This is a genomic window from Polaribacter sp. YIW18, from assembly GCF_057219325.1.
Genome location: NZ_JBXVVE010000013.1, coordinates 1 through 47,632, shown reverse-complemented (window position 1 = coordinate 47,632; position 47,632 = coordinate 1). Strand labels below are relative to the sequence as shown.

General features: G+C 29.8%; 45 protein-coding genes. 22 read left to right on the top strand and 23 right to left on the bottom strand.

The window, feature by feature from the left end; genetic code table 11:
• Positions 1–1,000 precede the first annotated feature (1,000 nt).
• The 5 genes from AC2D6T_RS11495 to AC2D6T_RS11475 form a co-directional block, all read right to left on the bottom strand.
• Positions 1,001–1,735 carry a DUF4294 domain-containing protein gene (locus tag AC2D6T_RS11495; protein WP_484681587.1) on the bottom strand — a complete coding sequence of 245 codons (735 nt, stop codon included), beginning with the start codon at positions 1,733–1,735 and terminating at the stop codon, positions 1,001–1,003.
• Between the two features lie 87 nt (positions 1,736–1,822).
• A complete protein-coding gene (ligA, locus tag AC2D6T_RS11490; protein WP_484681586.1) occupies positions 1,823–3,820 on the bottom strand; it encodes an NAD-dependent DNA ligase LigA in 1,998 nt (665 codons plus the stop codon).
• A 7-nt stretch (positions 3,821–3,827) separates the two neighbouring features.
• Complete coding sequence (locus AC2D6T_RS11485; protein WP_438989714.1) at positions 3,828–4,397, bottom strand: hypothetical protein; 570 nt, start codon at positions 4,395–4,397, stop codon at positions 3,828–3,830.
• Between the two features lie 369 nt (positions 4,398–4,766).
• A complete protein-coding gene (locus AC2D6T_RS11480; RefSeq protein WP_438989713.1) occupies positions 4,767–6,209 on the bottom strand; it encodes a glyceraldehyde-3-phosphate dehydrogenase in 1,443 nt (480 codons plus the stop codon).
• A 139-nt stretch (positions 6,210–6,348) separates the two neighbouring features.
• Positions 6,349–7,737, bottom strand: a complete 1,389-nt coding sequence (locus tag AC2D6T_RS11475; RefSeq protein WP_438989712.1) for a trypsin-like peptidase domain-containing protein — start codon at positions 7,735–7,737, stop codon at positions 6,349–6,351.
• Positions 7,738–7,867: 130 nt separating this feature from the next.
• Between AC2D6T_RS11475 and dapF the strand changes: the two genes are divergently transcribed.
• The 4 genes from dapF to AC2D6T_RS11455 all read left to right on the top strand — a co-directional run bounded on the left by dapF (position 7,868) and on the right by AC2D6T_RS11455 (position 11,418).
• Positions 7,868–8,647 (top strand): diaminopimelate epimerase, encoded by a 780-nt coding sequence (gene dapF, locus AC2D6T_RS11470; protein WP_484681585.1) that lies wholly within the window; start codon positions 7,868–7,870, stop codon positions 8,645–8,647.
• Positions 8,648–8,728: 81 nt separating this feature from the next.
• Entirely contained in the window at positions 8,729–9,247 is a 519-nt protein-coding gene (locus AC2D6T_RS11465) for a GNAT family N-acetyltransferase (RefSeq protein ID WP_438989710.1), read from the top strand.
• A 31-nt stretch (positions 9,248–9,278) separates the two neighbouring features.
• Positions 9,279–10,304 (top strand): endolytic transglycosylase MltG, encoded by a 1,026-nt coding sequence (gene mltG / locus AC2D6T_RS11460; protein ID WP_438989709.1) that lies wholly within the window; start codon positions 9,279–9,281, stop codon positions 10,302–10,304.
• 559 nt (positions 10,305–10,863) lie between these two features.
• On the top strand, positions 10,864–11,418 hold the full coding sequence (locus tag AC2D6T_RS11455; RefSeq protein WP_484681584.1) for a peptidoglycan-binding protein LysM: 555 nt from the start codon (positions 10,864–10,866) through the stop codon (positions 11,416–11,418).
• A 203-nt stretch (positions 11,419–11,621) separates the two neighbouring features.
• Here the strand turns inward: AC2D6T_RS11455 and AC2D6T_RS11450 are convergent, their stop codons facing one another.
• The 3 genes from AC2D6T_RS11450 to dnaA all read right to left on the bottom strand — a co-directional run bounded on the left by AC2D6T_RS11450 (position 11,622) and on the right by dnaA (position 14,377).
• Complete coding sequence (locus AC2D6T_RS11450; RefSeq protein WP_438989707.1) at positions 11,622–12,326, bottom strand: SAM-dependent methyltransferase; 705 nt, start codon at positions 12,324–12,326, stop codon at positions 11,622–11,624.
• 86 nt (positions 12,327–12,412) lie between these two features.
• Positions 12,413–12,859, bottom strand: a complete 447-nt coding sequence (locus AC2D6T_RS11445) for a low molecular weight protein-tyrosine-phosphatase (RefSeq protein WP_484681583.1) — start codon at positions 12,857–12,859, stop codon at positions 12,413–12,415.
• A gap of 90 nt (positions 12,860–12,949) precedes the next feature.
• Positions 12,950–14,377 (bottom strand): chromosomal replication initiator protein DnaA, encoded by a 1,428-nt coding sequence (dnaA, locus tag AC2D6T_RS11440; protein WP_298948872.1) that lies wholly within the window; start codon positions 14,375–14,377, stop codon positions 12,950–12,952.
• 175 nt (positions 14,378–14,552) lie between these two features.
• Here dnaA and AC2D6T_RS11435 point away from each other — a divergent pair, with 175 nt between their 5' ends.
• A complete protein-coding gene (locus AC2D6T_RS11435; RefSeq protein ID WP_484681582.1) occupies positions 14,553–14,951 on the top strand; it encodes an acyl-CoA thioesterase in 399 nt (132 codons plus the stop codon).
• A gap of 124 nt (positions 14,952–15,075) precedes the next feature.
• Here AC2D6T_RS11435 and AC2D6T_RS11430 read toward each other — a convergent pair whose 3' ends face one another.
• Genes AC2D6T_RS11430 through AC2D6T_RS11410 form a run of 5 tightly spaced genes read right to left on the bottom strand, consistent with a single transcriptional unit; the run spans position 15,076 to position 18,651 of the window.
• A complete protein-coding gene (locus AC2D6T_RS11430; RefSeq protein WP_484681581.1) occupies positions 15,076–15,681 on the bottom strand; it encodes an IMPACT family protein in 606 nt (201 codons plus the stop codon).
• A complete protein-coding gene (locus AC2D6T_RS11425; RefSeq protein WP_484681580.1) occupies positions 15,681–16,541 on the bottom strand; it encodes a GRP family sugar transporter in 861 nt (286 codons plus the stop codon). The genes AC2D6T_RS11430 and AC2D6T_RS11425 overlap by 1 nt, the downstream gene beginning before the upstream one ends.
• Positions 16,538–17,149 (bottom strand): HAD-IA family hydrolase, encoded by a 612-nt coding sequence (locus tag AC2D6T_RS11420; protein WP_484681579.1) that lies wholly within the window; start codon positions 17,147–17,149, stop codon positions 16,538–16,540. Before AC2D6T_RS11420 ends, AC2D6T_RS11425 begins: the two co-directional genes overlap by 4 nt.
• Entirely contained in the window at positions 17,142–18,182 is a 1,041-nt protein-coding gene (gene ribD / locus AC2D6T_RS11415) for a bifunctional diaminohydroxyphosphoribosylaminopyrimidine deaminase/5-amino-6-(5-phosphoribosylamino)uracil reductase RibD (RefSeq protein ID WP_484681588.1), read from the bottom strand. The genes AC2D6T_RS11420 and ribD overlap by 8 nt, the downstream gene beginning before the upstream one ends.
• 10 nt (positions 18,183–18,192) lie before the next feature.
• Positions 18,193–18,651 carry an LEA type 2 family protein gene (locus tag AC2D6T_RS11410; protein ID WP_484681578.1) on the bottom strand — a complete coding sequence of 153 codons (459 nt, stop codon included), beginning with the start codon at positions 18,649–18,651 and terminating at the stop codon, positions 18,193–18,195.
• Between the two features lie 51 nt (positions 18,652–18,702).
• On the opposite strand from AC2D6T_RS11410, the gene AC2D6T_RS11405 reads away from it, so the two are divergent.
• The 17 genes from AC2D6T_RS11405 (at position 18,703) to AC2D6T_RS11325 (ending at position 38,259) form a co-directional block, all read left to right on the top strand.
• Positions 18,703–19,194 carry a GNAT family N-acetyltransferase gene (locus tag AC2D6T_RS11405; RefSeq protein ID WP_484681577.1) on the top strand — a complete coding sequence of 164 codons (492 nt, stop codon included), beginning with the start codon at positions 18,703–18,705 and terminating at the stop codon, positions 19,192–19,194.
• Positions 19,191–20,096 (top strand): peptide chain release factor N(5)-glutamine methyltransferase, encoded by a 906-nt coding sequence (prmC, locus tag AC2D6T_RS11400; protein WP_484681576.1) that lies wholly within the window; start codon positions 19,191–19,193, stop codon positions 20,094–20,096. Before AC2D6T_RS11405 ends, prmC begins: the two co-directional genes overlap by 4 nt.
• A gap of 150 nt (positions 20,097–20,246) precedes the next feature.
• A complete protein-coding gene (locus AC2D6T_RS11395) occupies positions 20,247–21,803 on the top strand; it encodes an NAD(P)/FAD-dependent oxidoreductase (protein WP_484681575.1) in 1,557 nt (518 codons plus the stop codon).
• A gap of 58 nt (positions 21,804–21,861) precedes the next feature.
• Positions 21,862–22,302: an ATP-dependent zinc protease family protein gene (locus AC2D6T_RS11390; RefSeq protein WP_298948858.1), complete on the top strand. Its 441-nt coding sequence runs from the start codon at positions 21,862–21,864 to the stop codon at positions 22,300–22,302.
• On the top strand, positions 22,299–23,174 hold the full coding sequence (rimK, locus tag AC2D6T_RS11385) for a 30S ribosomal protein S6--L-glutamate ligase (RefSeq protein WP_298948856.1): 876 nt from the start codon (positions 22,299–22,301) through the stop codon (positions 23,172–23,174). The genes AC2D6T_RS11390 and rimK overlap by 4 nt, the downstream gene beginning before the upstream one ends.
• Positions 23,164–24,114 (top strand): succinylglutamate desuccinylase/aspartoacylase family protein, encoded by a 951-nt coding sequence (locus AC2D6T_RS11380; RefSeq protein ID WP_438989696.1) that lies wholly within the window; start codon positions 23,164–23,166, stop codon positions 24,112–24,114. Before rimK ends, AC2D6T_RS11380 begins: the two co-directional genes overlap by 11 nt.
• Positions 24,115–24,183: 69 nt before the next feature.
• Positions 24,184–24,861, top strand: coding sequence for a tRNA (guanosine(37)-N1)-methyltransferase TrmD (gene trmD / locus AC2D6T_RS11375; RefSeq protein WP_438989695.1), 678 nt, complete (start codon positions 24,184–24,186; stop codon positions 24,859–24,861).
• Positions 24,854–26,332 carry a glycosyltransferase family 39 protein gene (locus AC2D6T_RS11370; protein ID WP_484681574.1) on the top strand — a complete coding sequence of 493 codons (1,479 nt, stop codon included), beginning with the start codon at positions 24,854–24,856 and terminating at the stop codon, positions 26,330–26,332. Before trmD ends, AC2D6T_RS11370 begins: the two co-directional genes overlap by 8 nt.
• Before the next feature lie 112 nt (positions 26,333–26,444).
• On the top strand, positions 26,445–26,795 hold the full coding sequence (gene rplS, locus AC2D6T_RS11365; protein WP_298948848.1) for a 50S ribosomal protein L19: 351 nt from the start codon (positions 26,445–26,447) through the stop codon (positions 26,793–26,795).
• 636 nt (positions 26,796–27,431) lie between these two features.
• Positions 27,432–29,657, top strand: coding sequence for an NADP-dependent isocitrate dehydrogenase (locus tag AC2D6T_RS11360; protein ID WP_484681573.1), 2,226 nt, complete (start codon positions 27,432–27,434; stop codon positions 29,655–29,657).
• Positions 29,658–29,745: 88 nt separating this feature from the next.
• On the top strand, positions 29,746–30,993 hold the full coding sequence (locus AC2D6T_RS11355) for an efflux RND transporter periplasmic adaptor subunit (RefSeq protein WP_484681572.1): 1,248 nt from the start codon (positions 29,746–29,748) through the stop codon (positions 30,991–30,993).
• Positions 30,994–31,000: 7 nt separating this feature from the next.
• On the top strand, positions 31,001–32,374 hold the full coding sequence (locus AC2D6T_RS11350) for an ABC transporter permease (protein WP_298948843.1): 1,374 nt from the start codon (positions 31,001–31,003) through the stop codon (positions 32,372–32,374).
• A 3-nt stretch (positions 32,375–32,377) separates the two neighbouring features.
• A complete protein-coding gene (locus tag AC2D6T_RS11345; protein WP_484681571.1) occupies positions 32,378–33,835 on the top strand; it encodes a TolC family protein in 1,458 nt (485 codons plus the stop codon).
• Positions 33,836–33,925: 90 nt separating this feature from the next.
• A complete protein-coding gene (locus tag AC2D6T_RS11340) occupies positions 33,926–36,304 on the top strand; it encodes a TonB-dependent receptor (RefSeq protein WP_484681570.1) in 2,379 nt (792 codons plus the stop codon).
• Positions 36,305–36,308: 4 nt separating this feature from the next.
• Positions 36,309–37,142 (top strand): DUF4249 family protein, encoded by an 834-nt coding sequence (locus AC2D6T_RS11335; RefSeq protein ID WP_484681569.1) that lies wholly within the window; start codon positions 36,309–36,311, stop codon positions 37,140–37,142.
• Positions 37,143–37,208: 66 nt separating this feature from the next.
• A complete protein-coding gene (gene murQ / locus AC2D6T_RS11330) occupies positions 37,209–38,027 on the top strand; it encodes an N-acetylmuramic acid 6-phosphate etherase (protein WP_484681568.1) in 819 nt (272 codons plus the stop codon).
• Positions 38,017–38,259, top strand: coding sequence for a DUF6095 family protein (locus AC2D6T_RS11325; protein ID WP_484681567.1), 243 nt, complete (start codon positions 38,017–38,019; stop codon positions 38,257–38,259). The genes murQ and AC2D6T_RS11325 overlap by 11 nt, the downstream gene beginning before the upstream one ends.
• A 305-nt stretch (positions 38,260–38,564) precedes the next feature.
• On the opposite strand, the gene ettA is transcribed toward AC2D6T_RS11325, so the two are convergent.
• From ettA to AC2D6T_RS11275, 10 genes are all read right to left on the bottom strand, one after another.
• The gene (gene ettA, locus AC2D6T_RS11320; RefSeq protein ID WP_347186458.1) at positions 38,565–40,256 is read right to left on the bottom strand and encodes an energy-dependent translational throttle protein EttA; all 1,692 of its coding nucleotides are present in this window, start codon (positions 40,254–40,256) and stop codon (positions 38,565–38,567) included.
• A 74-nt stretch (positions 40,257–40,330) separates the two neighbouring features.
• Positions 40,331–40,513 carry a CAL67264 family membrane protein gene (locus tag AC2D6T_RS11315; RefSeq protein ID WP_298948829.1) on the bottom strand — a complete coding sequence of 61 codons (183 nt, stop codon included), beginning with the start codon at positions 40,511–40,513 and terminating at the stop codon, positions 40,331–40,333.
• 95 nt (positions 40,514–40,608) lie between these two features.
• Positions 40,609–41,154 carry a hypothetical protein gene (locus AC2D6T_RS11310; RefSeq protein ID WP_484681566.1) on the bottom strand — a complete coding sequence of 182 codons (546 nt, stop codon included), beginning with the start codon at positions 41,152–41,154 and terminating at the stop codon, positions 40,609–40,611.
• Positions 41,155–41,186: 32 nt separating this feature from the next.
• Complete coding sequence (locus AC2D6T_RS11305; protein ID WP_484681565.1) at positions 41,187–43,214, bottom strand: oxidoreductase; 2,028 nt, start codon at positions 43,212–43,214, stop codon at positions 41,187–41,189.
• Positions 43,215–43,477: 263 nt separating this feature from the next.
• Entirely contained in the window at positions 43,478–44,185 is a 708-nt protein-coding gene (locus AC2D6T_RS11300; protein ID WP_484681564.1) for a pirin family protein, read from the bottom strand.
• Between the two features lie 118 nt (positions 44,186–44,303).
• A complete protein-coding gene (locus AC2D6T_RS11295; protein WP_438989683.1) occupies positions 44,304–45,173 on the bottom strand; it encodes a pirin family protein in 870 nt (289 codons plus the stop codon).
• Between the two features lie 50 nt (positions 45,174–45,223).
• Entirely contained in the window at positions 45,224–45,661 is a 438-nt protein-coding gene (locus tag AC2D6T_RS11290; RefSeq protein ID WP_298948819.1) for a MarR family winged helix-turn-helix transcriptional regulator, read from the bottom strand.
• Positions 45,662–45,738: 77 nt separating this feature from the next.
• On the bottom strand, positions 45,739–45,987 hold the full coding sequence (locus tag AC2D6T_RS11285; RefSeq protein WP_438989681.1) for a glutaredoxin family protein: 249 nt from the start codon (positions 45,985–45,987) through the stop codon (positions 45,739–45,741).
• Positions 45,988–45,990: 3 nt separating this feature from the next.
• Entirely contained in the window at positions 45,991–46,527 is a 537-nt protein-coding gene (locus AC2D6T_RS11280) for an NADPH-dependent FMN reductase (protein ID WP_438989680.1), read from the bottom strand.
• Positions 46,528–46,818: 291 nt separating this feature from the next.
• Positions 46,819–47,403 carry an NUDIX domain-containing protein gene (locus AC2D6T_RS11275; RefSeq protein WP_484681563.1) on the bottom strand — a complete coding sequence of 195 codons (585 nt, stop codon included), beginning with the start codon at positions 47,401–47,403 and terminating at the stop codon, positions 46,819–46,821.
• Between the last annotated feature and the right edge of the window lie 229 nt (positions 47,404–47,632).

The following is a 47,632-nucleotide window of genomic DNA, read 5'->3' as shown; positions in this document are numbered from 1 at the left end:
CATTGTATATTTTTAATATTATAAATGAATAAGTTTCAAAAGAATTACATTAATCTAAATTAATGTGGTTATTCTACTCTTTAATTACGCTGTCAATTTCAATATTTTCAATGAACTTGGCGATTGTCTAAAAATAAGATCTACTTACTTTTTATCTCTTCGCTCTTGTAGAAATGTTAGAATCGAACTAACTAATAATTGATTGAATTACTATTCCAAAATCTCTCTGATCGTTTTTGCTATTTCTATTAGCGGGTGCAAATCTAAAACTTATTTTTTATCTAACAAGTAAAAAATTAATTTTTTTTAAACTTTTTTAAAACCCTAAAACTTGAACTTTTTAACCCCCGAAAATTCGGACTGCAAAGATACAAGGTTTTTTTTATTACATCCTAATAAATAATGAAAAAATATGTAAAGTTTTTATCTCTAAAAATTTAAACTTTTTTTACCCCTATTACAAACAACAAATACTCAATGAACTTTGCTAAACAAACTTTCGTTTTCTCGTTAGCGGGTGCAAATATACAACTCATTCTCACTCCCGCAACTATTTTTTAAACTCTTTTTTGATTTATTTTTTGAACTTCTTTTAATACCTTGTAAATGCATTAGTTATAGAGGTGTTTTTTTTGATTTTTTATTTTTTTTTTAAAGGTTGGTGATAGTGTATATACGTTATTTTTTTAAAATTCCTAATTTATTAAGGTATGAGGATGTCATGTTTGAGGTGTTTTAAATAAATAAAGGAGTAGAATTATGGGCTGAATCATCCGTTTTTTATTGGTGTATATCTTCAAAATTGTGAATAAGATGCTTATCTTTTACTTATTTGAAGTTTTAATATCCCCTTTTTTTAATGCTATAACTCTAATAAATTAGCACGGGTTAGGGATTGAAGCGTCTGTTTGAGCTCTTTTCGGTACCCTTTATGGTACCTAAAAAGCGAGTGCAGAAAGCCCGACCACACCCTTTTGGCGTGGGAACCCCTAAAAAAAAATTAATCTTTTTTCTTTTTCTTTTTTCTGGATTTCATTTTCGCAAACATTTCTTTATACGTTTCTAAATTTATTTTTGCTTTGTTTTCTTCTAATGTTTTAATGAAATCGAAATTTAATTTAGATTCTTGTGGTTTTAACCGACTTTCTCTAAATGCCCTTTGTAGTATATATTCTATTAAAAAATCTTCGTTTTCTGTTTCTGGATTGTATTCTGTTTTTAAGGAGAGTTTGAAAACGTTGGCTGTTGTGTTGTACCAAAATGCTTTCCAGCCACTTCTGATACCTTTTATATTGTTAAATGCTGTTTTACCTGTTTGACGATGGATTAATTTAATGAGTATACGACCTTCTGTAGTGGTCATTTTTTTTATTTGGTCTGTAAACTCGCCTTCTATATAGTTTTGTACGAGTTTGGTGTATCTTCTTTTTTGGTATTTAGAATCGATTCTATTTAGTCTTGCATGTAAACTGTCTAACCTTTCTGAAGCTAGTTTTGCATAGGGATATGCTTTGAATACCTTTTTTTTGAACCAAAGGTAATAACGAATATCTTCTCTAGAATTAAATTTTGGTTTGGGCAATAACGAGATTTCTTTTAATTGAATAACAACAGAATCTCCTGGTTTTACAAATATATAATCGTCTATATGATTAGGTAACGAGTCTGTTTCTTTTATCTGAGAAAATGCGATTAAAGAAAAAGACATAACATATATGTAGAAAATGTTTTTCATTTTTGTTTTAATTGCTAACTAGATATAAGGTTTTAATAATTCTTGTTTTTTGATTTTTAGACTACAAAATGAATACCAAACTACTTGCTAACTAATTTTATCTATAAAGTCTTGTTCTGTAATTATTGAAATACCTAAGTCTTGTGCTTTTGCCAATTTACTTGGGCCCATATTATCGCCAGCTACAATAAAGTTTGTTTTTTTTGAGATGGATGAACTTACCTTACCTCCATTATCTTCTATGGCTTTTTTTAATTCGTTTCTACTCATTTGATGGAAAACGCCTGAAACTACAAATATTTGTCCTTCTAATTTATTGGTTTGATTTTGTAAACTTTCTTCAGAAACTTTTAATTGAACTCCTACCGACTTTAGTCTGTTAATTAATTGAATGTTTCCTAAATCGTTAGAAAAATCTACAATACTTTGTGCGATTCTTTCTCCAATTTCGTCTACATTAATGAGTTCTTCGAAAGTTGCTGCCATTAAATTATCTATAGACTTAAAATGTTTTGCTAGTTTTTTAGCCACAGTTTCTCCTACAAAACGAATACCGAGTGCAAATAGCACTTTTTCAAAAGGAATTTCTTTTGATTTTTTGATACCCGAAATCATATTTTTTGCAGATTTTTCTGCCATACGTTCTAAAGGAATTACCTGCTCTACTTTTAAATCGTACAAATCTGCATAATTTTCTATGAGGCCTTCTTTTCTTAATAAATCTACAGTTTCGCCACCTAAGCCATCAATATCCATGGCTTTTCTACTAATAAAATGTTGAATTTTCCCTGTAATTTGAGGTGCACAGCCGAATTCGTTTGGGCAATAATGTTTTGCATCACCTTCTGTTCTTACCAGTGGTGTATCACATTCTGGACAATTTGTAGCATATACAGTATGTAAAGAATCTATGGGTCTTTTAGAAAAATCTACTGCTATTATTTTAGGAATAATTTCGCCCCCTTTTTCTACAAAAACGGTATCTTTTTCTCTAATATCTAACTTTTCTATTTGGTCTGCATTGTGCAGAGATGCTCGTTTAACTGTTGTACCTGCTAATTGTACAGGTTCTAAATTTGCTACTGGGGTTATTGCACCAGTTCTACCTACTTGATACGTTATTTCATTTAAAACTGTAGAAACTTGTTCTGCTTTAAACTTATAGGCAATTGCCCATCTTGGAGCTTTAGAGGTGTAACCTAATTCTTCTTGTTGTTGTAAATTATTTACTTTAATAACAACACCATCTGTTTCGTAAGGCAATTGATGCCTTTCTATATCCCAATGGTTTACAAACTCAAAAACCTCGTCTATAGATTTTGCTAAAGTGATGGTTTTTGGAGCTTTAAACCCCACATTTCTTGCGTTTTCTAAAATTTGAAAGTGCGTTTTGTATTTGCGTTCTTCTGTAACTACTTGATACAATAAACAATCTAAAGGTCTTTTGGCAACTTCTGAGCTATCTTGCAATTTTAAACTTCCGCTTGCAGTATTTCTTGGATTTCTATATGCTTCTTCTCCATTAGCTAATCGCTCTTGATTCATTTTATTAAAGCCGTCTAAAGGCAAAATAATTTCTCCTCTCATTTCGAAATTAGAAACAAATTCTTTTTGTATTACTAGTGGTATAGAGCGAATGGTTTTTATATTTTCTGTTACGTTATCACCTTGAAAACCATCTCCACGAGTTACCGCTTTTACAAATTTACCGTTTTCATAGGTTAAATTTATAGAAGCACCATCATATTTTAATTCGCAGGTATATTCTATATCTGTACTTCCTAAGTTTTTTTGAATCCGTTTTTCCCAGTCTAACAAATCATCTTTAGAATAAGAATTATCTAAAGAATACATTCTGTTTTTATGTGTAACTGTTTCAAAATTTTTGGTAATTGCCCCTCCTACTCTTTGAGTTGGTGAGTTTGCATCAAAAAACTCTGGATGTTCTTTTTCTAGTGTTTCGAGTTCTTTTAATTTGAAATCGAATTCGAAATCAGTAATACTTGCATTATCTAATACATAATAGTTGTAGTTATGCAAGTTTAACTCGTCTCTTAGTTTTTGTATTTTTTGTGCTGCTGTCATTTATTTATTATTCTCTTACTGTGCCAGAAAAATGATTTACTTTTGGATTGATAGGATTTCCAGAGGAACGTCTAAAACTTGCAACTTGTCCCGTATGCCAGATAGCATCTGCAATTGGCCCGTTTATAACATTAAAAAAAGGTATACTTACTTTACCATCGTTTTTTACCGAAAACTGTGCTAAATTTTTACTTACTTTTACTTTTTTACTTACAGCTTCGATGTTTAATAAAGTTTGCTTTCTCATTACTATAAACGTCATTTTAGACTTTTCTACCTCTTGATTAACTACTGTTTTGGTTAAACGCAACATCATATTAGACAAATCGTACAGATGATTTATAGTGGCTTGACAATTTCTACCTTCGCCTTTAGGCTGGTATGCCAAATCTTCTGATCTTAAACCATTGGTTGCCCAATAGTATCTAAAGCCTAAACCATCAATCATTCTTACTACTATGTTTTGTGCTGTGTATTTTTCATCCATCTTGGGTATTTCGTAATATGGAAGTTTTTCTTGTGCGTTTATTAACAAAGTTAAAAATAATAGACTTGTTAGGAATACTCTAAATTTCATTGCTATTTGTTTTAATGGCTAAATTAAGGAGAATATTCTTTTTTACACACAGTAACACATAAAACATAAATCTACTAGGAGAAAATTTCTTTTTCAAAGATTTGGCAAGCAAGTTTAGCCACGATTGAAATGGCATCCTTTTTATGCTAAACTAGATTCACTAACTTTGAAGTTAAAGAAATGAAGTGTTTTAAAAAACGTGGTTTTGATATATACAGCATAAAAAGATATAATGTAAAGCGTGAAATAGCTTCTTAAAAAGAAACCCGAAACAGAAATCTGAAACGGGTTGCTACATTCATTTTTAGATGAACGAATTTGCACTAAGAGTATTTTTATAAAATCCTGATACAAAATAAGGATGATACATTAATAGTAGGTATATCTTCTAACTTTTGCAATGTGTTTTGCTAAACGAATTACTTGATGCGAGTAACCATATTCATTATCATACCAAACATAAAGCACTATCGTTTCTTGGTCTGTTATTGTTGCTTTGCTATCAAAAATTGATGGAGCTGTTGTACCCATAATATCTGATGACACCAGCTCATTATCCAACGAATATTTTATTTGCTCAACCAAATCGCCTTCTAAAGCATATTGTTTTATTATTGCATTTACACTTTCTTTACTTACTTTACTTCTTAATTGTAAATTCAATATTGCTAAAGAACCGTTGGGAACTGGCACTCTAATTGCATTAGATGTTAATCTACCTTTTAAAGCAGGTATTGCTTTAGAGACAGCTTCACCTGCGCCTGTTTCTGTAATCACCATATTTAAAGCTGCTGCTCTACCACGTCTGTATTTATCATGCATATTATCTACCAAGTTTTGGTCATTTGTATAGGCATGTATGGTTTCTAAATGACCTTTTTGTATTCCGTAGTTTTCTTCTAAAACTTTTAAAATGGGTGATATTGCATTGGTTGTACAAGAGGCTGCCGAAAAAACATCTATCTTATCTAAATTGTATTGTTTATGATTTACACCATGTACAATATTTGGCACTCCTTTTCCAGGTGCTGTTAATAATACTTTACTTGCTCCTTTAGATTTTAAGTGTCTTTCTAAAGCTTCTTTATCTCTAAAGACACCTGTATTATCGATAATTAAAGCATTGTTGATATCATATTTTGTATAATCTATATCTTCTGGTTGATTTGCAGAAATTAAATAAACTGTTGTTCCGTTAATTTTTAATGCATTATTTTCTACATCTGTGGTAACAGTGCCTAAAAAATCTCCATGAACAGAGTCAATTTTTAATAAAGACGCTCTTTTTTCTAAAACAGTTTCATTAATTTCTCCACGAGTTACAATAGCTCTTAAACGTAATTGAGAACCTTTGCCCATTTTGGTCATTAATTCTCTTGCCAATAAACGCCCAATTCTACCAAAACCATATAAAACCACATCCTTTGGTTCTATGTTTTTAGCTTCCTTAATATTTTTTAATTGTTTTTTTACAAAGGCAACTTTATCTGCACATTGTTTTGAGTTTAAATAACATTCGTAAGCTAGTTTACCAATATCTAATTTTGATGATGGTAAATCTATTTGCTGTATAGCTTTGGCAATTTCTAAGGCATCTATAATAGTAATAGGTTTGCTTACAAACTCTCTTGTATAATCTATTAAGTTTAAAACTTCGCTAGCTCTTTTATCTACCAAAGGATTTCTAAACATTACTAATTCTATGGCTTTATCATACCATAAATCGTTTACAATATTCATAAATTGTACAGTAGCTCTTCTTGTTTGCGCTTGCGATAAAACCTCTTTGTTATAATCTATAATTATTGACATCTTTGTAACTATTATTTAATAATTTTGGGCAAAAGTATTTAATTTTTCTAAAATACGAAATCGATTTCGTAAAAAGTTTTAAAATAAAAAAAAATCCAGATTATAAAATCTGGATTTTAGTAATTGTTTTTGTAATTGTTTATCTTATTGCGTAGCGTTCTCTTTCTCCTTTTAAATTGATAACTTCTAAATAAACAGGTTCGTTTCTATTAGAAGCATCATCTAATAATTTGGTAGCTTCTGAGGCATTAGACACCTCTTTTTTATTAATTTTGGTGATAATAAAACCTTCTTTAACTCCATAATAATCAAGGTACTTATTGGCATTTTTGTAAATTTTAACCCCTTTAGAAATATCGTATTTCTTTAAATCTTTTTTAGGTAAATCTTTTAAGATGATTCCAAATGCTCTAGAAACAAAGGTGTCTTTTTTACTTAATTTTACATTTTTTGTAATAAAGTCGCCATCTCTATTTACGGTTATATTTACAGACTCTCCTGGTCTTTTTGCGGTTAATTGACCTCTTAATTCAGAATATTTAGAAATTTTTACATTGTTTACTTGGGTAATAATATCACCAGATTGTAAACCTGCTTTTTCTGCTCCACCCTCCTCTGCAACAGATTCAATTTTAACGCCGTCAATATCTTCTCCTTGATTATTAATATTAATTCCTAATATAGCTTCTTGCACAGCACCATATTCTAATATATCGTCTATAATTTTTTTAGCAATATTAGAGGGCACCGCAAAAGAATACCCAATAAAAGAACCTGTTCTAGAAGAAATTGCTGTATTTATTCCAATCAATTCTCCACGTGCATTTACCAAAGCACCTCCACTGTTTCCAGGGTTTACAGCTGCATCTGTTTGTATAAAAGATTCTATGTTTCTATTTCCCTCTAGATCTCTACCTTTTGCAGAAACGATACCTGCAGTTACTGTAGAAGTTAGGTTGTATGGATTACCAACGGCTAAAACCCACTCGCCTATTTTAATATTATCTGAATTTGCAAAAGCAATGTAAGGCAAATCATCATCTGCTTCTATCTTTAATAAAGCAATGTCGTTTGCAGCATCTTTACCAATTAATTCTGCTTTGTATTTCTTTTTATTATTTAGTGTGATTTCTAAATCATTTGCCCCATCAATTACATGATTATTGGTAACAATATAACCATCTGCAGAAATTATAACTCCACTTCCTGTTCCTACTTGTTCGTATTTTCTTTGCCCATTTCCATTCCCAAAAAATAATTCTAACGGATTGGTTTGTGTTCTAACTGCAGTATTTTTTACATGAACCACAGCATGTACTGTTTTTTCTGCTGCTACAGTAAAATCTGTATTCACTTCTGTTGCATTTGTATTCCTAAGAGTAGGATTATAACTAGCTTGTAGTGTTTGCAGAGGCTTTTCGATAGTTCTTTCTATTACTACTTGATCATTAAAAAGCAATTTGTACCCTCCTAAAGTTAGAGCGCCTCCTAAAATTGCTATACCAAGAAAACTGAATGCTTTTTTCATTTTAATTTAGTTTTTATTATTCAAATATAGTATTTTAACATTTTCAGAAAATCTGTTTAACTTGTTTTTAACGCACTTTAACCACATTTTAACAAGCGACATTTATCCTTTTAATATGTATCTTTGTTTTATGAAATTTAGATTTTATAAATATCAAGGAACTGGGAACGATTTTGTTATGATTGATAACAGAACAAAAACCTTTCCAAAACAAAAAACTGACATAATTTCACATATTTGTGACAGGCATTTTGGTATTGGTGCAGATGGTCTTATTTTAATTGAGAATGACGATGATGTTGATTTTAGAATGATTTATTTTAATGCTGATGGTAGCGAAACCTTTTGTGGTAATGGTGGTAGATGTGCTGTTGCTTTTGCAAAACAATTACACATTATAGAAAATAGCACCAACTTTGTAGCTGTTGATGGACCTCATTTTGCAGAAATAAACAACGATACTGTATCTTTAAAAATGATTGATGTTGATGAAGTTGAAGTAAATGAAAACCATGTTTTTGCATATACAGGTACACAACATCATGTACAAATTGTAAAAAATTTAGAGAATTATCCCGTTTTTGAAAACGGAAAAAAGATACGAAATTCTTATAAAAACACAGGAAGCAACGTAAATTTTGTAGAACAAGTAGATGAAACTACATTTAAAGTAAGAACTTACGAAAAAGGTGTAGAAAATGAAACCTTAGCTTGTGGTACAGGCGTAACTGCAGTTGCTATTGCCATGCATAAAACAGGTAAAACAAAAAGTAATCGCATTTCTTTACCTGTAGAAGGTGGTAATTTAGAGGTTTGTTTTACTGAACAAAATGGTATTTATGCTAATGTGTTTTTAAAAGGGCCTGCAACTTTTGTTTTTTCTGGAGATATTGAAGTGAAGTATTTTTAGTTTACTATATTTTAAAAAATATCAGAAAATTAAAAACAATTTCTATACTCCTAAATGGTTTATTATTAAAGTAAATTAACGATGACTTTAACAAGTAGTAAAATAAAATTAAGAGCCTTAGAGCCCGAAGATTTAGATTTCTTATATCAAATAGAAAACAACTCTTCCTTTTGGGAAGTAAGCCATACACAAACTCCATTTTCTAAGTTTATATTAAAACAGTACATAGAAAACGCACATTTAGATATATATGAAGCCAAACAAGTGCGTTTTATTATTGAAGAAAACACCTCTAAAAAAGCCATTGGTACAATAGATATTTTTGATTTTAATCCACAACATAAAAGAGCAGGAATTGGTGTTTTAATTCACCCAAATTTTCAAGAAAAAGGATATGCAACTGAAGCGCTATCAATATTAATTCAATATTGTTTTTCTAGCTTAAACCTGCATCAACTATATGCAAATATTACTAGCGATAACAGCAAAAGTATTCAGCTTTTTACCAAATACAACTTTACAAAAGTAGGTGTAAAAAAAGAGTGGATTTTCTCAAAAGGAAAATTTAAAGATGAAGTATTATATCAACTGATAAAATAGTAACTTTGCCGCTTTGCAAAAACAGGTACCATTGAAGAAAAAAACAATTTATTTATTAGCATTTTTTTTCCTTTTAGGAGGAATATTAGCATACAACTATTACCAAAAAATATTTGGTGAAGCCATTACTAAAAAATATGTTTTATATGTAAATAGTGATGATACTTTACAAGATATAAAAGCTCATATTAAGGATATATCTAAAAATCCAAACACATTTCTTTGGGTGGCAGCTCGTAAAAACTTTTCTAAACCAAAAGTGGGTAGATATGTTTTAACAAAAGGCATGTCTAACAATGATTTGGTAAATATGCTAAGAAGCGGAATGCAAACACCTTTAAAAATATCTTTTAATAACCAAGATACTTTAGAGAAATTTGCGGGTAGAATTTCTAATCAAATTCAAGCAGATTCTATTAGTTTATTAAAATCTTTTACAAATAAAGAGTTTCTTTTAAAAAATAAACTCTCAGAAAAAAGTGTGTTGCAAATTTTTATTCCAAATACTTATGAAGTGTATTGGACAATTCGTCCAGATAAATTTAGAAACAAAATGCTAAGGGCCTACAATAGATTTTGGAATAAAAACAGAATCAGCAAAGCAGAAAAATTAGGATTAACCAAAAGTGAAGTAAGCACATTGGCTTCGATTGTTCAAAAAGAAACTGCTAAAAAATCTGAAAGACCTATTGTTGCTGGATTGTATTTAAACAGACTAAAAAAAGGAATGCCTTTGCAAGCAGACCCAACCATAATTTATTGCATTAAAGAAATAAAAGGACAAGATTATATTGTAAAAAGAGTACTAACTGTAGATTTACAAATTAATTCACCATACAACACTTATAAATATAGCGGTTTACCACCAACATTAATTGCAATGCCAGATGTTTCTGCTATAGATGGTGTTCTAAATGCTAATAATCACGACTATTTATATATGTGTGTAAATGTAGATAAATTAGGGTATCATTCTTTTTCTAAATCGTTAGCAGAACATAATAGAAATGCAGCTAAATATCACAGATGGCTTAACAAGCAAAAAATTAATAGATAATAGTTGGTGGTTTAATCTAAAAACTTTTTTTAAAATATATACAATCAAGTTTTTGTTTTTAATTTAAGAGACTCCACAAGTAAAATTAGCATTCTTTAAAAAACCTGACACAATATATAAACCTATAAGAAATATTGTAATAATTACAGAAAATATTTTAAGCACAGAATATTTGTTGGCTTTAAACGAGTATTAGCACAAAGAATATAAACTTTGATACAGAATACATTTTTATGGCGAAACAAAACTTATAAACCTAATATTACAAAACTCTTATAGTCAATTTTATATAAATTTAGTGAGAGAGTTAACAAAAACAATACAAAATCGAAATTCTTAAAATTTGTGTTTTCTATTGTTAATTTCATAAAGACACCAGCTATTACCCAATAAATTAATATCAATAGGTAAATAAAATTTCATTATATTTATTTTTATTAAATTTTAACATATTGATAATCAATTGTTTTAAAATTGCAATGTAAATTTGCACTCGCAAAACAGAAAGTTATTTTTTATCAAAAATAAATTTATATTATTAGCTATTGTTTTTATTTTCATGAATGCAATTGCAAAGAATGAAAGTAATGTTTATAAAGTAGAAAATGTAAAAACATTACGTTCGGTTTTTCCTAAAAAGATAAACCACAATATTCTATACTTAAAAAAAGACTTTATTGCTTTTAAAGAAGCTGTTGCTTTTAAAGAATCTCAAGGAAAATATAGTGTCGTAAATACTTTGGGCTATCTTGGTAAATATCAGTTTGGTAAAACTACTTTACAGAGATTTAAAATATACAATACACAAGCTTTTTTAAACAACCCAGAATTACAAGAAAATGCCTTTATAGCTTTGTGTAAAGTAAACAAATGGATTTTAAGAAAAGACATTAAACGTTCTGTTGGTAAAATCATTAATGGTATTAAAATTACAGAATCTGGTATTTTAGCTGCATCTCATTTAAGTGGTGCTGGAAATGTAAAAAAATTTCTAAGAAGTAATGGTGTTGTTCGTTTTACAGATGCTTATGGTTCAACAATTCAGCATTATATGAAAAGGTTTGGAGGTTACAATGTTTCTAACCTTGTAGCCGATAAAAAAGCAAAAGTTTAATAGACTTTAATTAATTATTTTTTATCACTTTTATTTATAAATCCTTCAATTCTAGAGGCTGTGAAAAAATACTGTTATCACCAAAAAACAAATACTGGATTTTTTAAAACCACAATTGATCTAAAAATATCTTTATTCCTAAGTTAATGATATTTAGATTGTATTTTATAATTGATAGAGTTACAAGTTTTATGCTTTCTAAGTTATTTATGAATTATAAAAATAGCTGGTTTTTTATGTAAATCTGGAGTTTGTTTTTTCCAGTTTTGTATAGAATCTGTTTTAATAAACTCAGTAGGTAAAGTAATATCTACAGCAATACATAAATTGGTATTGGGTGTCAATGTTACTTTTAAGTCGGCAAACATTTTTTCGTTTCTATAAGGTGTTTCTATAAAAATTTGAGATTGATCCTTTTCTTTAGACAACTTTTCTAGCTCTTTAATTGCTCTTTTTCTATCTGCTTTATCTATGGGTAAATAACCATTAAAAGCAAAATTTTGTCCATTCATACCAGAACTCATCATTGCCATCAAAATAGAACTTGGACCTACCAAAGGCACAACTTTTATATTGTTTTCGTGTGCTAATTTTACAATACTAGCACCTGGATCTGCAACTGCAGGCACACCAGCTTCTGATAGTAAACCTACATTGATACCTTCTTTACAAACGTCTAAATACTTTCTAGTTTCAATTTCTTCTGTATATTTATCTAACAGCATTAATTGTAACGAAGGTTGCGATTTTTTTGGTGAAATTTTTTTGATAAATCTTCTTGCAGATTTTTCATTTTCTACAATGTAATAATCTATTTGCTCTACTACTTTTTTTACAGAAAGTGGCATCACTTCTAAAGGTTCTGTATCTCCTAAAGTTGTAGGAATTAAATAAAGTTTACCGAACATATTTTTTAATTTATAGTAGTAGTTTAATTGATTTAGTTCTTACCAGCATACGAATTCGCCTTCTAAAATAAACAATATTTAATTTTTTAAAGTTTATTGGCAATAACTGTACAAGCTTTATCTAACATATTATATACATTTTCAAAACCTTGATCTCCTCCATAATATGGATCTGGCACAGAGTGATTATCTTGAGAAATTTCATTTAAAATTAGCTTTACTTTTTGTTTATCATCTGCATTTTTTGCCAATAAAAGGATGTTGTTGTAGTTACTTTTATCCATAGCATAAATAAAATCAAACTCATCAAAATCTGCTGCTACAAATTTTCGTGCTCGTTGATTGGTAATATTTAAACCATATTTTGCTGCTACTTCTATTGAGCGTTTATCTGGTAAATTACCAATATGATAGGCTGCTGTACCAGCAGAATCTACTAAAACTTCTTTTGAATCAACTTTAGATTGTAAAATAGCCTCTGCTAGTGGAGATCTACAAATATTACCCAAACAAACCATTAAAACTTTTTTCATAAAATATTTTTGGTAAAAAATAATAAAGATTTTATCTCTTATAAAAAGTTAAGTGATTATAATAACAGACTAAAAATGCGATGAAAACTTTTAAAAAGTAAGCTTTTTGGTTAAATCGTCTACGTATTTTCTAAACTGCTTGTCTGTTTCTGTTAGATTATCTACAGTTTTGCAGGCATGTAATACAGTTGCATGGTCTCTTTGCCCAATTTGATTACCAATACTTGCCAAAGAAGTTTTAGTTAATCTTTTCGCAAAATACATTGCTAATTGTCTCGCTTGTACAATATGACGTTTTCTAGTTTTAGATTGTAAAGTGGCTACATCCATATCAAAATATTTAGACACCTCTTTTTGTATGTAATCTATAGAAACTTCTTTCTTAGTATTTTTTACAAATTTATCTACAATCTGTTTTGCTAATTCTATAGAAAATTCTCTTCTGTTAAAAGAAGCTTGTGCAATCATCGAAATAATAACACCTTCTAATTCTCTAACGTTAGATTTTATATTTTTTGCAATATATTCTATAATTTCTTCTGGCATCTCTACACCATCTCTGTACAATTTATTTTGTAATATAGAAATTCTTGTTTCATAATCTGGTGCTTGTAGTTCTGCAGACAATCCCCATTTAAATCTAGATAATAAACGTTGTTCAATATCTTGCATATCAACAGGCGCCTTATCTGAAGTTAAAATTACCTGTTTTCCGTTTTGGTGTAAATGATTAAAAATATGGAAAAAAACATCTTGTGTACCTGCTTTACCCGATAAAAATTGAACATCGTCAATAATTAACACATCTATCATTTGATAAAAGTGAATAAAATCGTTTCTGGTATTTGACTTTACGGAATCTATAAATTGTTGTGTAAACTTTTCTGAAGAAATATACAAAACTGTTTTGTCTGGATATTTATCTTTTATATCTACACCTATTGCATGAGCCAAATGTGTTTTACCTAAACCAACACCTCCATAAATTAATAATGGATTGAATGAAGTACCACCAGGTTTATTTGCAACTGCCATACCTGCAGAACGTGCTAACCTGTTAGAGTCTCCTTCTATAAAATTATTAAAATTATAATTTGGATTTAATTGAGATTCTATTTTTACTTTTTGTAAACCCGGTATAATAAATGGGTTTCTTAACTCTCTTTTATTAGACTCTAATGGTACTGTTACCTTTTGTGGTTTTAAAGGATCTCTGTTAGAACTCGGAATTTTTACAATTTGCGGTCTATTGCTACTGTAATTGTTTTCCATTTTAACATCGTAAATCAATTTGGCATCATTCCCTAATTGTCTTACCAACGCAACTCTTAATAATTTAATATAATGCTCTTCTAACCATTCGTAAAAAAATTTACTAGGCACTTGTATTGTTAATGCTTCTCCTGAAAGTTTTACAGGCTTGATTGGTTCAAACCAAGTTTTGTATGCTTGTGGTTTTATGTTGTCTTTAATAAAAGACAAACATTCATTCCAAACTGAATCAGCAGTAGTTGTCATTTGTTATTTAGGGCGGGGTTATACGTTAATAAAATTAGATAAAAAAAAGCTTTTGAAAACTATAATTTTTACGTTCTACAAAAGTGTGAATAAATTTCATCATAAAAAAATGAAATTGCTATTGATTATTAATTATTTTTTGCGTAAAATGGAAAAATTAAATAGTTCACTAATTTTGAAAAAATCATCAACAAAAACTAGAATTCGATATTCTGAAACTGACCAAATGGGCGTTGTTTACCATGGTAATTACGCGCAGTTTTTTGAAATGGGTAGAACAGAATGGTTGCGTTCTTTAGGGGTTACTTACAAAGATATGGAAATCAGCGGAATAATGCTTCCTGTAATTTCATTAAAATGTAATTTTATAAAATCTGCTTTGTATGATGATATGCTAACCATACATACTTTTCTAAAAAAGAAACCGATGGTTAAAATTGAATTTGATTATGAGATTAAAAATCAGAATAATGAATTAATTTGTACAGGAAACTCTGTATTAGCTTTTATGAATTCTGAAACCATGAAACCAACCCACTGTCCTGATTATTTATTAAAAGCATTAGAATATTAAATAATACTGTTGAATTATTTACACAAATTGAAATATATTTTTTAATACTTCTGGCAATTGTAATTTAAATAAAAGTGATATACACTCTTAAAAAATTATTTTTTTAGATTAAAATTAAACGCAATTAACATTTTTTTATTGTTAGTTTATATAAACTATCAAAAATGGTAAAAATGGCTTTTGCATCATTTTTACGAACAGAAATTACATACTCACAATCCATTTCTAATTTCTGAGAAACAATTTCTAGATTTTTTTCTTTGATAATTCGCTGTACCACATTCATTAAATCGTAATTAAATTTTAACTGGTAGTTAACATCTATCGTTTTTACTAAAATTTCTGAAGCTTCTAAAGCCAATTGAGCCGATGTTTTATAAGCAGAAATCAACCCACCAACACCCAATTTGGTTCCTCCAAAATAGCGAACAGAAACTACTAAAATATTGGTAACCCCAAAAGACTGTATTTGCCCGTAAATTGGCAAACCCCCAGAATTATTAGGTTCACCATCATCATTGGCCCTGTATTGTGTTTTTTCGATTCCTATTTGATATGCGTAACAAAAATGTCGTGCTGAATGATGTTTTTTCTTTAAAAGTTCTAACTTCTCTTTTACATCATCTTCTGTTAAAACAGGAAAAGCGTATCCAAAAAACTTACTCCCTTTTTCTTTAAAAAGTGTTTCTTTAGATGGTTTTTTAATTGTTTTATATGTGTCTTCTTTCATTATGCAATAGTTACTAAAATAATACCTAAAACAGCCAAAACAACTCCAATTTTATTTTTATTACTAAACTTTTCTTTAAAAAACAACAATCCCACTAAAGTGGAAACAATTACAATAGCAACATTATTTATGGTGAATAATGTAGAGCTTTCAAAATTTTTAATTTGCAATGCTTTTATTAAAAAAATGATAGAAAAATAATTAGGAACACCCAAAGCAACACCTGCTAAAATATTTTTATAACCGAATTTCTCAGGTTTCTTTAAAGTTTTAACACCCAAAATAATCAACCCAAAAATGGCTGCAATACCAAACAAACTACCAGAAAAAATAGAAACATCTCGATCATCAACATAATTAGTTTGCACAAATTTTAAAAAAGTATCTATAATACCAGAACCTAAAAAAAGTAAAATGGGAAATAATAAGGTTCCATTTTTTGTGTTTTTTTCTTCATTTACAGAGGATAAATACACCGCCACTAAAGCAAATAAAATTCCTGATATTTTTAAAAAACTAACAGATTCTTTGTAAAGAATAATACCAAAAAAAACAGGAATAACCACAGACATTTTACCTGCGATAGAAGTTACAGAAACACCATTTTTTTGAGCGGTCATTGCCATTACAAAAAAAACAGACACAAACATTGCTCCTAAAAATAAAGCGCCAAAAAACCAAGGTTCTAAATATATTTTATGAATAGGTATTTGTCTTTCTGCCAATAAAAAACCCATTGTAAAAGCCACTATATAATTGACAACAATGGCTTTTAAAACATCAATTTTATAAATACCGAAAAACTTAAAAATAACAAATAATCCTGTCGAAAAAAGGATGCTTAATAAAAGGAAAATCAAAATAAATGTTTTTTTATGGTAAATAATTGGGTTACATCTTCTTTACCTGGCGTTAAATTCCAAACTTTCAAACCTATAGATTTAGCAGCCTTTGTATTTTCTTTGGTATCATCTATAAAAAGTGTTTCTGTAGCTTTTAAATTGTGCTTTTTCAATACAAATTGATAAATATCTAAATTCGGTTTTCTAAAATTAATTTCATGTGTTAAATAAAATGCTTCAAAACAATTTTTAAATTGATTGTACAAATCCATTCCCCAACGTTCTTGAATCCAAGAAATGTGTAAATCATTTGTATTGCTTAATAAAAACAACCTATATTTTTTTTCTGAAGCTAATTTCTGAATGAATTGTAATCTATGTTCAGGAAAATCTCTCAAGATAGAATTCCAAGCTTTTTTTAAAATTGCTGATGGGATTTCTAATTTTTCTTCAAAGTAATACAAGAACTCTTTTGTTGAAATTAGCCCCATTTCATAATCATTCAAAACACGTATTATAGTTGCATCATCTTGGTTTATTCCTAAGTTTTGTAATTCTTTGGCAAAATGTTTTTTATCTAAGTTGATAAAAATATCTCCAAAATCGAAAATGATGTTTTTAATCATTAAAATACGTTTTTAAAATATCATTTTGTATTTTTTCTTCTATAAATTCTCCTTTTAAAACAGGTGCTTTTACTCCTTTTTTAAAAACAGAACATCCCACAAAAACAAACGCTTCGTCCCAAAGGTTTTCATCAATAAAAGTTTGTAAAGTTCGGGTTCCACCTTCTATAATTAAAGACTGAATTTTGTGTTTGTGTAGAACTTCGCAAATTTGTTGTGCTATATTTTCATCAAAGTTTATACTTTCAAAAAAAACATTTTCTCTAGTTTCTTTATGAATATTTTTTGAATCTAAAATTACAATGGTACTTACTTTTCCATCAAAAACATGTAAATTTTTAGTTAATTTTAATGAACTATCTATCACAATTCTAATGGGGTTTTGTCCAGACCAACTTCTAACATTCAGTTTAGGATTATCTGCCAAAACGGTATTTGTACCTACCAAAATTGCATGTTCTTTTGCTCGTAATTTGTGCACCAATTGTTGAGAATACGTGTTGGAAATCCAAAAAGGATGTTGTTTATCTTTTTTAATGGGAGCAATAAATCCGTTTTTAGTTTCTGCCCATTTTAAAATAATGTAAGGGCGTTTTTTTTCTTGAACTGTAAAAAATCGTCTGTGATGCGCTCTACATTCATCTTCTAAAACACCTACAACCACCCCAATGCCTGCGTTTTGCAATCGTTCAATTCCTTTTCCAGCCACCAAACTATTGCTGTCTACACAACCAATTACTACTTTTTTAAATTGATGTTTTACCAATAAATCTGCACAAGGTGGTGTTTTACCAAAATGAGAACAAGGTTCTAAGGTTACATAAATAGTAGCATTTTTTAAAACTGATTTGTCTTTTACTGCATTTACAGCATTTACCTCAGCATGATTACCACCATAATTAGAGGTAAAACCTTCGCCAATAATTGTGTTATTTAGCACAATTACAGCACCCACAGCTGGGTTTGGTCGTGTAAAACCAATACCGTTTTTTGCAATTTGCAAACAGCGTTTTATGTAAAATTCGTGTGTAATATCTGTTGGCTTAAAATTTAATTTCTTGCTCTTGATCTATGTGGTAAACTTTAGAGAAACCAAAAAACGTATACTTTAAATCTCCTTTAAAATGGACTTTTATGGATTTATTTAGTACAGAGTTTAACAATCCGCCTAAAATGCCATTTTTATTATTTTCGAACACTTTTTTTGCAGGTACAATCACTTTTAAAGGTATTGCAAATGCTTTTCTTGCCGGTACTTTAAACTCATCTGAAGATACTTGCGCCAGTTCTGTTCCATTGATAATCACCTTAATTTCGTCTGTAGAAATTTTACCACCAACATCATTTGGATTTTCAAAATAAGCAGCAGCTTTTAACCGAATTGTATCACTTTTAAAAGAAATTAATTTTAAATCGTCTACCTTTAAAAATACTGGTTTTTTCTTTACAGAACATCCTAAAATAAACAAACATAAAAAAATAAAATATACTAGATTTTTCATATTAAAAATTAAAAAAATAGGTAAATTGCTCCTGCAAAAATACGGTATTAAATGATATATGAAGATTTTATCATAAGAGAAATAAAAACCAAAGATAATAAAGCACTAGCAAAGGTTATTAGAAATGTAATTTTAGAAATGGGCGCACCAAAAGTGGGCACTGCTTATGAAGATGAAGCCACAGATAAAATGTTTGAAACCTATGAAAAAGAAAAAGCAGTTTATTATGTTTTAGAACATAAAGGAAATGTGGTTGGTGGTGCAGGAATTGCTCAGTTAGATAATTTTGATGGCAATGTTTGCGAATTACAAAAAATGTATTTTTTACCCATTGCAAGAGGCAAAGGTTTGGGCACAAAACTAATTTCTAAATGTTTAGAAAAAGCAAAAGAATTTGGTTTTGAAAGTTGTTATTTAGAAACCTTACCTTATATGAAAGATGCAGTAAAACTGTACACTAAAAATGGTTTTACCAATTTAGAAAAACCTTTGGGAAACACCTGCCATTATTCTTGTAATGTGTGGATGCTAAAAGAAATATGACATTAAAAAAATTTAAACTTTATTTTTCTGATAAACTCTCAGAAATTTATCCACAAACAGAGATAGATTCGTTTTTTTTTATCCTGATTGAGGAACTTTTAGGCCTCCAAAGAATTGATACGGTTTTAAAACCTGATTTTATAATAGAAAATGAAATTTTAAATAATTTAAAAAACATCATTTCTAGATTAAAAAAAGAAGAACCGATACAATATATTTTAGGAAAAACAGCATTTTACGGTTTACCATTTTTGGTAGATAAAAATACGTTAATACCAAGACCAGAAACAGAAGAATTGGTTGAGTGGATTTTAAAAGAGATTCAAGAATTAAGAATCAAGATACAAAAGGAATCACTTTCTATCTTAGATATTGGTACAGGAACTGGTTGTATACCAATTTCATTGGCAAAAAACCTAAAAAACGAAACTATTTCTGCTATTGATGTTTCTTCAAATGCTTTAAAAATAGCAAAACAAAATGCTAGTCTAAACAACGTTACTATTGATTTTTTTGAGTTAGATATTTTACAAGCAGAAAATCTTAATAAATTATCTGTTTCAGCACAATCGAAAACTCATTCTAATAACAAATACGATATTATTGTTTCTAACCCACCTTATGTTAGAGAATTAGAAAAAGTAGAAATAAAAAATAATGTTTTAAACAACGAACCCCATTTGGCTTTGTTTGTAGATAATGAAAATCCACTTATTTTTTATAAAAAAATAGCTGATTTAGCAAAAAGTCATCTTACTAAAAACGGGCTGTTATTTTTTGAAATCAATCAATATTTAAGCAACGAAACTGTTACAATGCTCAAAGAAAAAGAGTTTACAAATATCGAGCTAAAAAAAGATTTGTTTGGTAATGATAGAATGATACAAGCAAGGTTGATTTAGTTTGTATCTAAATTTAAAAACCTATAACCAAGTTAATACCAAATTTAAGTTTTTAAAACGATATCACATTCCTCTTATTTTAAAAAATCTCCCCAAAAAATGACAAAAATTCTCTCAAATAATCTTCTTTAAATTACCTACTTTTGTGGCATGGTTAAAGAAATTCAACTTCGTGTAAATTTAATAGAAGAGTGTAAAGAAAATATTCTATTATACAAAGCCTCTAAGCAACTAAAAGTTGATAAAACAGAAGTTACAGCTATAAAAGTTTTACGTAAATCTATAGATGCTCGTAAAAAAGACATCATTTTTAATTATAAAGTAGCCGTATATATAAACGAAGCTGTACCAGAAAAATCTGATTATATTTTTGAGTATAAAGATGTTTCTAACGCTAAAGAAATTCATATTATTGGTTTTGGTCCTGCAGGCATGTATGCTGCTTTACGCTGTATAGAATTAGGTTACAAACCCATTGTTTTAGAACGTGGTAAAAATGTACGAGACAGACGTAGAGATTTAAAAGCGATCAATCAAGATCATGTTGTAAACGAAAATTCTAACTATTGTTTTGGCGAAGGTGGTGCAGGAACGTATTCTGATGGAAAATTATACACCCGAAGTTTAAAACGCGGTGATGTAAGAAGGATTTTTGAAAACTTAGTTTTTCATGGAGCAACTGAACAAATTTTAGTAGACGCACATCCTCATATTGGTACCAATAAATTGCCTAAAATTATCCAGAATATTAGAGAAACCATTTTACAATTTGGTGGCGAAATTCATTTTGAAACCAAAGTCGTAGATTTTATAATAAAAAATAATACGTTAAAAGCCATTCAGCTAGAAAATGGCTCAGAAATGACTGTAAATTCGGTAATTTTAGCCACAGGTCATTCTGCAAGAGATATTTACGAATTATTGTATAAAAAAGAAATAAAAATTAAAGCAAAGTCTTTTGCAATGGGCGTTCGTGTAGAACATCCACAAGAAATTATAGACCAAATTCAATACCATTGTTCTGGAGAAAGAGACGAATTGTTACCAGCAGCAGCCTATAGTTTGGTGCAACAAGTAAATAATAGAGGTGTGTACTCTTTTTGTATGTGTCCTGGTGGTTTTATTGTACCTGCAGCAACTGCAGAAGGCGAAGTTGTGGTAAATGGAATGTCTCCATCTAGAAGAAATAATAAATTTGCAAACTCTGGTATTGTTGTAGAGTTAGATATTGATAGAGATTTTAAGAAGTATGAAAAATTTGGTGCTTTAAAAGGTTTAGAATTTCAAAAAGATTTAGAAAGAATTGCTTTTTTTGCAGGGGGTAGAACACAAACAGCACCAGCACAAAAATTGGTAGATTTTGTGGATGGTAAATTATCTACAAACTTAAACGAATGCTCTTATCAACCAGGATTAAAATCGGCTCCACTACACTCTCTTTTACCAAGAATTATTGGTAGTAGATTACGTAAAGGCTTTCCTGAATTTGGAAAAAAAATGCAGGGTTATTTTACCAACGAAGCTAATATTGTGGGTGTAGAATCCAGAACCTCATCTCCAGTAAACATCCCTAGAAAAGAAAATTTAGAGCATGTAGAAATTAAAGGTTTATATCCTTGTGGAGAAGGTGGTGGCTACGCAGGAGGTATTGTTTCTGCTGCCATGGATGGAGAACGTTGTGCAGAAGCAGCTATTGAAAATTTATAAATAATTAACAAGTGATTTAAACAAGTCTTTATAAATTTACAAACATTAAATCGCAAGAATGAAATTAACTATCGGCAGAGAAGACAAAGCAGATTTTCCAGAATTTTATTTAGAAGACATAGATATTAAAGTAGATTCTGGCGCTTACACCTCTTCTATTCATTGTGCTAATATCAAAGAAATTATAAAAAACAATAAAACTATCATAAAGTTTACGTTGTTAGATAAAGAGCATCCTTTATACAATAACAAAGAGTTTACATCTGATGATTATACATCTAAAATTGTAAAAAGTTCTAATGGTATAAAAGAAACAAGATTTAGAATTCACACAAAAATCACAATTTTTAATCAAACTTTTCCCATCTATTTAACACTTAGTGAACGTAAAGACATGAAATTCCCTATATTACTAGGACGTAAATTTTTGAATAAAAAATTTGTGATTGACACTGCAAAGAAAAATTTATCGCACAAATTAAAATATAAAAATAAATGAGAATTGTAATTTTATCTAGAAATCCTAAACTTTATTCCACAAAAAGATTAGTTGAGGCTGCAGAAAAACGTGGACATGAAGTAATGGTGGTAGATCATTTAAAATGCAATATCGAAATAGAAAAAAAATCTCCAAAAATATATTATAAAGGAGAATATTTAACTGGCATAGACGCCATTATTCCAAGAATTGGCGCCTCTGTTACTTTCTATGGTACAGCTGTTATACGTCAGTTTGAAATGATGAAAGTGTTTACCTCTGTTTCTTCTATGGCGCTAACCAGATCTAGAGACAAATTAAGTAGTTTACAAATTTTAGCAAGAGCAGGTGTAGGTCTGCCAAAAACCGTTTTTACCAATTATACAAAAGATGTAGAGCATGTTGTAAAATCTGTTGGTGGTGCACCTTTAGTTTTAAAATTATTAGAGGGTACACAAGGGTTGGGCGTTGTCTTAGCAGAAACTAAAAATGCAGCTACTTCTGTTTTAGAAGCTTTTAATGGTTTAGGCGCCAGAGTAATTGCACAAGAATTTATAAAAGAGGCTGGTGGTGCAGATATTAGAGCCTTTGTCATTGATGGTAAAGTTGTGGGTGCTATCAAGCGACAAGGTAAAGAAGGCGAATTTAGATCTAACTTGCACAGAGGAGGAAATGCAACAGTTATAGAGTTAACAGACGAAGAAGAAAAAACAGCATTAAAAGCAACCAAAGCATTAGGTTTGGGTATTGCTGGTGTAGATATGTTACAATCTTCTAAAGGCCCTTTGGTTTTAGAAGTAAATTCATCACCAGGTTTAGAAGGAATAGAAATTGCTACAAAGAAAAACATAGCTAAAGAAATTATAAGATACTTAGAAATTCATGTCGAATAAACCATTCTTTTTATTAGGAAACGAAATTCCTAAAGGAGAACGTACAGTTTTAGACTTAAAAGTTGCCAAATTACATACAAGAACCACAGTAAATGTTCCTGTAATTATAGAGCGTTCATCTAACCCTGGGCCTGTAGTACTTTTGCTTGCAGGTATTCATGGAGATGAAACCAATGGTGTGGGTATTATTAGAGAAATAATTAGTCAAGACATTAACAAACCTAAAAACGGAACCATTATTTGTATTCCTGTTTTTAATATTTTTGGCTATTTAATTCAAACAAGAGAATTTCCTGATGGTAGAGATTTAAACAGAATGTTTCCTGGCTCTGCAACTGGTTCTTTGGCCAGCCAATTTGCCTATCAATTTACTCAAAAAATTGCTCCCTTTGTAGATTATATTATCGATTTTCATACAGGTGGTGGAGAAAGAGATAACATCTCGCAAATACGTTGTGTAGAAACAGATAAAAAAGCTTTAGAATTAGCTAAAGTATTTAATCCACCCACTATTGTGTATTCTAATAATATTGCAAAATCTTTACGATATACTTGCAATAAAATGAGTAAAACTATTTTACTTTTTGAAGGTGGAAAATCAAAAGAACTCAATCCAACTGTTATTAACGAAGGTGTAAATGGTACTAAAAATGTATTGATACATTTGGGTTTAATTGATGGAGAAATCACTGTAAGAGAGAAGCCTATTATTGTTTCTAAAGCAAAATGGCTGCGTTCTTCTCATTCTGGAATGTTTAAAATAATAGCAAAAAATGGCAGTTTTGTAAAAAAACACGAAGTTTTAGGCATTATACAAGATCCTTTTGGTGAGTTTAAAAAAAGGATTAGAGCACCACATAATGGGTATATTTTTTGCACCAATAAAACTCCTATAGTAAATAAAGGTGAAGCTTTGTTTCATGTAAGTATAGAAGAGTAAAAAAACAACTCTTAAAAAGTAAACATAATTTAGCAAGTAGCAATTCTTTAAAAATACTACATTTGCAAAATGCGAATAGATATTATTTCAGTAGCACCAGCTTTATTAGAAAGCCCTTTTAACCATTCCATTATAAAACGCGCCAAAGAAAAAGGTTTGGCAGAAATTATAATTCACGATTTACGCGAATATGGTTTAGGTAACTACAAACAAATAGACGACACACAATTTGGTGGCGGTGCAGGGATGGTTTTAATGATAGAACCCATATCTAATTGCATCAAAAAACTACAAGCAGAAAGAGTTTATGATGAAATTATTTATATGACTCCAGATGCAAAAACACTGAATCAAACTACTGCAAACACCCTTTCTTTAAAAGAAAATATTTTAATTCTAACTGGACATTACAAAGGTGTAGACCAACGCATTAGAGACCTTTACATTACAAAAGAAATTTCTATTGGAGATTATGTTTTAACAGGTGGCGAATTAGCAGCAGCTGTTTTAGTAGACGCTGTTGTACGTTTAATTCCCGGTGTTATTGGCGATGAACAATCTGCCCTAACAGACTCTTTTCAAGACAATTTATTATCTCCTCCCGTTTATACAAGACCTGCAAATTTTGAAGGTACTAAAGTGCCAGAAATATTATTATCTGGTAATTTTCCAAAAATTGATGATTGGCGATCAGAAAAAGCCTATGAAAGAACGAAACAAATAAGACCCGATTTATTAGATGAGTAAATTCGTTTCATTCATAAAAAACAACAAAGCCATTTCTTGGGTTTTAGGTTTTCAATTTTTTAGGTTGATATTACTCCCATTTATGGGCTTAATGCCACAAGATGCTTACTATTATTTGTATGGGCAAAATTTATCTTTATCGTATTTTGATCATCCAGGAATGATTGGCTATTTGCTGCGTATATTTTCAGAGATATTTGGGCAATCTATTTTTGTGGTAAAATTGACAGATTTTGTAGTAACCTCATTAACCATTTTAAGTTTTTACAAACTAGCTTCTTATTTTTTATCAAAACAAAAATTACAAAGAGCTTTTATTTTAATAGCTTCTACTATTTGTGTTTCTATTTTATCATTCAACTCTACACCAGATGTACCCTTACTTTTATTCTGGACATTAAGTTTAATCTGTTTATACAAGGCCATTTTTGAACAACAAAAGTGGTATTGGATTTTTGCGGGTTTAGCCATGGGATTCGCATTTAATAGTAAATACACAGCGCTTTTATTACAAATTGGTTTATTGGGTTTCCTTGTATTTTCAAACCAATACAGAAAATTATTACTTTCTCCTTGGTTGTGGTTTTCAATCATAATTTCTGTAGGAGTTACTTTTCCTGTTTGGTATTGGAACTATCAAAATGAGTTTGCCTCTTTTGCTTTTCAATCCTCAGAAAGAACCAATTCTATCTCAGAATTTAAAATATCACCCAGTTACTTTTTTGGAGCTATTGGGCATCAACTATTTTTATTATTACCCGTTTTATTTTTGCTATTTATCACTTTTACCTTTAAATATATCAAAAGAACCTTGGTAAAATTCAAATTACCACAATCTAAAACATTATTTCTATTTGCCTTTTTTGTGCCAACCTTTGTAGGTTTCTTTAGCCTTACTCCTATTTATTGGGTAAAATTAAATTGGATGATGCCTTCGTACATTACAGGAATCATTATTGCAGCCATGTTTATCACTAAAAAGCAATTAAAAATTCAGTTGATATTTTCAATTGTTTTTCATGTAGTTTTTGCACTACAAATTTTGTTTTACTTAGTTCCTATTAAAAGTGATGATACTTGGGTTGGATGGAAAGAATTGGCAGAAGAAACAAGAAGCTTACAACAAGAGTATCCAAATACATTTATTTTTTCTAACGATAATTACAAAACATCTGCCTGTTTAAACTTTTTTATTGATGATAAAGTTTATGCACAAAACATTATTGGTTTACCTGCTTTACATTTCGATTATTTAGGTGATAACTTATCTAATTTAGAAGGAAAAAACGCCCTATTTATAGATTCTGATAAAAGATTTAAAAACAAAGATAAATTAGGAGAAGTAAATCCATTATTGAAAACATATTTTAAAAACGTAACAGAATTAGCCCCTATTATTATTAAAATTAATAACAAAGAGGTTCGTAAATTTTGGGTTTTCTATTGTACTGACTATCAACCTAAAAAATAATTAAAATAATTTGTATCAACAAAAAAATAATTATTACTTTTGCAACCGCTAAATTAACCTCTGACGAAGAAATCGTGAATGTTGCTTTACAAAATCAATTAAATTAAAAGATATGGAATCTTTAGTAAAATTTGTTCAAGACGAGTTTGTAACAAAAAAAGAATTTGCAGAATTTGCTGCTGGTGATACAATCACTGTTTATTACGAAATTAAAGAAGGAAACAAAACGCGTACTCAGTTTTTTAGAGGTGTTGTTATTCAGAGAAGAGGAAATGGAGCTTCAGAAACATTTACTATCAGAAAAATGTCTGGTACTGTAGGTGTAGAAAGAATCTTTCCTGTAAACTTACCTTCTATCCAAAAAATTGAAGTTAACAAAAGAGGTAAAGTACGTAGAGCTCGTATCTTTTACTTTAGAGGTCTTACTGGTAAAAAAGCTAGAATTACCGAAAAAAGAAGATAATACTTCATTTAATACAGAAACAAAAAAGCGTTGTAAAATTTACAACGCTTTTTTTTATGAACAAAAGTTAACAACCCTTGTTAGTAATGTGTTGATTATTAATTGGTTAAAAATTATACGGAATACAAATAAAAAAATATATTTACGTAAGTATTTATTAAGCTTTGTTAGTTTTATAAACTAAAAACGGTATGTAAATATTTAAAGAATGTTCTTTAGAATATTGTTTGTCTAAGTTTAAAGAGATGTATAGCCCTAAAAAAGTTTTCTTTTTACATTTAGATAAATAACAGAAACACAAATAAAGTTTTAAAAAAGTAGAATGCTTTTTTAAAATAAAGTGTTTTAAAATTTGAAATAAATTAGCTTATTTTTTTCGTAAAAAAAAAAATTAAATGATTTTAATTTATTTCAAAAAAAGCCATATTATAGCAAGAAATTGTTTAATATGGCTTTTATTTTTAACTTTCACGAAATCGATTTCAAAAATTACAAATACTTTAATAAAACATACTAATTAATAACATATTACCAATTAAAATTTCAACTTAATTTCTTAAATTTGCTCGCTTTCAAAAAAAAACATATTTTTTGTTGGAAGATTTTCTATAAGTACAACTACAAAAACATAGTTTCATGAGTAAAATAGCTAAAATAGTATATACAAAAACAGACGAAGCTCCAGCTTTGGCTACACGTTCTTTTCTACCCATTGTAAAAGCATTTACAAAATCTTCTAATATAGAAATAGAAGTGAAAGATATTTCTTTAGCAGGTAGAATTTTAGCGAATTTTTCTGAGTATTTAAACGAAGATCAAAAAGTAGAAGATGCACTTGCTCAATTGGGTGAACTGGCCAAAAACCCAGAAGCTAATATTATAAAGTTACCAAATATTAGTGCATCTGTACCACAAATAAGTGCAGCTGTTAAAGAATTACAAGCTTTAGGTTTTGCAATTCCAGATTACCCAGAAGAAGCAAAAACTGCTGAAGAAAAAGCAGTGTTAGCCATTTTTAATAAAGTAAAAGGTTCTGCAGTAAACCCAGTTTTAAGAGAAGGTAACTCTGACAGAAGAGCACCAAAAGCAGTTAAAAATTACGCTCGTAAAAATCCACACTCTATGGGTGCATGGTCTGCAGATTCTAAAACTCATGTAGCAACAATGTCTGAAGGAGATTTTGCAAATAATGAAAAATCTGTAACACTAGATAATGCAACCTCTATAAGCATACAACACATTGCAGAAAATGGTGCAAAAACTGTTTTAAAAGAAACTGTAAACCTATTAGAAGGAGAAATAATAGATGCTACTGTAATGAGCAGAAAGGCACTATTAAACTTCTTAGAAACTGAAATCAATGACGCTAAAGAACAAGGTGTTTTGTTATCATTACACATGAAAGCAACCATGATGAAAGTTTCTGACCCAATTATTTTTGGGCATGCAGTGCGTGTTTTCTTTAAAGAGTTATTTGATAAACATCAACAAACATTTGATAAAATTGGTGTGGATGTAAATAACGGTTTTGGTAATTTATTAAGAAATCTAGAAGAATTATCAGAAGAAAAAAGAGCAGAAATACTATTAGATATTGCAGATATTTATAAAAAGAGACCTGCTGTGGCTATGGTAAATTCAGATAAAGGAATTACCAACTTACACGTACCATCTGATGTAATTATAGATGCTTCAATGCCTGCTATGATTAGAACTTCTGGCCAAATGTGGAACAAAGAAGGGAAATTACAAGACACCAAAGCCATTATTCCAGACAGTTCTTATGCTGGTATTTATACAGCAACCATCGATTTTTGTAAAAAGCATGGCGCTTTTGATCCTACAACTATGGGTACTGTACCAAATGTTGGGCTTATGGCTCAAAAAGCTGAAGAATATGGTTCTCATGACAAAACTTTTGAAATTGAAGCAAATGGAAAAGTATTTGTTGTAGATGCAGATGGTAACACATTATTAGAACATACAGTTGAGGCTGGTGATATTTGGAGAATGTGTCAAGCAAAAGACGCTCCAATTCAAGACTGGATAAAATTAGCAGTAACAAGAGCAAGAGCTTCTAAAACACCTGCTGTTTTTTGGTTAGATAAAAACAGAGCTCATGATGCAGAAATTATTAAAAAAGTAAATAAATATTTACCAAACCACGACACTAGTGGTTTAGATATTAGGGTTTTATCGCCAATAGAAGCAACACATTTTACTTTAGAGAGAATTAAGAAAGGAGAAGATACGATTTCTGTTTCTGGAAATGTATTGCGTGATTATTTAACAGATTTATTTCCTATTTTAGAATTGGGTACTTCTGCAAAAATGCTATCTATTGTGCCATTAATGAATGGTGGCGGATTGTTTGAAACAGGTGCTGGTGGTTCTGCTCCAAAACACGTAGAGCAGTTTATGGAAGAAAACCATTTACGATGGGATTCTTTAGGTGAATTTTTAGCATTAGCAGTTTCTTTGGAACACTTAGGAACTTCAAACAATAATGAAAAAGCGTTGGTTTTAGCAGAGACTTTAGATGATGCTACTGATAAATTTTTAGACAATAAAAAATCTCCATCTAGAAAAGCGGGCGAGTTAGACAATAGAGGAAGTCATTTTTATTTAGCGCTTTACTGGGCAGAAGCCTTGGCAAATCAGACTAAAAACACAGCATTAAAAGAAGAGTTTACAGCAGTGTATAAACAATTACAAGAAAACGAAGCTACAATTATAGCTCAGTTAAATGAAATTCAAGGGAATCGTGTAGATATTGAGGGGTATTACATGCCAAATGAAACCCTTGCAAATAATGCTATGAGACCTAATGCTAGCTTTAACAATACACTAAGTAATCTATAATTGTAAAATTATAAAGATATTAACATAATGAGAGCCTTTTGGCTCTCATTTTTTTTTAGCTTTGGTTTTTAATAATCAACCCAAAAAAATGAGCAAAAAAAGAATTGCAATAATCACAGTAGCTTTTTTAGTGATTTCTTACTTAGTATACAGTTATTTTTCTCCTTCTTCAGACGATAAAGTATACCTTACTTCTAAAGTAAGAAAAGGGAATTTTATAAGTGAAGTAGTAACTTCTGGAGAAGTACAATCTACCAGTCTTAAAAAAATTACAGGACCACCAAACTTAAGAAAGTTTAGACTAAGAGATATTAAAATTCAAGATTTAGTGCCAGAAGGAACTATTGTAAAAAAAGGAGACTATGTTGGAAAGTTAGATCCATCTGGAGTAAATGAATTGATTTTAGATGCAAGACTAAACTTAGAAGCTGAAGAATCTAAATTTACACAACAACAGTTAGACACTACACTTACCTTAAAACAAGAAAGAAACGCTGTAAAAGATTTACGTTTTAGTATGGAAGAAACCAAACTAGAACTAAAACAATCTATTTATGAGCCACCAGCAACTATTAAAGGTCTAGAGAATAAACAAGAAAAATTAGAGAGAGATTTTAGAGAAAAACAAGAAAACTATAAAATAAAAAAGAGACAAGCTAACGCTAAAATGGTTGAAGTTGGTACTAAAGTTTCTAAAATTAGAAAAGAATTAGACGATCTTTTAAAGTTATTAGAATCTTTTACCATTTATTCTGATGGTAATGGTATGATTACTTACGATAAAAACTGGGATGGTACTAAGAAAAAAGTTGGTTCTACAATCAGCCCTTGGCAACCATCTATTGCAACCTTACCAGATTTAACCAAAATGGAATCTAAAACCTACGCAAATGAAGTAGATATTAGAAAAGTGGAAGAAGGTTTACCTGTAAAAGTAGGTTTTGATGCTTTTCCTGATGTAGAATTAGAAGGTGTTGTTACAGATGTAGCAAATGTTGGCGAAAAGAAAAGAGGTTCTGATATTAAAGTTTTTCAGGTTTTAATTAAACTAAAGGAAATAGATAAAAGTATTAGACCTGGTATGACAACCTCTAACAAAATATTAACTTTCGAAAGAAAAGATGTTTTAAGCGTTCCTTTAGAAGCTGTTTTTACACAAGATTCTATTACTTATGTATTTAAAAAGTCTGGTTTTTCTATCAATAAAAAACAAGTTAAAATAGGAGATTCTAACAACGATTCTGTAATTATAAAAGAAGGCTTATCTGAAAACGACGAAGTGTACTTAAACAAACCAGAAGGATTAGACAAAAGCGCAATAGTAAAATTAAACTAGCATTTCTATGTTCGATAAAATTTATATAGAAAAGCTAAAGTCTAACTTTACTGAAGCTGTGCGTGTTATTGCATCAAACAAAGTAAGAACTTTACTAACTTCTTTAGGTATTATTTTTGGGGTTGCAGCTGTAATTACAATGCTAGCCATTGGTAATGGTGCAGAAAAAGAAATTTTAGCACAATTAGAATTGGTAGGTGTAAACAATATTGTTATAACACCAATACCAGATGAAAAAGATGATGGCAATGAAGAAGATTCAGATGATGGCACAACAGAATCTAAACGTTTTTCTAAAGGTTTAGATTTATTGGATGTAAAAAGTATTCAAAAAACCATCCCTTCTATAAAAACAGTAAGTCCAGAAATTGTTTTAGAAACCTATGTGATAAAAAAAGGAAGACAAAATCCTGTAAAATTAATTGGCGTTTCTAACAACTATTTTAAAACCTCTAACATAGATATTGAAAGTGGCAAAAACTTTTCTTCAGCACAATCAGAAAATGCATTACCTGTTTGTATTATTGGAAAAAAAATAGAAAAAAAATTATTTACAGGAGAAAGTGCTATAGGAAAAAGAATAAAAGTTAAAGATGTTTGGCTACAAGTTATTGGTGTTATTGAAGAGAAATTTATTTCAGATACTGCACAAGAAAACCTAGGTATTAGAGACATGAACCAAGATGTTTATATACCTCTACAAACTTTTTTGGTAAGATATAAAGACAGAAAGATAATATCAGATAAAACTATAGAAATTTCTAGTGGTGGTGTGTTTATTAGTAGTGGTGGTCAACAAGGGCCTAAAAAGAGAATTCCTAGAGGTAACTATCATCAGTTGGACAAATTAGTAGTACAGGTAGAAAACTCTAATCAACTAAATGCAACTGCAGATGTTTTAAGTAGAATGTTAAAAAGAAGACATAATGGAATGTTAGATTTTGAAATATCAATACCTATTCAACTTTTAAAACAACAACAAAAAACAAAGCAAATTTTTAATATTGTACTAAGTATTATTGCTGGTATTTCTCTTTTAATTGGGGGGATTGGTATTATGAATATTATGTTAGCCTCAGTTTTAGAAAGAACGAAAGAAATTGGTATTATTAGAGCCATTGGCGCTACACAAGAAGATGTTATTCTACAATTTTTAACAGAATCTGTATTAGTAAGTATTGGTGGTGGTATTATAGGTATTGCTTTGGGCGTTTTGGCCTCCTATATTTTAGAAGTAACTACAGGTATCGAAACTATTTTATCACTTAGTTCCATCTTATTATCCTTTTTTGTGGCCACCTTAATTGGTTTAATATTCGGAATTGCACCTGCAAGATCAGCCGCAAACAAAAGCCCAATTGAAGCTATTAGACACGAATAAACTATGAAAAATATTATAATTACATTTTTTTGCTTTCTATCAATTCAAGTATTTAGTCAGCAACAAATCACCTTAAAACAAGCAATAGCGATTGCTCAAGAAAAATCGCCAGAATACAAGGCTTTAATAAATCAAAATCAAGCAAGTTATTGGCGTTATAGAAATTATAAAGCAGGTTTTTTACCACAATTACGTTTACAAGCAACCTTACCACAATATAGAAATTCTGTGAATAGAATAGTTTTAGATGATGGTTCTGATGATTTTAGAAGATCTAATCAAATAAGATTTGATGGAAGTATCTCTTTAAATCAAAATATAGCTTTAACTGGTGGTACTATATCTGTTAGTTCTCAGCTAGAAAGAATAGATAGGTTTGAGCCAAGTGAATCTACAGGTTTTGCAGTAATCCCTTTTTCTTTAAATTATAATCAAAATTCTTTACTCTATAATCCTTTTAAATGGCAAAAGAAAATAGAACCACTTCTTTATGAAGAAGCTAAAAGAGAATTTATAGAGCGTATGGAACAAATTTCTTTAAATACAAGTAGAAGATATTTTGCTTTATTAAAGTCTCAAATACAGGCTAAAATTGCCAAATCTAACCTCTCTAATCAAGATACTTTATTCCAAATTTCTAAAGGTAGATTTAAAATGGGTAAAATAGCAGAAAATGATTTATTACAAATAGAATTATCTGTTTTAAACTCAGAAAATGAAGTAATTACCAATGAAATTAATCTAAAAAGAGCTTCACAAAATTTATCAAGATACTTAGTATTAGATACAGAAAATATTTTATTATCTACTCCAAAAGAGTTATCAACTTTTACTGTAACAGTAGAAAAAGCTTTAGAAGAGGCTAAAACTAACCGAAAAGCTGTTATAGAATTTAGAAGAAGAAGACTGCAAGCAGAACAAGACGTTGCAGAAGTAAAAGGGAACAATAAACTAAGTATGAGTTTAAGAGCAAATTTTGGTATTTCTCAACAAGGAAATCAATTTAATACTTTATTCGACAACTTTAACCAACAACAGAGTGTTGTTTTATCTATTGGTATGCCAATTTTAGACTGGGGTGTATCTAAGTCTAGAAGAAAATTAGTAGAAGCTAATAAAGATTTAGTTAATACAAATATTAAAATAGAACAGCAAGAATTTGAGCAAGAAATTTATTTACACGTTTTAAACTGGCAAAATCAACGAAACTTTTTAGAAACTACTAAAAAGGCACAAGAAATTGCTTTAAAAAGATATGAAATAGCCAAAAAGAGATTTATTTTAGGTAAGATAACCATAACCGACTTAAATATCGCATTACAAGAGCAAGACAGATCTGTTCTATCGTATTTAAATTCATTAGAAAAATTCTGGAACGACTATTACATATTAAGAAGACTTACTTTATACGACTTTGTAAAAAACAAAAAAATTGAAGTAAAAGACATTATTTATGATTAGAAAATAATTTTAAAAAATTACCTTTTAACGTTTTCTTACCAAAGTTCTGTTGTACTTTTGTTTTACAATTTTAACAACTAATTAAACAAAATGTTGCTATCAAAAAAAATACTAATCCTGTTTTTTTTATTGTCTATAACTGCTTTCAGTCAAGAAAAAATAACTTTAAGTGGTACCGTTTACGATAATAAAAATAATGAAACGCTTATTGGAGTCTCTATTTATTTTCCAGAAATTAATATTGGTACAACCACCAATCAATATGGTTTCTACTCAATTACAATACCCAAAGGAAACTACCAAGTACAAGTAAGTTATTTAGGGTTTTCTACCATTGTAGCATCTTTAAAATTATTAGAAAAAACAACAAAAAACTTTAAACTGAAAGAAGCTACAGAAAGTTTAGACGAGATAGTTTTAGAAACTAATATAGAAAAACTAAATATTAGAACGCCGCAAATGAGCGTTAACAAACTTTCCTCTGCAACCATAAAACAAATACCTGTGGTTTTAGGAGAGGCAGATATTATAAAATCTTTAATTTTATTACCAGGTGTAACTAGTGCTGGCGAAGGTGCATCAGGGTTTAATGTTAGAGGTGGCGCAGCAGATCAAAACTTAATTTTATTAGACGAAGCTATTGTTTTTAACTCCTCTCACTTATTTGGTTTCTTTTCTGTTTTTAATCCAGATGTAATTAAAGATGTAAAATTATTTAAAGGAGGTATTCCTGCAAAATACGGTGGTAGATTGTCTTCTGTGTTAGATATTTATCAAAAAGAAGGAAACAGCAAAGATTTTAACGTAACTGGTGGTATTGGTTTGGTTTCTTCTAGATTGTTAATTGAAGGTCCTATTGAAAAAGAAAAAATATCTTTTTTAATTGGTGGAAGATCTTCTTATGCACATTTATTTTTACCACTTTTTGACAATGACAATATTGCTTATTTTTATGATTTAAACACCAAAATAAATTATAGAATTAACAATAGAAACAGCGTTTTCTTTTCGGGGTATTTTGGTAAAGATTTTTTTGGAATTAGCGAAAATTTTATAAATACTTACGGAAATCAGGTAGCTAATTTACGATGGAACCACTTATTCTCTGATAAATTGTTTTCTAATTTATCTTTAATTTATTCTGATTATTTTTATGGGCTAACCTTAGATTTTGTAGGTTTTGAATGGGATTCTGGCATAACCAACTACAATATAAAGTACGATTTTAATCATTATGTAAATGATAAAATAAAATTGAGTTATGGTATCAATAACATTTACACAAAATTTAATCCAGGGAAAATTATACCCAACAGAGAAGATTCTGGTATTGTTGCAGAAAAGCTAATTGACAAATACGCCAATGAATTTGCCTTTTACTTAAATACAGAGCATAAAATCAGCGATAAATTTAGAATGCAATATGGTTTACGATATAGCAATTTTACACGTTTAGGACAAGACGAATTAAATGTGTATGCAAATAATGAAGCTGTAATTTATAATCAAGAGTTTAAAAGATACGAATCTGCTACTCTTACAGGAATAGAAAATTTTAAAAGAAGTGATGTAATTGCAAGCTTTAATAATTTAGAACCAAGAGTGTCTATGTCTTATATTATAGACGATTTTACTTCTGTAAAAGCTAGTTATAATAGAATGGTACAATACTTACATCTACTGTCTAACACCGCATCTCCTACTCCATTAGATGTTTGGGCACCCAGTGGAAAATATATAAAACCTCAGTTGTTAGACCAATATGCTGTAGGTTATTTTAAATCTTTTAAAGATGGGAAATACACATTAGAAACAGAAGCGTTTTACAAAGACATACAAAATAGAATAGATTATATAAATGGTGCTAATTTAGTAGCAAATAACGAAATTGAAACCGTTATTTTAAATGGCAAAGCACGTGCTTATGGTTTAGAAATGTTATTAAAGAAAAACGAAGGAGATTTTCAAGGATGGTTTTCTTACACGCTTTCTAGATCAGAACAACTAACTTCTGGTAGAACTGCTAATGAACCAGGTATCAATAATAGCGAATGGTATAGTACACCATTTGATAAAACACATGATTTTTCTATAAATGCAAGTTACAAACTAAATGAAAAATGGAAATTCAACAGTAATTTTGTTTTTCAAACTGGGCAACCTGCCAATTATCCAGTGGGTCAATATGAAATACAAGGTTTAAATGTGCCTATTTTTGATGATAATAGAAGAAATGCAGATAGGTTACCTGCCTATCACAGATTAGATATTTCTGCAACATTAACCCCCAAAAAAAATAAAAACAGAAAATGGCAAGGAGAATGGGTTTTTGGTATTTACAACTTGTATGGCAGACAAAATGCAGCTTCATTAGCATTTAGACAAAATCAAGAAACCTTTAGAAACGAAGCTGTACAAACCTCTATTTTTGGTATTGTACCTTCTGTAACTTATAATTTTAACTTCTAAGAACATGAAAAAATTATATATACTACCCGTTTTAATGATTATGCTTTTTTCAAATTGCGAAAAAGTTGTAGATATAGAGGTTCCTACAATACAACCAAAATTAATTATTGACGCATCTTTTGAAGTTTTTTTTGACAAAATACCTGTAAACGCAAATACTGTTGTAAAACTTAGATTGTCTGCCGATTATTTTGAAGAAACAATTCCAACTGTAACCAATGCAACCGTATTTTTAACAGACTTATCAAACAACACAATTATTAATTTTTCTGATGGAGATGCTGATGGAAATTACGAACCCTTAAATCCTTTTATCCCTATAGATAATGTTACTTACGAATTGACAATTATTTACGATAATGAAACTTATAAAGGTACTGCTACTAAAGTGAAGTCAACGCCGTTATCAAAAGTAGAACAAGGAGATAAAACCTTATTTTCTGGGGAAGAAATTGAATTAAAAATAAGTTTTAAAGATAACATTCTAGAAGAAAATTATTATTTATTTAATATAGATTTCTATAACTTTCTAACAATTGAAGACCGATTTTTTAATGGTACTAATTACAATTTTTCTTACTTTTATGAAGATGAAAATATTGAATTTCCACAAGAAATCGACATCAAAATTTCAGGAATTACAAAAGACTATTTTACCTACTTTAGAGTATTGGTAGATCAAAGTGGTCAAAATTCTGGAGGTCCTTTTGAGACTGTTCCATCCTCACTTTTAGGAAACATGATCAATACAACCAACAAAAGTAATTTTCCTTTGGGTTATTTTCATATTTCAGAAACAGATACATTTACCATCAGTTTAGTTGAAAAGAGTAATTAAAATCTATTTTAAAACTAATAAAATTTTTAATTTTTTAAAATTATATTTTCTGTATTTTTGATGGCAATGGAATTTATTAAAACTACAGAGCAAGACTCTAAATACAATCATCTAGAAAAGATGACTGTAACAGAATTGTTAACCAACATTAATACTGAAGACAAAACTGTGCCTTTGGCTGTTGAAAAAGCCTTACCTCAAATATCCTCTTTAACAGAAAAAATTGTACATAAATTACAAAAAGGAGGCAGACTTTTTTATATTGGTGCTGGTACTTCTGGTAGATTGGGTATTGTAGATGCTTCTGAATGCCCACCAACTTTTGGTGTACCCCAAGAATTGGTTGTAGGCATAATAGCTGGTGGAGATAATGCTATAAGAAAAGCCGTAGAATTTGCAGAAGACTCTAAAACCCAAGGTTGGCAAGATTTACAAAAACATCAAATTTCTAAAAAAGATATTGTAATTGGTATTGCTGCTTCTGGTACCACTCCATACGTTATTGCGGCACTACAAAATTGCAATTCAAATGGAATTATTACAGGATGTATTACCTGTAATAAAAATAGCCCATTAGCACAAGTTTCTCAATTTCCAATTGAAGTAATTGTGGGCTCAGAATTTGTTACTGGTAGTTCTAGAATGAAAGCAGGCACAGCTCAAAAATTAGTACTAAATATGTTGTCTACAGCTACTATGGTTCAATTGGGTAAAGTAAAAGGTAACAAAATGGTAGATATGCAACTTTCTAACAATAAACTAGTAGAAAGAGGTAATAAAATTCTTGCTAAAGAACTAGATATCAACTTAGAGGAAGCATCTATTTTGATAAAAAAATATGGCAATGTTAGAAACGCAATAGAAAATTATAAAAATGAGTACTAACGTTAATTTATTAGGCAAAGGCTTAAAGTATTTAGCCGTTTTAATTTTCTTATTTATTGCTTCACCAATTACCCTTACCATGGGTTATAAAGCTTTAAACAAGTTTAAACATACTCCTAAAGAATACATTTCTTACTTAATTTTAGCTGCAGCAGCTGTCTTATTAGTTTTTACTATCTTTTTTGCGTTTAAAACTTTTAAAATTTTATTAAAAGCGATTTTTAACAATTAATTACAAGTAGCATTCTAATGGTATTATTGTTATTATATCATTTCCAGATACGTTAGTTAGAACTGCATATTGAAAAAAAATCAATTGCCTTATGACTAGGTAAAATTGGAACAAAAATTCTAGTAAAAGCAGATTATACAGCTTTATTATTGATAAAAAAAGCGCCTAAGAAATTAATAATTTCGGTTTTAAAAACACATTACTAATTATGGAAATGAACGCTTTAGAGTTAAAGAAACAGATCCATAATTAACAGTTCTTGTGAAGGCAAAATTAAAAAATACTCTTTTTTAATTCTTAAAAAATTATCTTATTAATTTTTTATACTTAATTCGTTTTGGCATTAAATCTCCTCCTAAACGTTTTTTCTTATTTTCTTCATAATCTGAAAAAGAACCTTCAAAGAAATATACCTCACTATTCCCTTCAAAAGCTAAAATATGTGTACAAATTCTGTCTAAAAACCATCTATCGTGAGAAATAACTACAGCACAACCTGCAAAGTTTTCTAGACCTTCTTCAAGTGCTCTTAATGTATTTACATCTAAATCGTTTGTTGGCTCATCTAACAACAATACGTTTCCTTCTTCTTTTAAGGTCATTGCTAAATGCAAACGGTTACGTTCTCCACCAGAAAGTGTATTTACTTTTTTATTTTGTTCTGAACCAGAAAAATTAAATCTACTTAAATAAGCTCTAGAGTTAACTTGTCTGCCTCCCATCATTACTAAATCTTGCCCATCAGAAAAATTCTCCCAAATGGTTTTATTTGGGTCAATATCTGAATGTGCTTGATCTACATAGGCTATTTTTGCAGTTTCTCCAACATGAAAACTCCCTTTATCTGGAGTTTCTTCGCCCATAATCATTTTAAAAATAGTTGTTTTACCTGCACCATTTGGTCCTATAATACCAACAATACCTGCTTGTGGTAAATTAAACTCTAAATTTTCGTATAATAATTTGTCCCCAAAGGCTTTAGAAACACCTTGAGCTTCTATTACATTGGTTCCTAAACGTGGTCCATTTGGAATGTAAATTTCAAGTTTTTCATCAACTTGTTTTTGGTCTTGACTTAATAATTTATCATAATTTTTTAAACGTGCTTTTTGCTTTGTTTGACGGCCTTTAGCCCCTTGCTTAACCCATTCTAACTCTCGTTCTAGAGTTTTTTGACGTTTAGAAGCTGTTTTACTTTCTTGCTCCATTCTTTTAGATTTTTGGTCTAACCAAGAAGAGTAATTTCCTTTCCAAGGAATACCTTCACCTCTATCCAACTCTAAAATCCAACCTGCAACATTGTCTAGAAAATATCTGTCATGAGTTACAGCTATTACAGTACCTTTATATTGTGCTAAATGATGTTCTAACCAATGTACAGATTCTGCATCTAAATGGTTGGTAGGCTCATCTAACAATAAAATTTCTGGTTCTTGTAATAATAATCTACATAAAGCTACTCTACGTTTTTCACCTCCAGAGAGTACTCCTATTTTTTTATCAGATTCTGGTGTACGCAAAGCGTCCATGGCAATTTCTAATTTAGTATCTAATTCCCAAGCATTTGCAGCATCAATTTTGTCTTGTAATTCTGCTTGTTGGTTCATTAGTTTCTCCATCTTATCTGCATCAGAATACACCTCTTCTAATCCAAACATGTCGTTTATTTTATTGTATTCATCTAAAATTGCTACCGTTTCTGCAACGCCTTCTTTTACAACTTCTAAAACGGTTTTCTCTGGATCTAATTGAGGCTCTTGTTCTAAATACCCCACTTTATAGCCAGGAGAAAAAGTTACTTCTCCTTGAAAATTCTTTTCTACGCCTGCAATTATTTTTAACAAGGTTGATTTACCTGAACCGTTTAGACCAAGAATCCCGATTTTAGCTCCATAAAAAAAACTTAAATAAATATCTTTTAAAACTTGTTTCCCTGTAGATTGGTAGGTTTTAGAAACTTTATTCATCGAAAAGATGACCTTCTTATCATCACTCATTATTCTATAATTTTAAAAATTAGATTTAAAAAATCGCCCGAAAAAGGCGATTGAAAAATTGATTTGTTTATAAATTAAACACGCCCTTTTAAAGCATTAAATACCCATGCAATTGCAAAAAAGCCTAGACCTACAGAAGCAAAACCCCAGCCAGCAACATCATCATATCTAAAAGCGCCCATGGCAATTAAGCCAAGTCCTACCAATATCATAATAAAAGTTGCCCATGCAAGTACTGTATTTTTATTCATTCCCATATTTATAATTAGTTAGTTTCAAAAACAAATATCGTTAGTTTTTTTCGGATGCTAAAATTTTGTTTTTTTTTTTAAAAAAGTAAATATCATTTTTATTAAAACCTTCTACCCCCCATACCCATACTTCTTGTTCTATTCATGTTTTGAGGTTGTCTAGTATTTCTACTTTTTTGTTGTGGAATCAGTTTTCTTTTTTCTCTTTTTTGATATTTTAACCACTTTTTAAATTGTTTTTTAGATAAAAATTCTTTTAAAGTAGTGTTTAATGTCTTCTCGTAAACGACTACAGAGTCTCTAATAGGCAAAACTGTGGCTTCTATTTTTTTTCTTACTTTTAAGGCTAAATCTCTATCTTTATAAAGTTGTTTTCCAGCAGAATTTACAATTAAGTCTAACTCTTGAAGTTTTGGTGTATTTAAAAAAGAAATCTTTTTAATTTTATCGTTGTAATTTCTTAACGCTTTTATGGTTTTATTTTTAGTTACATCATCCTTTACTTTAATCTCTTTTGGTATTTCAGATAATTTATAATAAAAAATATTTGATGCATTTTTTGCATTGTATTTTACCATTTCTGGCGCATCTTGTGCAAAAATACCAATGCTAAAAAATAAAATTATTATAGATACTAAATTTTTCATGTTTTAGATATTTTTACAAAAATAAGAAAAGATTATAGTTTAGCTGCCAATCTTGCTCCTTGATTTATAGCTCTTTTTGCATCTAACTCACTTGCAAAATCTGCACCACCAATAACATGTACATTTTTACCTAAATCTAATAAAGGTTGATGCAGTTCTTTAAACGGTATTTGACCTGCACAAATAACAACATTGTCTACTTCTAAAACTTTTGCTTCATTATTTTGAGTGTAATGCAAGCCTTGATCATCAATTTTTTGATAAGATACTTCACCTATAAACTGTACTTTTTTCTTTTTTAAAGTTGATCTATGAATCCAACCTGTGGTTTTACCTAAATTGCCTCCAAATTTACCAGCACTTCTTTTAAACATGTATATTTCTCTTGGTGAATGATGAAGATTAGGTTTCACACCTTCAATACCTGCTCTGGCTTTTAAAGTTTTGTCAATTCCCCATTCTTGCAACCAAGCATCTATATTTTTAGAGGTTGATTCACCTTCGTGAGATAAATATTCTGAAACATCAAAACCAATACCACCTGCACCAATTACAGCAACACGTTTACCAACTGGTTTTTTATGTTTTAAAACATCAATATAACTAAGTACTTTTGGGTGATTAACACCTTCAATATTTAGCACTCTAGGTTTTATGCCAGTAGCAATTACTATTGCATCAAAATCAGAATTTTCTAAATCTGCAACACTTACTTTTTTATTTAATTTGAGGGTTACCTTATGGATTTCGATTTGTTTGTTAAAGTATCTAATGGTCTCATAAAACTCTTCTTTACCAGGAATTTGTTTTGCCATATTAAATTGACCACCAATTTCTGATGCAGCATCAAACAAAGTAACCTGATGCCCTCTTTGAGCAGCAATTGTTGCAGCGGCTAAACCTGCTGGACCTGCACCAACTACTGCTATTTTTTTGCGATTTCGTGTTTGAGAATAGCTTAATTCTGTTTCATGACAAGCTCTTGGATTTACCAAACAACTGGCCACTTTTTGTTTAAAAACATGATCTAAACACGCTTGATTACAGCCAATACAAGTATTTATCTCATCTGCTCTTTCCTCTTTTGCTTTGTGTACCCATTCTGGATCTGCCAAAAAAGGACGCGCCATAGAAACCATATCTGCATCTCCCTCTGCCAAAACTTTTTCGGCAGTCTCTGGCATATTAATTCTATTAGAAGTAATTAACGGAATGTTAATTTCAGCTTTCATTTTTTTGGTTACCCAAGTAAATGCAGCTCTTGGAACTGAAGTAGAAATTGTAGGAATTCTAGCTTCGTGCCAACCAATACCTGTATTAATGATCGTTGCACCAGCTTTTTCTATTGCTTTAGCTAATTGTACAATTTCTTCCCAAGAACTACCCTGTTCTACCAAATCTAACATAGAAAGTCTATAAATAATAATAAACTTATCGCCTACGGCTTTTCTTGTTTGTTTTACCAATTCAATAGGAAAACGCATTCTATTTTCATAAACTCCACCCCATTTATCTGTACGTTTATTGGTTCTTTTTGCTATAAATTGGTTGATTAAATAGCCTTCTGAACCCATAATTTCTACTCCATCATAACCTGCTATTTTTGATAATTTTGCAGATCTCACAAAATCTTTAATCGTTCTTTGAATACCAGATTCTTTTAATTTAAAAGGTGTAAATCTATTAATGGGTGCTTTTATTTTTGAAGGTGCCACATTAAAAGGATGATATCCATATCTACCCGCGTGTAAAATTTGCATACAAATTTTACCTCCAACTTCATGTACTGCTTTTGTTATTTTTTGATGATGTTTTGCATGCTTTTTTGTAGACATTCTTGCTGCAAATGGTCCTGTCCAACCTTGTATGTTTGGCGCTATACCTCCTGTTACAATTAAACCTACGCCACCTTTTGCCCGTTCTGCATAATAAGCTGCAATTCTATCTATACCATTTTTTTCTTCTTCTAAACCAGTATGCATAGAACCCATTAAAATTCTATTTTTTAAGGTTGTAAAACCTAAATCTAAGGGTTGAAAAATGTGTGGATATTTACTCATTTCAATATTTTATTCTAATTAAAAAAATGAATTTAAAACTATCAAAGTTTAGATTCCTGTTTTCACAGGAATGACAGTTTCAACTGAATTTTGTGGCAGAGCGACAAAAACCTTTCTTTATTTATTATGCATGCATAATACTTGCAAGATATGTTTATTTTTTGGGATTAAAAAAAATTGCCCCAAATTCACGAATTATTAGCATTCATAAACTTGGGGTAATTGTATTAAAAGGTAAATGTTTATAAAACTTGTTAGAAAAATTACATCATTGGAACATCTATAATCAATAATTTACTATTTTTTGTTGCTTTTACTGCTACTTTGTCTGTTTCTGTAATTCCAACAGCATCTCTATTTTGTAAAGTTTCATCAGCAACTGTAACTTCTCCGTTAATTAAGAAAAAATAAGCACCATTTTTTAGTTGGTATTCGGTTTTAAAACCTTCTTCTAAATCAATCATAGAAATATATCCTTGTTGATGTATGGGCAACGAACCTTCTACTTGTTTATCTCTTGGAGACACCAAGGTTTGAAACTTGTTTTTTCTACCATCTTGCTCAAACACTTTTTGATCATAATAAGGGGTTACTTCTTGTTTTTCTGGTAAAATCCAAAGTTGTAAAAAATTACTTTCAGAAGTTTTACTATCATTAAATTCTGAGTGTGTTATACCTGTTCCTGCACTCATCACTTGTACTTCTCCTACTTCAATGGCACGTTTGTTTCCCATGCTATCTTTGTGAGACAAAGGTCCTGTAATTGGTATCGAAATAATTTCCATATTTCTATGAGGATGTGTACCAAAGCCCATTTTTGGTTGCACAACATCATCATTTAGTACTCTTAACATCCCAAAATTCATTCTTTCTGGGTTTTGATAACTAGCAAAACTAAATGTATGATATGATTGTAACCATCCATGATTTGCGAATCCTCTTGTGCTTGCTTTGTGCATTGTTTTTTTCATTATAAACTTTATTATAACCTTAAACTTGATTCAAGATGTTGTTATTATTTTTAAATTCCTGTTTACGCAGGAATGACAAATTAAAAGTTTCTAAAATTTTATTTTAGAAAGCATTTTTTCAATATAAATACCCCATTTTTCCTTGCTGATAATCGCGCATTGCTTCTAAAATTTCTGTCTGCGTATTCATCACATAAGGGCCATATTGGGTTATTTTTTCTTTAATAGGTGCTCCTGATAAAATTAAAATTGAACTTTCTTTTTGGGCTTTAAACTTTATGGTATTTCCATCTTGATGAAAAGTTACCATTTGATGTGCTCCTTTTTGTAAAACTGCTGTATCGTTTATTAAAATTTCTCCATCTAACAAATAGATTAAAGATTGATGATTTTCTGGAATTTCTATTTCAATCTGTCCATTTTCTTTAGCTTTTGCAGTAAAAACATTTACTACAGTTTGTGTTAGAATCTTACCATATACATCACTTTGATTTCCAGCAATAATATTTAATTGTACCTTTTGATCTTTAGAGACTATTTTAGGAATTTCTTCATCTTCTAAATGTTGATAATTAGGTGTTATCATTTTGTCTTTTGCAGGCAAGTTTAGCCAAAGTTGAATCCCTTCTAAATCTCCACCTTTTTTTACAAACTCTTTTGTAGGTGCTTCTGCATGAATAATTCCACGCCCCGCTGTTGTCCATTGCACACCACCCGCTTTTACAACCATTTCATTACCCAAAGAATCTCTATGAAATTGTTCGCCTTTAAACAATAGTGTTATGGGCTCAAAACCTCTGTGAGGATGTGGGCCTAAATCGAAAGGATTGTTAAATTCTGAAATGGCGTATGGACCATAATGGTGCAATAATAAAAATGGATCTACATTCTCTATTCCTTGTGAAGGCAGGGGCTGTCTCAAACGTATTGGCCCCATATTTACTAAAGGGCTTGTTACTGTATGCTGTATTGTTTTTAATTTTGTCATGACTTTTCTTACTTAAAAATAATTTACAAGGAAAATATTTTGAGATTTTTTTATCTTATTTTATCTAGTAAATCACTTAAAACATTGGCTTCTTCTTCTGATAGTTTCTCTAAAAAAGATAATTTATCATGTTTATCTATGGCAGATAATAATTCTAAACCTTGATTGGTAATTTTTACATAAACCACTCTTCTATCGTGCTCACAACGTTCTCTTTCTATTAGTTCTTTATCACACAACTTATCCATTAAACGAGTGGCATTAGGTGCTCTTTCTATCATTCTATCTTTAACAATTTGCACTTTTATTTTTCCTTTTGCACCTCTTAAAATTCGTAATATATTATATTGTTGCGGTGAAATTCCGTAAGGTTTGAAAAACTCATTTTCTTTACTGCTTAACCAATTAGCTGTGTACTTTATATTGATTAAAGCTTTTACTTTATTGGTTTTAAAACTTGATTTTATATCATTAGAAATGTCTCCCATTTATTTAGTATTAGGTATTAAGTAGAAAGTACTAAGTGCTAAATAATGACTATAAACCATCAACTGTATACTTAAAATTACGCTCTTAACTTTAAATCTTGCATTATTTTATTAAACTCCTCTGTTGTTGGAGTTAAATAGACTTTGTTATCCACAAATAAAGTGGGATATTTTGCAATACCATTATACAGTTCTTTACTGTGTTCTCTAGCTTCTACATCTTTTGATATATCTTTGTAAGTATAAGGTTCATCAATCGAGTTTAAAAAATTTTTAAACGCTACAGTGTATGCATGGCCTTTTTTTCCATATAAAATTATCTTCATTTCTTAATTGTTTACAAAACTTTCAAACTGCGTTAATTGTTGTTTCAATAAAGTTAAATGTTTTTTACTTGCAAGTTTACTATCCTTAAAATTATCAGAAAAATTTGGTAAAGAAAAAGTTAGTAATTCTTTTGCTCCATGCCTTGGAAAACGCTGTTCTGCTGCTGCTAAAACAAATTTACCTCCCATACCTCCTGGCGAAGTTGCCATCAATAATAATGGTTTTTCTCTAAATAGTTTATTATTTATTCTTGAGGTCCAATCTATAACGTTTTTAAATGCTGCTGCATAAGAACCATTATGTTCTGCCATAGAAATAATAAATCCATCATAATTATCTAGCAATTCAGAAAACCTCTTTGCTTCTTTTGGGAAACCATTTTCTTGCTCTTCATCTTCACTATAGATTGGCATTGGAAAGTCTCTTAAATCAACTACATCAAATGAGGTGTTTTCTAATTTTTTTGCAGCAAAAGTTGCTAATTGTTTGTTTATTGAAGTAGAACTTGTACTGCCAGCAAATGCTAATACTTTTTTCATATTTATAAATTTATAAGCAAAGTTACAAAATATAATTTTATTTACCAAGGGTAATAAATCCATGGAAATATATTAATTTAAACACAAAGTTATGTATCTACAAACAGGTTTTGAGTAATTAAAAACTTTCAAAAAATGTGGTTAATTGTTGACCTTCGTAGTAATTTAAAGATTCACTTTATACTTCATTTTTAAAACAATTACATTGTATTTTCTTAAAATGAATAAAATTAGAACTCGAAAATAAAAGAAATTGTTTAACCAATTTAAAAGAATTGATTTTGTAATCTTTTAAATCAATAACTGTTTTACTTGTACATATTGTAATAACATAATTGTTCTTGCATCAATTATATCGTTATTTTCTATCATTTGTAAAGCTTCTAAAAATGAAACCTCTAACACTTCAATTTCTTCATTTTCTGAGGCTAAACCCCCTCCGTTATCTATTTTATCGTCATCATTATACTCTGCAACATACAAATGCACTTGTTCTTTCATTAATCCCGGTGATAAAAAAACAGTAGCAACTTTTTTTAATTTTGAAAAGTGATACCCAACTTCTTCTTTAGTTTCTCTAATTACTGTGGTTTCTGGTGATTCGTTTTCATCAATAGCACCTCCAACTACTTCGATTGAAAATCCATTTTTTACCCCAGCAACATACATCGGTATTCTAAACTGCTTAGAAAGTATCACTTTTTTTGTAGAAGTATTATACAACAATATTGCAACTCCATCATTTCTGCCATAGACTTCATGCGTAAGACGTTCAACTTTTCCATCCTTGAAAAGAAAATCGAAACTTACTTGCTCTAATTTTGCCCAAAAGCTGGAAATTACTTTCGAGGTTACGTTCTTAATACGGTTGTTCATTATCATCTTTTTATATTTATAAAAACTTTTAAATATAAATACTTATCGACTAAAATAATTTTATGTTTTCAATTTCGTTAACCCGTTGTGCATTATGATTTAAAATAAAAAAGTTGCTCATATTACTGAAAATCAGTAAATTGATTTAACCACAAATCATTATATATGAACAACTTAAATGCAAATTACGAAAGAATTTTGGAAGTATTAAGAAAAATATCAAAAGAAC

Excerpts from the sequence above, each read along its gene's own strand:
- AC2D6T_RS11390 (WP_298948858.1), top strand. The coding sequence starts at position 21,862 with ATGAAATTAACTATCGGCAGAGAAGACAAAGCAGATTTTCCAGAATTT.
- AC2D6T_RS11280 (WP_438989680.1), bottom strand. The coding sequence starts at position 46,527 with ATGAAAAAAGTATTAGCATTTGCTGGCAGTACAAGTTCTACTTCAATA.
- AC2D6T_RS11495 (WP_484681587.1), bottom strand. The coding sequence starts at position 1,735 with ATGAAAAACATTTTCTACATATATGTTATGTCTTTTTCTTTAATCGCA.
- murQ (WP_484681568.1), top strand. The coding sequence starts at position 37,209 with ATGGAATTTATTAAAACTACAGAGCAAGACTCTAAATACAATCATCTA.
- ettA (WP_347186458.1), bottom strand. The coding sequence starts at position 40,256 with ATGAGTGATGATAAGAAGGTCATCTTTTCGATGAATAAAGTTTCTAAA.
- AC2D6T_RS11485 (WP_438989714.1), bottom strand. The coding sequence starts at position 4,397 with ATGAAATTTAGAGTATTCCTAACAAGTCTATTATTTTTAACTTTGTTA.
- dapF (WP_484681585.1), top strand. The coding sequence starts at position 7,868 with ATGAAATTTAGATTTTATAAATATCAAGGAACTGGGAACGATTTTGTT.
- prmC (WP_484681576.1), top strand. The coding sequence starts at position 19,191 with ATGACATTAAAAAAATTTAAACTTTATTTTTCTGATAAACTCTCAGAA.
- AC2D6T_RS11410 (WP_484681578.1), bottom strand. The coding sequence starts at position 18,651 with ATGAAAAATCTAGTATATTTTATTTTTTTATGTTTGTTTATTTTAGGA.
- trmD (WP_438989695.1), top strand. The coding sequence starts at position 24,184 with ATGCGAATAGATATTATTTCAGTAGCACCAGCTTTATTAGAAAGCCCT.
- AC2D6T_RS11340 (WP_484681570.1), top strand. The coding sequence starts at position 33,926 with ATGTTGCTATCAAAAAAAATACTAATCCTGTTTTTTTTATTGTCTATA.
- AC2D6T_RS11295 (WP_438989683.1), bottom strand. The coding sequence starts at position 45,173 with ATGACAAAATTAAAAACAATACAGCATACAGTAACAAGCCCTTTAGTA.
- AC2D6T_RS11420 (WP_484681579.1), bottom strand. The coding sequence starts at position 17,149 with ATGATTAAAAACATCATTTTCGATTTTGGAGATATTTTTATCAACTTA.
- AC2D6T_RS11380 (WP_438989696.1), top strand. The coding sequence starts at position 23,164 with ATGTCGAATAAACCATTCTTTTTATTAGGAAACGAAATTCCTAAAGGA.
- AC2D6T_RS11480 (WP_438989713.1), bottom strand. The coding sequence starts at position 6,209 with ATGTCAATAATTATAGATTATAACAAAGAGGTTTTATCGCAAGCGCAA.
- rplS (WP_298948848.1), top strand. The coding sequence starts at position 26,445 with ATGGAATCTTTAGTAAAATTTGTTCAAGACGAGTTTGTAACAAAAAAA.
- AC2D6T_RS11275 (WP_484681563.1), bottom strand. The coding sequence starts at position 47,403 with ATGAACAACCGTATTAAGAACGTAACCTCGAAAGTAATTTCCAGCTTT.
- AC2D6T_RS11455 (WP_484681584.1), top strand. The coding sequence starts at position 10,864 with ATGAATGCAATTGCAAAGAATGAAAGTAATGTTTATAAAGTAGAAAAT.
- AC2D6T_RS11450 (WP_438989707.1), bottom strand. The coding sequence starts at position 12,326 with ATGTTCGGTAAACTTTATTTAATTCCTACAACTTTAGGAGATACAGAA.
- AC2D6T_RS11465 (WP_438989710.1), top strand. The coding sequence starts at position 8,729 with ATGACTTTAACAAGTAGTAAAATAAAATTAAGAGCCTTAGAGCCCGAA.
- AC2D6T_RS11360 (WP_484681573.1), top strand. The coding sequence starts at position 27,432 with ATGAGTAAAATAGCTAAAATAGTATATACAAAAACAGACGAAGCTCCA.
- AC2D6T_RS11475 (WP_438989712.1), bottom strand. The coding sequence starts at position 7,737 with ATGAAAAAAGCATTCAGTTTTCTTGGTATAGCAATTTTAGGAGGCGCT.
- AC2D6T_RS11405 (WP_484681577.1), top strand. The coding sequence starts at position 18,703 with ATGATATATGAAGATTTTATCATAAGAGAAATAAAAACCAAAGATAAT.
- dnaA (WP_298948872.1), bottom strand. The coding sequence starts at position 14,377 with ATGACAACTACTGCTGATTCAGTTTGGAATGAATGTTTGTCTTTTATT.
- ligA (WP_484681586.1), bottom strand. The coding sequence starts at position 3,820 with ATGACAGCAGCACAAAAAATACAAAAACTAAGAGACGAGTTAAACTTG.
- AC2D6T_RS11325 (WP_484681567.1), top strand. The coding sequence starts at position 38,017 with ATGAGTACTAACGTTAATTTATTAGGCAAAGGCTTAAAGTATTTAGCC.
- AC2D6T_RS11335 (WP_484681569.1), top strand. The coding sequence starts at position 36,309 with ATGAAAAAATTATATATACTACCCGTTTTAATGATTATGCTTTTTTCA.
- AC2D6T_RS11310 (WP_484681566.1), bottom strand. The coding sequence starts at position 41,154 with ATGAAAAATTTAGTATCTATAATAATTTTATTTTTTAGCATTGGTATT.
- AC2D6T_RS11300 (WP_484681564.1), bottom strand. The coding sequence starts at position 44,185 with ATGAAAAAAACAATGCACAAAGCAAGCACAAGAGGATTCGCAAATCAT.
- AC2D6T_RS11370 (WP_484681574.1), top strand. The coding sequence starts at position 24,854 with ATGAGTAAATTCGTTTCATTCATAAAAAACAACAAAGCCATTTCTTGG.
- AC2D6T_RS11345 (WP_484681571.1), top strand. The coding sequence starts at position 32,378 with ATGAAAAATATTATAATTACATTTTTTTGCTTTCTATCAATTCAAGTA.
- AC2D6T_RS11290 (WP_298948819.1), bottom strand. The coding sequence starts at position 45,661 with ATGGGAGACATTTCTAATGATATAAAATCAAGTTTTAAAACCAATAAA.
- AC2D6T_RS11445 (WP_484681583.1), bottom strand. The coding sequence starts at position 12,859 with ATGAAAAAAGTTTTAATGGTTTGTTTGGGTAATATTTGTAGATCTCCA.
- rimK (WP_298948856.1), top strand. The coding sequence starts at position 22,299 with ATGAGAATTGTAATTTTATCTAGAAATCCTAAACTTTATTCCACAAAA.
- AC2D6T_RS11285 (WP_438989681.1), bottom strand. The coding sequence starts at position 45,987 with ATGAAGATAATTTTATATGGAAAAAAAGGCCATGCATACACTGTAGCG.
- AC2D6T_RS11430 (WP_484681581.1), bottom strand. The coding sequence starts at position 15,681 with ATGAAAGAAGACACATATAAAACAATTAAAAAACCATCTAAAGAAACA.
- AC2D6T_RS11315 (WP_298948829.1), bottom strand. The coding sequence starts at position 40,513 with ATGGGAATGAATAAAAATACAGTACTTGCATGGGCAACTTTTATTATG.
- AC2D6T_RS11350 (WP_298948843.1), top strand. The coding sequence starts at position 31,001 with ATGTTCGATAAAATTTATATAGAAAAGCTAAAGTCTAACTTTACTGAA.
- AC2D6T_RS11395 (WP_484681575.1), top strand. The coding sequence starts at position 20,247 with ATGGTTAAAGAAATTCAACTTCGTGTAAATTTAATAGAAGAGTGTAAA.
- AC2D6T_RS11305 (WP_484681565.1), bottom strand. The coding sequence starts at position 43,214 with ATGAGTAAATATCCACACATTTTTCAACCCTTAGATTTAGGTTTTACA.
- AC2D6T_RS11355 (WP_484681572.1), top strand. The coding sequence starts at position 29,746 with ATGAGCAAAAAAAGAATTGCAATAATCACAGTAGCTTTTTTAGTGATT.